At 71.7% G+C, this 56,083-nt stretch carries 54 protein-coding genes and 1 pseudogene (1 of these 55 running past the window's edge); 25 read left to right on the top strand and 30 right to left on the bottom strand.

What is annotated here, in order from left to right; all coding sequences use genetic code 11:
- Window positions 1–262: 262 nt before the first annotated feature.
- The 8 genes from rpmH to KG111_RS18090 all read left to right on the top strand — a co-directional run bounded on the left by rpmH (window position 263) and on the right by KG111_RS18090 (window position 6,354).
- On the top strand, window positions 263–400 hold the full coding sequence (gene rpmH, locus KG111_RS18125; protein ID WP_075018668.1) for a 50S ribosomal protein L34: 138 nt from the start codon (window positions 263–265) through the stop codon (window positions 398–400).
- Window positions 401–426: 26 nt separating this feature from the next.
- Window positions 427–849, top strand: a complete 423-nt coding sequence (gene rnpA, locus KG111_RS18120; protein WP_307855996.1) for a ribonuclease P protein component — start codon at window positions 427–429, stop codon at window positions 847–849.
- Window positions 846–1,220, top strand: a complete 375-nt coding sequence (yidD, locus tag KG111_RS18115) for a membrane protein insertion efficiency factor YidD (protein WP_205291237.1) — start codon at window positions 846–848, stop codon at window positions 1,218–1,220. Before rnpA ends, yidD begins: the two co-directional genes overlap by 4 nt.
- Window positions 1,221–1,223: 3 nt before the next feature.
- Complete coding sequence (gene yidC, locus KG111_RS18110; protein WP_205291238.1) at window positions 1,224–2,258, top strand: membrane protein insertase YidC; 1,035 nt, start codon at window positions 1,224–1,226, stop codon at window positions 2,256–2,258.
- Window positions 2,255–2,863: a Jag family protein gene (locus KG111_RS18105; RefSeq protein WP_205291239.1), complete on the top strand. Its 609-nt coding sequence runs from the start codon at window positions 2,255–2,257 to the stop codon at window positions 2,861–2,863. Before yidC ends, KG111_RS18105 begins: the two co-directional genes overlap by 4 nt.
- A gap of 88 nt (window positions 2,864–2,951) precedes the next feature.
- A complete protein-coding gene (gene rsmG / locus KG111_RS18100) occupies window positions 2,952–4,082 on the top strand; it encodes a 16S rRNA (guanine(527)-N(7))-methyltransferase RsmG (RefSeq protein WP_205291240.1) in 1,131 nt (376 codons plus the stop codon).
- On the top strand, window positions 4,079–5,299 hold the full coding sequence (locus tag KG111_RS18095) for a ParA family protein (protein ID WP_372440141.1): 1,221 nt from the start codon (window positions 4,079–4,081) through the stop codon (window positions 5,297–5,299). The genes rsmG and KG111_RS18095 overlap by 4 nt, the downstream gene beginning before the upstream one ends.
- The gene (locus KG111_RS18090) at window positions 5,299–6,354 is read left to right on the top strand and encodes a ParB/RepB/Spo0J family partition protein (RefSeq protein ID WP_205291241.1); all 1,056 of its coding nucleotides are present in this window, start codon (window positions 5,299–5,301) and stop codon (window positions 6,352–6,354) included. The genes KG111_RS18095 and KG111_RS18090 overlap by 1 nt, the downstream gene beginning before the upstream one ends.
- A gap of 47 nt (window positions 6,355–6,401) precedes the next feature.
- Here KG111_RS18090 and KG111_RS18085 read toward each other — a convergent pair whose 3' ends face one another.
- From KG111_RS18085 to KG111_RS18070, 4 genes are all read right to left on the bottom strand, one after another.
- On the bottom strand, window positions 6,402–6,587 hold the full coding sequence (locus tag KG111_RS18085; protein WP_205291242.1) for a hypothetical protein: 186 nt from the start codon (window positions 6,585–6,587) through the stop codon (window positions 6,402–6,404).
- Window positions 6,584–7,000, bottom strand: coding sequence for a hypothetical protein (locus KG111_RS18080; RefSeq protein ID WP_205291243.1), 417 nt, complete (start codon window positions 6,998–7,000; stop codon window positions 6,584–6,586). The genes KG111_RS18085 and KG111_RS18080 overlap by 4 nt, the downstream gene beginning before the upstream one ends.
- A 477-nt stretch (window positions 7,001–7,477) precedes the next feature.
- Window positions 7,478–8,269 carry a lysophospholipid acyltransferase family protein gene (locus KG111_RS18075; RefSeq protein ID WP_205291244.1) on the bottom strand — a complete coding sequence of 264 codons (792 nt, stop codon included), beginning with the start codon at window positions 8,267–8,269 and terminating at the stop codon, window positions 7,478–7,480.
- A 120-nt stretch (window positions 8,270–8,389) separates the two neighbouring features.
- A complete protein-coding gene (locus KG111_RS18070) occupies window positions 8,390–9,604 on the bottom strand; it encodes a pyridoxal phosphate-dependent aminotransferase (protein ID WP_205291245.1) in 1,215 nt (404 codons plus the stop codon).
- A gap of 147 nt (window positions 9,605–9,751) precedes the next feature.
- On the opposite strand from KG111_RS18070, the gene KG111_RS18065 reads away from it, so the two are divergent.
- A complete protein-coding gene (locus tag KG111_RS18065) occupies window positions 9,752–10,459 on the top strand; it encodes a GNAT family N-acetyltransferase (RefSeq protein WP_205291246.1) in 708 nt (235 codons plus the stop codon).
- Between the two features lie 33 nt (window positions 10,460–10,492).
- Here KG111_RS18065 and trxA read toward each other — a convergent pair whose 3' ends face one another.
- The 7 genes from trxA to KG111_RS18030 all read right to left on the bottom strand — a co-directional run bounded on the left by trxA (window position 10,493) and on the right by KG111_RS18030 (window position 20,044).
- Window positions 10,493–10,822: a thioredoxin gene (gene trxA / locus KG111_RS18060; protein ID WP_205291247.1), complete on the bottom strand. Its 330-nt coding sequence runs from the start codon at window positions 10,820–10,822 to the stop codon at window positions 10,493–10,495.
- A 94-nt stretch (window positions 10,823–10,916) separates the two neighbouring features.
- Window positions 10,917–11,906: a thioredoxin-disulfide reductase gene (trxB, locus tag KG111_RS18055; RefSeq protein WP_205291248.1), complete on the bottom strand. Its 990-nt coding sequence runs from the start codon at window positions 11,904–11,906 to the stop codon at window positions 10,917–10,919.
- Window positions 11,907–12,042: 136 nt separating this feature from the next.
- Window positions 12,043–12,960 (bottom strand): hypothetical protein, encoded by a 918-nt coding sequence (locus KG111_RS18050; protein ID WP_205291249.1) that lies wholly within the window; start codon window positions 12,958–12,960, stop codon window positions 12,043–12,045.
- Between the two features lie 49 nt (window positions 12,961–13,009).
- Window positions 13,010–13,720 (bottom strand): RNA polymerase sigma factor SigM, encoded by a 711-nt coding sequence (gene sigM, locus KG111_RS18045; protein ID WP_249666219.1) that lies wholly within the window; start codon window positions 13,718–13,720, stop codon window positions 13,010–13,012.
- Window positions 13,710–15,752 carry a protein kinase family protein gene (locus KG111_RS18040; RefSeq protein WP_205291250.1) on the bottom strand — a complete coding sequence of 681 codons (2,043 nt, stop codon included), beginning with the start codon at window positions 15,750–15,752 and terminating at the stop codon, window positions 13,710–13,712. Before KG111_RS18040 ends, sigM begins: the two co-directional genes overlap by 11 nt.
- Before the next feature lie 138 nt (window positions 15,753–15,890).
- Window positions 15,891–17,687, bottom strand: a complete 1,797-nt coding sequence (gene murJ / locus KG111_RS18035) for a murein biosynthesis integral membrane protein MurJ (protein WP_205291251.1) — start codon at window positions 17,685–17,687, stop codon at window positions 15,891–15,893.
- Entirely contained in the window at window positions 17,684–20,044 is a 2,361-nt protein-coding gene (locus KG111_RS18030) for a DUF6049 family protein (RefSeq protein WP_205291252.1), read from the bottom strand. Before KG111_RS18030 ends, murJ begins: the two co-directional genes overlap by 4 nt.
- Before the next feature lie 62 nt (window positions 20,045–20,106).
- On the opposite strand from KG111_RS18030, the gene KG111_RS18025 reads away from it, so the two are divergent.
- Entirely contained in the window at window positions 20,107–21,612 is a 1,506-nt protein-coding gene (locus KG111_RS18025) for a CCA tRNA nucleotidyltransferase (protein WP_205291253.1), read from the top strand.
- A gap of 18 nt (window positions 21,613–21,630) precedes the next feature.
- Here the strand turns inward: KG111_RS18025 and KG111_RS18020 are convergent, their stop codons facing one another.
- On the bottom strand, window positions 21,631–22,302 hold the full coding sequence (locus KG111_RS18020) for an HAD family hydrolase (RefSeq protein ID WP_205291254.1): 672 nt from the start codon (window positions 22,300–22,302) through the stop codon (window positions 21,631–21,633).
- Between the two features lie 118 nt (window positions 22,303–22,420).
- On the opposite strand from KG111_RS18020, the gene KG111_RS18015 reads away from it, so the two are divergent.
- Window positions 22,421–22,906 (top strand): SRPBCC family protein, encoded by a 486-nt coding sequence (locus KG111_RS18015; RefSeq protein ID WP_205291255.1) that lies wholly within the window; start codon window positions 22,421–22,423, stop codon window positions 22,904–22,906.
- A 127-nt stretch (window positions 22,907–23,033) separates the two neighbouring features.
- Here KG111_RS18015 and KG111_RS18010 read toward each other — a convergent pair whose 3' ends face one another.
- Together KG111_RS18010 and KG111_RS18005 are read right to left on the bottom strand one after the other, a co-directional pair.
- A complete protein-coding gene (locus KG111_RS18010) occupies window positions 23,034–24,119 on the bottom strand; it encodes an inositol-3-phosphate synthase (protein ID WP_205291256.1) in 1,086 nt (361 codons plus the stop codon).
- A 73-nt stretch (window positions 24,120–24,192) separates the two neighbouring features.
- The gene (locus KG111_RS18005) at window positions 24,193–24,789 is read right to left on the bottom strand and encodes a PadR family transcriptional regulator (RefSeq protein ID WP_205291257.1); all 597 of its coding nucleotides are present in this window, start codon (window positions 24,787–24,789) and stop codon (window positions 24,193–24,195) included.
- Between the two features lie 131 nt (window positions 24,790–24,920).
- Between KG111_RS18005 and KG111_RS18000 the strand changes: the two genes are divergently transcribed.
- Window positions 24,921–27,236, top strand: coding sequence for a transglycosylase domain-containing protein (locus KG111_RS18000; RefSeq protein ID WP_205291258.1), 2,316 nt, complete (start codon window positions 24,921–24,923; stop codon window positions 27,234–27,236).
- Window positions 27,237–27,242: 6 nt separating this feature from the next.
- Window positions 27,243–28,709, top strand: coding sequence for a glycosyltransferase family 87 protein (locus KG111_RS17995; RefSeq protein ID WP_205291259.1), 1,467 nt, complete (start codon window positions 27,243–27,245; stop codon window positions 28,707–28,709).
- Here the strand turns inward: KG111_RS17995 and KG111_RS17990 are convergent.
- Together KG111_RS17990 and KG111_RS17985 are read right to left on the bottom strand one after the other, a co-directional pair.
- Window positions 28,699–29,775: an alanine racemase gene (locus KG111_RS17990; protein WP_205291260.1), complete on the bottom strand. Its 1,077-nt coding sequence runs from the start codon at window positions 29,773–29,775 to the stop codon at window positions 28,699–28,701. The two genes, KG111_RS17995 and KG111_RS17990, sit on opposite strands and share 11 nt — an antisense overlap.
- Before the next feature lie 40 nt (window positions 29,776–29,815).
- On the bottom strand, window positions 29,816–30,952 hold the full coding sequence (locus KG111_RS17985; RefSeq protein WP_205291261.1) for a lipid II:glycine glycyltransferase FemX: 1,137 nt from the start codon (window positions 30,950–30,952) through the stop codon (window positions 29,816–29,818).
- Window positions 30,953–31,009: 57 nt separating this feature from the next.
- Here KG111_RS17985 and KG111_RS17980 point away from each other — a divergent pair, with 57 nt between their 5' ends.
- On the top strand, window positions 31,010–31,426 hold the full coding sequence (locus KG111_RS17980) for a MarR family winged helix-turn-helix transcriptional regulator (RefSeq protein ID WP_205291262.1): 417 nt from the start codon (window positions 31,010–31,012) through the stop codon (window positions 31,424–31,426).
- 73 nt (window positions 31,427–31,499) lie between these two features.
- On the opposite strand, the gene gabT is transcribed toward KG111_RS17980, so the two are convergent.
- Genes gabT through KG111_RS17950 form a run of 6 tightly spaced genes read right to left on the bottom strand, consistent with a single transcriptional unit; the run spans window position 31,500 to window position 38,371 of the window.
- On the bottom strand, window positions 31,500–32,861 hold the full coding sequence (gene gabT, locus KG111_RS17975) for a 4-aminobutyrate--2-oxoglutarate transaminase (RefSeq protein ID WP_205291263.1): 1,362 nt from the start codon (window positions 32,859–32,861) through the stop codon (window positions 31,500–31,502).
- A gap of 34 nt (window positions 32,862–32,895) precedes the next feature.
- Window positions 32,896–34,236 carry an NAD-dependent succinate-semialdehyde dehydrogenase gene (locus KG111_RS17970; protein ID WP_205291264.1) on the bottom strand — a complete coding sequence of 447 codons (1,341 nt, stop codon included), beginning with the start codon at window positions 34,234–34,236 and terminating at the stop codon, window positions 32,896–32,898.
- 53 nt (window positions 34,237–34,289) lie between these two features.
- Window positions 34,290–35,090: an ABC transporter permease gene (locus tag KG111_RS17965; protein ID WP_205291265.1), complete on the bottom strand. Its 801-nt coding sequence runs from the start codon at window positions 35,088–35,090 to the stop codon at window positions 34,290–34,292.
- Complete coding sequence (locus KG111_RS17960; RefSeq protein WP_205291266.1) at window positions 35,090–36,001, bottom strand: ABC transporter permease; 912 nt, start codon at window positions 35,999–36,001, stop codon at window positions 35,090–35,092. Before KG111_RS17960 ends, KG111_RS17965 begins: the two co-directional genes overlap by 1 nt.
- Before the next feature lie 3 nt (window positions 36,002–36,004).
- Window positions 36,005–37,183, bottom strand: coding sequence for an extracellular solute-binding protein (locus tag KG111_RS17955; RefSeq protein ID WP_205291267.1), 1,179 nt, complete (start codon window positions 37,181–37,183; stop codon window positions 36,005–36,007).
- 60 nt (window positions 37,184–37,243) lie between these two features.
- On the bottom strand, window positions 37,244–38,371 hold the full coding sequence (locus KG111_RS17950) for an ABC transporter ATP-binding protein (RefSeq protein WP_249666218.1): 1,128 nt from the start codon (window positions 38,369–38,371) through the stop codon (window positions 37,244–37,246).
- A gap of 57 nt (window positions 38,372–38,428) precedes the next feature.
- Here KG111_RS17950 and KG111_RS17945 point away from each other — a divergent pair, with 57 nt between their 5' ends.
- On the top strand, window positions 38,429–39,289 hold the full coding sequence (locus tag KG111_RS17945) for a FadR/GntR family transcriptional regulator (protein WP_249666217.1): 861 nt from the start codon (window positions 38,429–38,431) through the stop codon (window positions 39,287–39,289).
- 107 nt (window positions 39,290–39,396) lie between these two features.
- A complete protein-coding gene (locus KG111_RS17940) occupies window positions 39,397–40,122 on the top strand; it encodes a cache domain-containing protein (protein WP_205291269.1) in 726 nt (241 codons plus the stop codon).
- A 24-nt stretch (window positions 40,123–40,146) separates the two neighbouring features.
- Here KG111_RS17940 and KG111_RS17935 read toward each other — a convergent pair whose 3' ends face one another.
- Complete coding sequence (locus tag KG111_RS17935) at window positions 40,147–40,947, bottom strand: deoxyribonuclease IV (protein WP_205291270.1); 801 nt, start codon at window positions 40,945–40,947, stop codon at window positions 40,147–40,149.
- Between the two features lie 88 nt (window positions 40,948–41,035).
- Between KG111_RS17935 and KG111_RS17930 the strand changes: the two genes are divergently transcribed.
- The 6 genes from KG111_RS17930 to KG111_RS17905 all read left to right on the top strand — a co-directional run bounded on the left by KG111_RS17930 (window position 41,036) and on the right by KG111_RS17905 (window position 45,764).
- The gene (locus KG111_RS17930; protein WP_205291271.1) at window positions 41,036–43,030 is read left to right on the top strand and encodes an FHA domain-containing protein; all 1,995 of its coding nucleotides are present in this window, start codon (window positions 41,036–41,038) and stop codon (window positions 43,028–43,030) included.
- 194 nt (window positions 43,031–43,224) lie between these two features.
- Window positions 43,225–43,512: a 30S ribosomal protein S6 gene (rpsF, locus tag KG111_RS17925; protein WP_205291272.1), complete on the top strand. Its 288-nt coding sequence runs from the start codon at window positions 43,225–43,227 to the stop codon at window positions 43,510–43,512.
- Between the two features lie 125 nt (window positions 43,513–43,637).
- The gene (locus KG111_RS17920) at window positions 43,638–44,240 is read left to right on the top strand and encodes a single-stranded DNA-binding protein (RefSeq protein WP_205291273.1); all 603 of its coding nucleotides are present in this window, start codon (window positions 43,638–43,640) and stop codon (window positions 44,238–44,240) included.
- 70 nt (window positions 44,241–44,310) lie between these two features.
- Window positions 44,311–44,547: a 30S ribosomal protein S18 gene (gene rpsR / locus KG111_RS17915; protein WP_205291274.1), complete on the top strand. Its 237-nt coding sequence runs from the start codon at window positions 44,311–44,313 to the stop codon at window positions 44,545–44,547.
- A gap of 30 nt (window positions 44,548–44,577) precedes the next feature.
- A complete protein-coding gene (gene rplI / locus KG111_RS17910; protein WP_205291275.1) occupies window positions 44,578–45,024 on the top strand; it encodes a 50S ribosomal protein L9 in 447 nt (148 codons plus the stop codon).
- A 92-nt stretch (window positions 45,025–45,116) separates the two neighbouring features.
- Window positions 45,117–45,764 carry a hypothetical protein gene (locus tag KG111_RS17905; protein ID WP_205291276.1) on the top strand — a complete coding sequence of 216 codons (648 nt, stop codon included), beginning with the start codon at window positions 45,117–45,119 and terminating at the stop codon, window positions 45,762–45,764.
- 38 nt (window positions 45,765–45,802) lie between these two features.
- Here the strand turns inward: KG111_RS17905 and KG111_RS17900 are convergent, their stop codons facing one another.
- A complete protein-coding gene (locus KG111_RS17900) occupies window positions 45,803–46,387 on the bottom strand; it encodes a hypothetical protein (protein WP_205291277.1) in 585 nt (194 codons plus the stop codon).
- A complete protein-coding gene (locus KG111_RS17895; protein WP_249666216.1) occupies window positions 46,384–47,775 on the bottom strand; it encodes an MATE family efflux transporter in 1,392 nt (463 codons plus the stop codon). Before KG111_RS17895 ends, KG111_RS17900 begins: the two co-directional genes overlap by 4 nt.
- 599 nt (window positions 47,776–48,374) lie before the next feature.
- Between KG111_RS17895 and dnaB the strand changes: the two genes are divergently transcribed.
- From dnaB to KG111_RS17880, 3 genes are all read left to right on the top strand, one after another.
- Window positions 48,375–49,664, top strand: a complete 1,290-nt coding sequence (gene dnaB / locus KG111_RS17890; RefSeq protein WP_205291367.1) for a replicative DNA helicase — start codon at window positions 48,375–48,377, stop codon at window positions 49,662–49,664.
- A 420-nt stretch (window positions 49,665–50,084) separates the two neighbouring features.
- Complete coding sequence (locus KG111_RS17885) at window positions 50,085–51,476, top strand: hypothetical protein (protein WP_205291278.1); 1,392 nt, start codon at window positions 50,085–50,087, stop codon at window positions 51,474–51,476.
- A 214-nt stretch (window positions 51,477–51,690) separates the two neighbouring features.
- On the top strand, window positions 51,691–52,746 hold the full coding sequence (locus KG111_RS17880) for a hypothetical protein (protein ID WP_205291279.1): 1,056 nt from the start codon (window positions 51,691–51,693) through the stop codon (window positions 52,744–52,746).
- A gap of 122 nt (window positions 52,747–52,868) precedes the next feature.
- Here KG111_RS17880 and KG111_RS17875 read toward each other — a convergent pair.
- The 5 genes and pseudogenes from KG111_RS17875 to KG111_RS17855 form a co-directional block, all read right to left on the bottom strand.
- Window positions 52,869–53,450 (bottom strand): annotated as a pseudogene (locus tag KG111_RS17875) (transposase); the annotation flags it as partial.
- A gap of 170 nt (window positions 53,451–53,620) precedes the next feature.
- The gene (locus KG111_RS17870; RefSeq protein ID WP_205291280.1) at window positions 53,621–54,163 is read right to left on the bottom strand and encodes a 2'-5' RNA ligase family protein; all 543 of its coding nucleotides are present in this window, start codon (window positions 54,161–54,163) and stop codon (window positions 53,621–53,623) included.
- A gap of 46 nt (window positions 54,164–54,209) precedes the next feature.
- A complete protein-coding gene (locus tag KG111_RS17865) occupies window positions 54,210–54,575 on the bottom strand; it encodes a TfoX/Sxy family protein (RefSeq protein WP_205291281.1) in 366 nt (121 codons plus the stop codon).
- 166 nt (window positions 54,576–54,741) lie between these two features.
- On the bottom strand, window positions 54,742–55,449 hold the full coding sequence (locus KG111_RS17860) for a YoaK family protein (RefSeq protein WP_205291282.1): 708 nt from the start codon (window positions 55,447–55,449) through the stop codon (window positions 54,742–54,744).
- Window positions 55,446–56,083, bottom strand: partial view of an AtzH-like domain-containing protein gene (locus KG111_RS17855; RefSeq protein WP_205291283.1) — the 3' portion only. The gene runs 865 nt beyond the window's last position; 638 of the gene's 1,503 nt are visible here — the last part of the coding sequence; its start codon lies beyond the right edge, outside the window; it ends in the stop codon at window positions 55,446–55,448. Before KG111_RS17855 ends, KG111_RS17860 begins: the two co-directional genes overlap by 4 nt.

The raw sequence follows: 56,083 nt of genomic DNA, 5'->3' as shown, positions 1-56,083 counted from the left end.
TAATCGTCGCAGAGGTGGTCGATCAAGCCGCTATCCACAGGTTTTCACCCACGTGGGGAACGGTCTGCACCGGTCGTCGCCGGTTTGACCCTGGATCCTGGCTCCGCGTACCGTTTATTGGTCAACCGGTGTCGACCGGTGCCGCATGTCCACGACGCTCACCGGTCTCGTGGCTGCGCGGTGCCGGCCGACACGTCCAGCGGTCCCCGACCGGGCTCGCCGGGCTGCCGGAAGGCCCTTCCCGACATCCTGAGAGGTCACCGTGAGCAAGCGCACGTACCAGCCGAACAACCGCCGCCGTCACAAGGTGCACGGCTTCCGCCTGCGGATGCGCACCCGTGCGGGTCGCGCGATCCTGGCGAACCGTCGCCGAAAGGGCCGTTCGAGCCTCTCCGTCTGAGGCAGCGTGTCTGCCCAACGGAACCCGTGGGGCTGACCGTGCTGGAAGCGCGCCACAGGCTCGTCGACCCGGAGGGTTTCCGGGCGGCAAGCCGGCGCGGCCGACGCGCGGGAGGCCGCTGCCTCGTCACGCACCTGCTGCTCCCTGGGAGCGAGCAGGTCGTTGGCGTTCCCGGGCACCGCACCTCAGGTCGTGGTGCGGGGGGTTCCGCGCGGGTGGGCTTCGTCGTCAGCAAGGCGGTCGGCACGGCGGTGGTCCGCAACCGGGTCAAGCGACGGTTGCGTCATGCCATGCGTGAGCGGGTCGCAGGCCTTCCTGTGGGCGCCACGTTGGTGGTGCGGGCCCAGCCCGCGGCCGCCGGCGCGTCGTACCGGGAACTGGTCGCCGAGCTCGACCGTTGCCTCCAACGGGTGGCCCAGCCGGCCACCGAGCGTCGGGAGGCCGGATGAAGTGGCTGCTGATCGGTCTGGTGCGCGGCTACCAGATCCTGCTGAGCCCCCTGCTGGGCCCGCAGCCGACCTGCCGCTACTACCCGTCGTGCTCCGCCTACGCACTGCAGGCGCTCCAGGTGCACGGCGCGGTCCGCGGCACCTGGCTCGCGGTACGGCGCCTGCTGCGGTGCCACCCCTGGTCCGACGGCGGCGTGGACCACGTCCCGCCGCGGCGCGGCTCGAGCGAGGACCGGACAGGCGGGTCCCCCGCGGACTCCGGCTCCGGCGCCGAGCGCGCCACCGGACCAGCTGTTGAGTGCGACGAGTCGCACTCCCCCACTCTCCTGCCGGCGTCCGCCGGCGGTCCCCTCACCGAGCAAGGAGCCTGATCAGTGGGCATCATCGGCGACATCGGCCACTACATCATGGTGCCGCTGTACTACATCATCTCCGCGGTGCTCCTCGGTTGGCACAAGCTCTTCGAGACCCTCGGGCTCGACCCGTCCGGTGGTCTGTCCTGGGCCCTGTCGATCATCGGCCTGACGCTGGTGATCCGGGCGGCGCTGATCCCGCTGTTCGTCAAGCAGATCAAGTCCAGCCGCAACATGCAGCTGCTGCAGCCCAAGGTCAAGGAGCTGCAGAAGAAGTACGGCCACGACCGGCAGAAGCTGGCCGAAGAGACCATGAAGCTCTACAAGGACGCCGGGACCAACCCGTTCGCGTCCTGCCTGCCGATCCTGCTGCAGATGCCGATCTTCTTCGCGCTGTTCCGGCTCCTCGACCAGGCGGCGCGTCGCAACACCGCACACGGCTTCCTCGACACCGAGTCCGCGAAGCAGTTCGCTGACTCCCAGATCTTCGGCGTGATCCCCGTGGCGGACTCGTTCTGGGGGGCCCGCACCTGGGGCGACGAGCCGAACGCCACCGTCATGGTGGTCGCGCTGATCCTCGTGCTCGCGATGACGGCCACCACGTTCTTCACCCAGCGCCAGCTGATGGCCAAGAACATGCCCGCCGAGGCGATGAGCGGCCCCTACGCCCAGCAGCAGAAGATGCTGCTCTACATCCTCCCCGTGGCCTTCGGCCTCGGTGGCGTGGCGTTCCCGATCGGCGTGCTGCTCTACTGGACCACCTCGAACCTGTGGACCATGGGCCAGCAGTTCTACGTCATCCGCAACAACCCGGCCCCCGGCACCCCGGCGTTCAAGGCGAAGCAGGACCGGGACAAGGCGAAGGCGGCCAAGCACGGCAAGACGCTGGTCGAGGACGAGGCCGTCGAGCCCGTCGTCGAGGAGCGCCGGCCCGCCGCGCGTCAGCAGCCGAAGCGGCAGACCAAGGCCCAGCGCCAGCAGGCCAAGAAGAGTCCGGGTGGCGGCAGCGCCGGCCCGAAGAAGCCCACGAACACCAACAAGGGAGATCGCCGATGAGCGCCGACACCGACGCCGGGTCCGACCAGGTCGACGCCACGCAGGTCGACGCCACGCAGGACGAGGCCACGCAGGACGACGCCACGCAGGACGACGCCACGCAGGACGAGGCCGGCACCGACAACGGGCACGACACCACCCTGATCGCCCGTCTCGAGCGTGAGGGCGACATCGCCGCGGACTACCTCGAGGAGCTCCTCGACATCGCCGACCTCGACGGCGACCTGGACATCGACGTCGAGGCCGACCGTGCCGCGGTGTCGATCGTGGGTGCCGAGCTCACGCAGCTCGTCGGCGGTGACGGTGAGGTGCTCGAGGCACTGCAGGAGCTCACCCGGCTGGCGGTCTACCGCGAGACCGGCGAGCGCTCCCGGCTGATGCTCGACATCTCCGGCTTCCGTGCCGACAAGCGCGCCCGGCTCTCGAAGCTCGGCGCCGAGACCGCCGCCCAGGTGCGGGAGTCCGGTGAGCCGGTCTCGCTCGACCCGATGTCGCCGTTCGAGCGGAAGATCGTGCACGACGCGGTCGCCGCTGCCGGGCTGCGCTCGGAGTCCGCGGGCACGGAGCCGCGACGGTACGTCGTCGTGCTGCCGGCCGACTCCTGAGCACGGCCCGCTTCCTGCGTTTCACGTGAAACACGACGACGCCTCCACACCCCCGGTGCCGCCGGATCCCGATCCGGCCGGCCCGGGGGTGTCGCGTCCCCCGAAGACGGCTGCCGGCGTCTTCGGTGACCGGCTCCCGCTCGCCGAGCGGTACGCCGAGCTGCTCGCGACCGAGGGCGTGCTCCGAGGACTCATCGGTCCTCGTGAAGCACCCCGGTTGTGGGACCGGCACCTGATCAACTGCGCCCTGATGGCACCGGCCATCCCCCGCGGCGCCACCGTCGCGGACATCGGCTCCGGCGCCGGCCTCCCCGGCATCGTGCTGGCCATCGCCCGCCCGGACATCTCCATCACGCTGATCGAGCCGCTGCTGCGTCGTACGACGTTCCTCGACGAGGTCGTGGCCGAGCTCGGCCTGGACAACGTCACCGTCGTCCGCGGCCGCGCCGACGCGCTGCACGGCCAGGCGCGCTTCGACGTGGTCACCTCCCGCGCGGTCGCTCCCCTGGAGCGACTGCTGGGGTGGAGCATGCCGCTGGTCGCAGCCACGGGCGAGCTGGTCGCGATGAAGGGCTCCTCGGTCGGCGACGAGATCGCCGAGGCGGCCCCGACCCTGGCGAAGCTGGGCTGTGCGGCCCCGGAGGTCCAGGAATTTGGTTCGTCAGGAGCGATTCTCAGCGAAGTTGGGATCGTCGACTACAACGCAGATCGCTCAGAATCGCTCTCACAGAACCGTTTTCAGGCTGATTCTGGCCGCCTCGGGGCGGTGGATGGCGACGTGGACCCGCTGCCCGCCTCCGTTGCTCAGCGCGAACCGAACCTGGACGACGGGGCCCCTGCCGACGACGGTGCCACGGATGTCGAGGAGATCGGCACCATCCACGTCGTACGGGTTCGCTGGGCTGACCCGTCCCGCGTATCGTTGCGCCCGCGTAGCGGCCAGGACGCGCGCAAGAAGAAGCCGAAGAAGAAGGCGAGCAAGAAGTCGCATCAGCGCGACAAGGACGGCGGCACTAGCTCAACGGGCTCGTCGAAGCGAGACGCGCCCAAGGGTGCGGCGCAGGGTGGCACCGCAGGCACTGACGGGAAGCGTGGTGGAGCCCGGCGTTCCCCGGGTGGCTCCGCGGGTCGGCCTGGTGGCGGCGGAAGTGCGTCTCCGGGTGCACGGACTGGTCAGAAGCCCTCGGGCAAGGCGTCGAGCAGGAGGAAGAAGCCGTGAGCGACAAGTACGGGTCCGCAGAGTTTTCCACCGACGGAACCACCCCTGCTGAGCGTGACTCTCCACAGAACGCCTCTAGTTATCCACAGGTTGGCTCCGATGGCGCCGACGCTGGAGCTGCTGGTGTTTCACGTGAAACCAGCTCGCCGACAGAGCCCGCGCCTGTACCTGTTTCACGTGAAACGGGCTCGTCCACGGAGACCGCATCCGGTTCTGTTTCACGTGAAACGGGCGGCAGTGCCGGCGGTGATGTTTCCCGTGAAACCAACCGGCCCGCGACTCGCCCGCGCACGGCGGCGGAGCTGGCCGAGAGCGCCTCGGTGATCGAGGACGACCTCACTCCCCTGGCCCGGGCCGCCCAGGCCACGGTCCTGGTACGCGCCGGGATCCCCCAGGAGCAGCTCCCGCGCCCAGCGGCGACCCGTGTCTTCGTCGTCGCCAACCAGAAGGGCGGCGTCGGCAAGACGACCTCCACGGTCAACATCGCGGCCGCGCTGACGCAGCTCGGCCAACGGGTGCTGGTCATCGACCTCGACCCGCAGGGCAACGCCTCGACCGCGCTGAACATCCCGCACCACCAAGGCACGCCGTCGACGTACGAGGTCCTCGTTGACGGCGCTGCGATCGTCGACGTCGCGCAGCCGTGCCCGGACGCGGCCGGACTCTGGGTCGTGCCCGCGACCATCGACCTGGCTGGCGCGGAGATCGAGCTCGTCAGCGTGGTCGCGCGGGAACAGCGACTCAAGCGCGCCCTGGACGCGCACCCGAAGGTCGGCACCCTGGAGGAAGCGGGGAGCGACCGGTTCGACTACGTGTTCATCGACTGCCCGCCCTCCCTCGGGCTGCTCACGCTGAACGCCCTGGTCGCCGGCGCCGAGATGCTGATCCCCATCCAGGCCGAGTACTACGCCCTCGAGGGCCTCGGTCAGCTGCTCTCCACCGTGGACATGGTGCGTGCCCACCTCAATCCCGACCTGGACGTGTCCACCATCCTGCTGACGATGTACGACGCGCGCACCCGCCTCGCCGCGGGCGTGGCAGCCGAGGTGCGGGAGCACTTCGGCGCCCAGGTGATCAAGTCCGCGATCCCGCGCTCGGTCCGAGTGTCGGAAGCGCCGTCGTACGGACAGACCGTGATGACCTACGATCCGGGCTCGCCCGGTGCGCTCAGCTACCTCGAAGCGGCGCGCGAGATCATCACCCGAGGAGCCCTCTGATGGCAGCTGGAGCACCCCGCCGAGGCCTCGGTCGAGGCCTTGGATCGCTGATCCCGACCGGCCCCGCCGCAGGTGCATCGCCGGCGCGCACCGGCGGCGGCGGCGCCGGCTCGGTTGCCACCGATGGGTCTCAGAATTCGGACTTTCCCGCTGGAGCGCCTTCCAGCGATGGGGCGGACCCCAGGTCCACCGGGGTGGGTTCGGGCGCTCAGATCGAAAATTCGGGTCTTCAGCCCGTCGACGGCGCCTACTTCGCCGAGCTTCCGGTCGGCCAGATCCGACCCAACGCAGTCAACCCCCGCACCGTGTTCGACGAGGACGCGATGGCGGAATTGGTGCACTCGATCCGCGAGATCGGCCTGTTGCAGCCCGTCGTCGTCCGCAAGACGGCCGATGACGCCTACGAGCTCGTCATGGGCGAGCGCCGCTGGCGGGCCACCCAGGCCGCCGGGCTCGAGACGATCCCCGCGATCGTCCGCGAGACCGACGACACCGACATGCTGCGGGACGCGCTGCTGGAGAACCTGCACCGCAGCAACCTGAACCCGCTGGAGGAGGCCGCGGCCTACCAGCAGCTGCTCGAGGACTTCTCCTGCACCCACGAAGAGCTCGCGCAGCGCATCGGCCGCTCCCGGCCGCAGATCAGCAACACACTGCGGCTGCTCAAGCTCTCCCCCGCCGTACAGCGCCGTGTCGCTGCGGGCGTGCTCTCCGCCGGCCACGCCCGGGCGCTGCTCGCCGTGGGCGAGGGTGAGGAGCAGGACCGGCTCGCGCAGCGCGTCGTGGCCGAGGGCATCTCGGTCCGGGCGCTGGAGGAGATCGTCGCCCTCGGCGACGGCTCCGGCGGCACCACTGCGCGTCCCCGCCGCTCGCGCCCGAAGGCACCCGGGCTGGAGGACCTCTCCGAGCGGCTCGGCGACCGGTTGGAGACCAGGGTGAAGGTGGACCTCGGCAAGTCCAAGGGCCGGATCACCATCGAGTTCGCCAACACCGGCGACCTGAAGCGCATCGTCGAGCTCATCGACCCGCGCAACCGCTCCGACCGCCCGATCTGACCGACCGATCGGTCCGGCCGATCGGTCCGGCCGCTCCTGGGGCCTGGCTAGTGGCGGCCCTCGAAGACCAGCAGGGGCGCACCGGCGTCCGACTCCCACAGACGGCCGACCCACTGCAGGTCGCGCACGGGCGGTGGCTTGCCCTCGATGGGCCTCGGTTCGATCTGCGGCCAGATCGCTGCGGCGTCCGCACCGTCCCACCAGGTCAGCCCCTCGGGGTACACGTCGGTCACGAGCGGTGCACCTGAAGCAACGAGCTGGCTGCTGCACCGGCGCTTGAGGCGATGGGGTGTCCTGCGGTACGACGCTCCGTCGGGCCCTTGAGCGAGCCGTCTGGGAGGACAAACAACTCCCCCTCTGAGTCCGCCATGCGCCGACCGTAGTAGCCAGGGCGCCCGACCATCCCGCGATCGACCACACGAAACGGGCTGCGCCAGCCTGCTGCCGCGTCCTGGCGACTGTGTGCGATCTCAACATGGCGATATGTCGACATATAGATAAAGCGATGAGTCGATATCGCGGCGATCGCCGGTAGACGGCGCCACATGGCGAGCGTGGTTCGCGTGGCCATCGTCCAAGCGTTGCCGTCTCTCCGGTTGTCGCTGCACTCCACCCGCAGTTTGCGCAGGGGGTTCTTCTCCCCCATGCGCGCTGAAGGTTCGCGATCGTGTTCCGGTCCTCCCGCTCTGCCGGATAGCGAGCTCGTCCCTCTGCGGCGCGCTGCCGGCGCCATAACGCGACGCTGACGAACAGCGACGCTGCAGCGATCAGGAGGCTCAGGGCGGCGCCGATGTCTATGCGCGCTCGATGGAGCAGGACGATGCTTGTCGGCGAACCGTTTGGGGCGACCTGTCCCACCCCCCGTCCCGGATCGGCGTCTGCGTGGGCGTCACCGACCGCGTGGCGTCCTCAGGCGGCGGCGTGCCGTGGGCCCGCGTGAAACCTCAGCCGTCACACGAGTCGGCCTGTTCTGGCGCTTCTGGGGGTTGCAACCCCCGAAAAACGCAGGAATCCCCGGTCGACCGGGGATTCCGACGCCCGGCGCCACCTACCTCATGAATCGTCAAAGGGACATCTCGACTTGTCGGTTTGTCGACAAATCGCCCCGTCTCTGAGCGGCAGGTCAGCGCGCGGTGGCGTCTCCGCGCTTCTCCGCGGCCTTCGCCGCCCGCTTGGCGGCACGCTCCCGCAGCTCGGCGGCGTCGAGCTCGGCCGCCTTCTCCGGGGTGGGGGCGGAGCCACCGAAGCGGGCCGGGGTCCACCAGGAGCCGGGCGCCTTCTCGTCCTCGGGGTACTCCGCGATGACCTCGTCGAGCATCGACTGCATCATCGAGCGCAGCTGAGCGGTCTCGGCGGCGGCGTCCTCGGCGGTGGGGTACATCGGCTCCCCCACCTTGATCGCGATCGTCTTGCGACCGCGGGTGAAGTCCTTGGGGTGGTCCTTCGTCATCATCCGGTGTGCTCCCCAGACGATGACGGGGATCAGCGGGACGCCGGCCTCCGCGGCGATGCGTACGGCGCCGGTCTTCAGCTCCTTGATCTCGAAGGAGCGGGAGATGGTCGCCTCGGGGTAGATGCCGACGACCTCGCCGCGCTTGAGGTAGTCCACGGCGTCACGGGCGGACTGCACACCGGAGCCGCGGTCCACGCGGATGTGGTGCAGGGAGCGCAGCAGGTGCCCGACGCCGGGGGCGTCCATCATCTCCCGCTTGATCATGAACCGGACCAGTCGCTTGGAGGGGTGCGCACCCAGCCCGGCGTAGATGAAGTCGACGTACCCGGTGTGGTTGATCGCCAGCAGCGCACCGCCATCGCGCGGGACGTTCTCGGTCCCGGACATCTGGAAGCTCTGCCCGAGGAGCCTGAAGGCCGTCTTGGCGGCGACGATGATGGGCGGGTAGGTGATGTCGATCATCCGTGGTCTCTCCTGGTGACGCGGGCGGAACGTGGCCCAAGAGTAGGCGCAGCGCGTCAGCGTCCAGGAGCGGAGCCCGGCGGCGGGCTCGACCACGAGGCCTGGGCTACGGGGTCCGGCTCAGCGTCGGGTGGCGAGGAACTCCGCGATCCGGCCGATCGCCTCCTCGAGCATGTCGGCGTCGGGCAGCGCGACCAGGCGGAAGTGGTCCGGCTCGAACCAGTTGAACCCGGTGCCGTGGGTGACCAGGATCTTCTTGGCCCGCAGCAGGTCGATGACGAACTCCTCGTCATCCTTGATCGCGTAGACCTCGGGGTCCAGGCGGGGGAAGCAGTAGAGCGCACCCTGGGGACGCACGGAGCTCACGCCGGGGATCTCGTTGAGCAGCTTGTCGGCCAGCATGATCTGGTCGTGGAACCGGCCGCCGGGCACGATCAGCTCCTCGATCGACTGGTAGCCGCCGAGGGCGGTCTGGATCGCGTGCTGCGCCGGCACGTTGGCGCACATGCGCATGTTGGCGAGCGTGGTGAGCCCCTCCAGGAAGTCGCCCGCGACCTCCTTGGGGCCCGAGATCATCACCCAGCCGGCGCGGTAGCCGCAGACCCGGTAGGCCTTCGAGAGCCCGGAGAAGGTCAGGCAGAGGACGTCGTTGCCGGCGGCGGCCGCGGCGTGGTGGTGCACGGCGTCGCCGTACAGGATCTTCTCGTAGATCTCGTCGGCGAAGACGACGAGGTCGTGGCGCCGCGCGATGTCGACGAGGGCGGCGACCATCTCCTTGCTGTAGACGGCACCGGTCGGGTTGTTCGGGTTGATGATCACCAGGCCGTGGGTGTTCTCGGTGATCTTCGCCTCGATGTCGGCGAGGTCGGGCATCCACCCGTTCTCCTCGTCGCAGCGGTAGTGCACTGGCACACCGCCCGACAGCGACACCGCGCCGGTCCACAGCGGGTAGTCCGGCGCCGGCACCAGGATCTCGTTGCCGTCGTCGACGAACGCCTGCAGCACCATCGAGATCAGCTCGGAGACGCCGTTGCCGATGAACACGTCCTCGACGTCGCACTCGCGCAGCCCACGCGACTGGTAGTACTGCGCGACCGCGGTGCGGGCGGAGTAGATGCCGCGGGAGTCGCTGTAGCCCTGCGCCTCCGGCAGGTGGTGGATCACGTCGGCCAGGATCGCCTCGGGCGCCTCGAAGCCGAACGGCGCCAGGTTGCCGATGTTGAGCTTGAGGATCCGGTGACCCTCGGCCTCGAGCCGCTGCGCCTCCACGAGGATGGGTCCCCGGACGTCGTAGCGGACATTGCGAAGCTTGTTGCTCTGACGGATCTTGCGCACGAGGGGCATTCTCGCACCCGGGCGCCACTCGGTTTCCGGCCGTGCCTGCGCGGCCCTTCGCGGACCTTCGCGGCGGGCTCCGCGCTGAGGCGACCCGAGGACTAACATCGAGATCCCCGTCCTGCCGGAGGTCCGCCGGAGGTCCTGATGGCCCGCTCCACCGTCCCGCTGAGCATCGAGCACCTCGACAAGCTGTGCGCGCCGTGTCGCGACTGCCTGTTCTGGGAGAGCGAGCAGGTGCACCGCCGCCGCCTCGGCGCCCAGCAACGGGCGGCGGAGAAGGCGGCGTGGTTCGCCGAGGTGGCCCGCGAGTGGGGACCGCCCGGGCGCACCCTGCTCGTCGACGGCGAGCCCGTGGGCTACCTCGCCTACGCCCCCGCCGCCTACCTGCCCGGTGCCGCCGCGTTCCCGACCGCGCCGGTCTCCGCCGATGCCGTGCTGCTCACCACCGGCCACCTCTCCCCCGCCGGCGCCGGCCTGGGCCGGGTGCTCGTGCAGGCGATGGCCCGCGACCTGCTGCAGCGTGGCGGGGTGCGCGCCGTGGAGGCCTTCGGGCGACGCCCGCACTCGCCCCTGGGCACCCCCGGCGGTGCGGACTGCGTGCTGCCGGTCGCGTTCCTGCACGAGGTCGGGTTCCGCACCCGCCGCCCGCACCCGTTCACACCGCGGCTGCGGATGGACCTGCGCTCCGCGGTGACCTGGCGCGACGAGGTGCACGCGGCGTGGCGGCGGCTCGCGGGCGTCGTACGCCCGGCGCCCGAGGCGGCCTCGTCCGCGGCCCTTCCTCCCGCGCTGCCCTCGGCGCCGGCGACCCCGCGGGCCGTGCCTCGGCATGCAGAGAGCCCCCGGACCTGAGCGGTCCGGGGGCTCTCTCGGTGCTGCGGGGACTCAGCCGATGAACTCGGCGAGGTCCTTGAGGATGGCGGCCTTCGGCTTGGCGCCGACGATGGTCTTCACGACCTCGCCACCGGAGTAGACGTTGATGGTCGGGATGCCGGTGACGCGGTACGACGCCGGGGTCACCGGGTTCTCGTCGACGTTCATCTTCAAGAAGGTGACCTTGTCACCGTGCTGGCCGGCGATCTCGTCGAGGATCGGGGCGACCTGGCGGCACGGGCCGCACCACTCGGCCCAGAAGTCCACGAGAACGGGCTTGTCGGACTTGAGGACCTGCGCCTCGAACTCGGCGTCGGTCACGGCGGAGATGTTGTCGGCCACGGGCGGCCTCCTTCGGGATTGATGAACCAAACGTCTGAGGGCACAACGTGCGGCGCACCGCACGCATTCCCCCGGTGGGCTGGGCGGGGCTGGGTCAGGCGTCGACGGTCGCCGCGGCGGTGGCCGTCGCGGTGGCGGCGAGGTGCTCGAGCTCCGCGACGTACCGCTCGGCGTCCAGCGCGGCCGAGCACCCGGTGCCGGCAGCGGTGATCGCCTGCCGGTAGGTGTGGTCGACCAGGTCGCCCGCGGCGAACACGCCGGGGAGGTTGGTGGCGGTGGAGCCGGGCTTGACCAGCACGTAGCCGTTCGCGTCGAGGTCGACCTGGCCGGTCAGCAGCTCCGAGCGCGGCTCGTGGCCGATGGCGATGAACAGACCGGTGGCCGGCAGCTCGCTGGTCTCGCCGGTCTGGGTGTTGCGCAGGGTCAGCGACTCCAGGGAGTCCTCGCCGTTGATGGTCTCCACCACGGAGTTCCACACGATCTCGAGCTTGGGGTCCGCGAAGGCGCGCTCCTGCATGATCTTGGAGGCGCGCAGCTCGTCGCGGCGCACGATCAGGGAGACCTTGGAGCCGAAGCGGGTCAGGAAGGTGGCCTCCTCGACCGCGGAGTCACCACCGCCGACGACGGCGATGTGCTGCTCGCGGAAGAAGAACCCGTCGCAGGTGGCGCAGTAGGACACACCGCGGCCCGACAGCTTCTCCTCGTTGGGCAGCTCGAGCTTGCGGTAGCCCGACCCGGTGGCCAGGATGACCGCCTTCGCGGTGTAGGTGTCGGTGGCGGTCTTGACCACCTTCACCGAGCCGGTCAGGTCGACCTCGACCACGTCGTCGGCGATGAGCTCGGCACCGAAGCGCTCCGCCTGGGCCCGCATCTCGTCCATCAGCGCCGGGCCCTGGATGCCGTCACGGAAGCCGGGGAAGTTCTCCACCTCGGTGGTGTTCATCAGCGCACCGCCGGCGGTGACCGAGCCCTCGAAGACGAGCGGGTTCAGCTGGGCGCGCGCGGCGTAGATCGCGGCCGTGTAGCCCGAGGGGCCGGAGCCGATCACGATCACGTTGCGGGTCTCGGAGGTGACGCTGGTCAATGGGACTCCCCAGGAGTGGTTCGCTTGCAGGTCGGCACGTACATCGGTTCAACGAGATCGTAGGGCTCAGGATTCCCGGCGTCCCGGGTGCCCGCCGTCCGGGCTGTCTGGCCCGTCTGATGGGGACCGCAGGGTCTCAGCCGGTCACGGGCAGCGTGGTGGAGTGCAGCACGTCCCCGGTGCCGCAGGCCAGCACCTCCGCGGCCTGGGTGGAGCCGACCGGCTCGCGGAACGCGACGATCGCCGGGCGTCCGTCGTACTCCACCGCGACCAGGAAGCCGCGCCCGAGCGGCGCGGGGGCGCACATGAACGCCTCCGGCGCGTGCAGCCGGGTGCCGGAGTAGTCGGCGTCGGAGGGGTCCGGCAGCGAGACGTGCTGCAGCGCCACGAGGTCCTCGTGCAGGTGGTCGGGCCGCACCTCGCGCAGGGGGCCGTCCGTGGTGACCCGGCTGGGCCGGACGTACGGCGCGACCGGCGGCACCGTCGCACCGAGGTCGGTGCTCTCGGGAGACGCCGCCTCGTCGGAGCGGTCGTTCTTCCGGGCGCCCGCGTCGCCACCGTCCGCGGACTCCGACGGGGCGTCGCCGTCCAGCGGCTCGTTGCGTGCGGGGCCGCTCTCGGAGATCTGGTCCGCGGCCGTGAGGTCGTCGGTGCCCGACTCCGTCGCCACGCCCACGCCGACCACGCCGACGACCGTCACCGCCGCGGCGGCGAGCAGCAGCCGGCCCCGGTTGCGGCGGCGTCGGGCCGCGGCGTCGAGACGGACCGGGCCGATGCCCTCGGCGTGCGAGATCGGCGGGATCGCGGCCCGCTCGGCGGCCAGCGAGGCGATCACCGCGTCGAGCCGGTCGGCGACCTCACCGGGCATCGGCTCGGGCCCGCCGGCCTTCGCCAGGGCGCGTCGTACGGCGTCCTCGGCCTGCGGGCTCAGCGGCGGGTCGTCACTCGGCTCGCCGCGGCCCGTGTCGAGGTCGGTGTCGAGATCGGTGTCGAGATCGGTGTCGCGGTCGCGCGCCTCGGGCTCGTCGGCCGGCTGATCGTGCGGGTCGGTCATGGGTTCCCCTGTGGGTGGGCCGTCCGGCCCTGCGCGGCAGGGGGACGGTTCAGTCGAAGGTCGGCGGGCTCGCCGGTGGCGGCCCGCGCGTCGCCATCCCTGAGACGAGGGGATCCGTCGCGGGGTTCCCCACCACCTGCGGCACCGCCGCGGAGGCCGGTACCGGCTCGTCGGAGACGTCGAGCACGTCGGCCAGGAGCACGGCCAGCCGGGCACGGGCGCGCGAGCACCTGCTCTTCACGGTGCCCTCGGCGCAGTCGAGGATCTGGGCCACCTCGGCGACGGGGTAGCCCTCCATGTCCACCAGCACCACGGCCGCCCGCTGGACGGGGGGCAGCTCGGCCAGCGCGGCCTGCACCCGGGACCGCTGCTCGTCGGCGACGACCCGCTCGGCGGGGTCGACGGCGTGAGCGGGGGTGGCCCGCGGGCCACGGCGGACCTCGGCGAGGTCGTCGAGGTCCTCGGGCAGCGGCTCGGCGCGTCGTACCTGGGCGGCGCGCAGGCGGTCCAGGCAGGCGTTGACCACCACCCGGTGCAGCCAGGTGGTCACGGCCGCGTCGCCGCGGAACGAGCCGGCCCGGCGGAAGGCCGCGACCAGCGCGTCCTGCAGCCCGTCGGCAGCGGTCTCGGGGTCGCCGCAGGTCCGCAGTGCCACCGCCCAGAGCCGGTCGCGGTGCCGGGCGACGAGGACGCCGAACGCCTCAGGATCGCCGGCCACGTGCGCGGCGAGGAGGTCGGCGTCGCTCATCTCACTGCGCACGGACCACCACCTCGGATATCTCGGCCCGGAAGCCGTCGGGGACCTTCGGCAGGGCCGTCCACCACAGGACAACGTAGCGGCCGCTGAGTGCCTCGGCCGACGAACCGTCGTCGCCGGGCGCCGTGCTGTCACCCGCGTCACCTTCGGTCGTGGAGGGGCCGGGGACCAGGGTCAGGCGCCCTGCGCCGGTGGCGGTCGCCGCGGGCTCACCCTCGGGAGCCCCGTCGGGGGGCTCGTCGGAGACGTAGAGCTCGACGGTGCTCTCGCCGGGCCCGGCCAGACGTACGTCGACCTCGCGCACCTCGCGCACCTCGCCGAGGTCGAGCAGCAGGCCCACCCCGTCCTTGAGGCCGCGCGGGCCGCCGAACTGGTCCTTGTAGGTCTGCGTGTTCCAGGTCGTGCTCACGTCGCCGTCGAGCACGTTCGGCACGGACTCGGGGTTCTCCGCCCCGTCCTCCCCGAACGGGTCGAAGTCGCGGACGTCGACGGTGCGCAGCGGGGTCGGCGAGGCGGTCGCGGCCGGCGACGACTCCGGCTCCGCGTCGTTCTCCGTGCCGAGCAAGGTGCGGCCCCGGCCGAGGTTGAACGCCACGGCCACCGCGCACAGCACCAGCAGCGCCAGCCCGACCGCCATCGCCAGCCGCAGCCAGGAGCGGCCGGGCACCACCGGGTGCTCCTCGGTCTCGAGCTCCTCGCCGACGAGGGGGTCGCCGACGAGCGGGGCGCCGGCCTCCCACGGCCAGTAGCCCCCCGGCGGGCGGCCCTCGTCGTCGGGTCCGCCGACGTGCGCGGTGTCGGCTCGGTCGGTCGCGCCGGTGCGCCGATGCGCTCGGCCGCCGGGAGGGTCGGGCGCGAACAGCGGTCGCTCCGGCGGGGCCTCGAACGGCGGCGGCGGAGGCGGCGGCGTGCTGCGGGTGCGCAGCCACGTCACGTCCTCACCCTGGAACACCGGCATCCCGGCCTCCGTGGGCACCTCCGCGACGCTGTTGACCTCGGTCCGCGGCTGGTCCTCGGGCAGGTCGGTCCCGGCATCGGACACGTCAGCCTGCTCGGGGGTGCCGGCGGCAGTGTCGTCAGTGTCGGCGGCGTCGCCTCGGCGCACGGGCGGCACCACGGGGATGTCGTCTTGAGAGGCGTCGTGCGGCAACGGGTCGCTCATCGCCGGCAGCCACACCGGCCGGATCTGGTTGATCGGCGGGATGGCGCGCGCCAACGACTCCTGCATGTGGGTCGGGTCGCCGACGAAGTCGAGCAGCTCGGCGGCGATCCGGTGCGCCCCGGACGCCTCGGAGGCATCCGAGCGGCGCCGCCGCGTCGTACGACGTCCCGACGCCGGTCGGCGCAGGGCGGGGTCGCTGAGCTCGCGCCACATCAGGTCCAGCGGCTTCGGCACGCCGGCCCGGACCTGGCGGGGGCTGAGGAAGCAGTCGCCCTCTCGGGGCGCGGCCGGGACGATGGAGCCCGAGGGGCCCGGCCAGGTGCCGGTCAGCGCGCAGTAGAGCAGCCCGCCGAGGTCGTCGAGGTCGCCCTGGACGTCGCCGGGCGAGAGGCCGTGCAGCGCGGCGTCCACGCACATGCCGATGATCCGCACCGCGCCGTAGCCGTCGATGAGCACGTTCTCGGGGTTGAGCCGGCCGTGCGTCACGCCGGCGTCGTGGGCTTGGGCGAGCGCGTCCGCGACGTCGGCCACCAGCCAGGCGGCATTGTGCGCCTCCAGCGGCCCGGCGTGGGTGACCAGGATGTCGAGGGAGATGCCGGTGCCCCACTCGTTGACCACGAAGCAGTGGCCGTCCTCGGCCTTGGCGTCGAGGACACGCAGGATCCGGGGGTCCACCACGGCGGCGGAGGTGCGTGCCGCCTCCAGCAGGGCGGGCGCCCGGGGGTCGCTCTCGGGGATGACGTGCAGCGCCACGAACCGTTCCAGCACCGTGTCGCGGGCACGCCAGAAGCGCCCGCCGCCACTCTCGCTCAGCAGGTCGATCAACCGATAACGGCCGGAGAGCACGTCACCGGAACGCGTGGACGTCGGCACCTACCACCCTCTCTGGTCGGCCCTCATCCTAGTGCCGGAGACGGCTCTCTCGGGGGTCGTGCGTGGGCCGCCTGCTCGCCTCCCCGCTCACCACGCCGGGTGACGTGCGAGGGATCACGGGGCTCCTGCCCCAGAGGACTAGCGGCGCCGCAGCCGGCTCTGCACGAGCCCGAGGACGGAGGTGACCTCGCGCAGCCGCAGCATGCTCGCCGCGGCGAGGAAGGCGCCACCGGCACCCGTGCCGACGATGCCCAGCTCGACGAGCGACCACCACCACGAGTCGGTGCCCAGCTCGGCGAGGGTGTCGCGGACCACCAGCTCCAGCAGCAGGCCCACCCCGCCGACCACGGCGGCGGCGACCAGCAGCCGGGCCACGAAGCCGACCCACTCGCGTACGTCGGCTGCGGGCGCACCGGCGCGGCGCAGCCGGCGCACGAGGACGGCCGCGGAGATCACCGAGCCGACCGCGTAGGCGCCGGTGTAGGCCAGCACCAGCATCGGTGCGGTCTGGGCCGCGTCGTTGCTGCGCACCAGCACGGTGGCCAGGACGATGTTGGTGGCCGCGATCGCGCACTGCACGAAGAAGACCAGCCGGGTCAGCTCCAGGGCGTAGAAGCCGCGCAGCACCAGGTAGTGCACCGTGAACGCCACGACACCGACCCCGAACAGGATCATCGACGTCTCGAACCGGTCGTAGCGGTCGGCGGTCGCGCCGTGGCCCCAGATCACCTGCGAGACCGGCATCGCCACCGCCGGCAGCAGCGCCGCGAACGGTACGACGACCGCGAGCGCGGTGCGCAGCGTGCTGCCGAGCGTGGCGCCCAGCCGGCCGGGGTCGTCCTCCGCGGCGGCCGCCGACAGGCGCGGCAGGATCGCGGTGGCCAGGGAGACGGTGATGATCGAGTGCGGCACCATCACCACCAGCATCACGCTGGAGTAGATGGTGATGCCGGTGCCCGCGTCCGAGGACGCCGTACCGCCGGAGGCGAGCTTGACCACGACGACGTAGGCGATCTGGTTGACGATCACGAACAGCACGGTCCAGATGCCCAGACGCATCGTGTGGCCCAGGCCGACGCCGCGGAAGTCGAAGCGGGGCCGGTAGCGCACGCCGGCGGAGCGCAGGTAGGGCACCAGGATCAGCAGCTGGGCGGCGATGCCGGCGGTGGACCCGAGCCCGAGCAGCAGCTCCTGGCCCGGGGTGAACGGGCCCTCCTGCTCGGCCGGGGTCGCGGCGCCGAAGACGAACAGGTAGGCGACCAGCACACCGACGGAGATGACGTTGTTCGCGATCGGCGCCCACATCATCGGCCCGAACCGGCCGCGGGCGTTGAGCACCTGCCCGATCAGCACGAACATGCCGTAGAAGAAGACCTGCGGCAGGCAGTAGCGGGCGAAGTCGATCGCCGAGCAGCGCGCCTCGGCCAGCGCGGGCTCGTCGTACTGGCTGCTGAGCAGCAGGCTCATCACCCAGGGCGCGGCCACCACCAGCAGCACGGTGACCCCGGCCAGGAACAGCCCGGCCAGCGTCATCACCCGGTTGATGTAGGCCGCCCCGCCGTCGGGGTCGTTCTGCATCGAGCGCACCAGCTGCGGCACCAGCACGGCGTTGAACACGCCGCCGGCGAGCAGGATGTAGAGCATGTTCGGCAGCGTGTTGGCGACGGTGAAGATGTCGGCGTGCAGCGACACGCCGAGCGCCGCCGCGAGCAGCGCGTTGCGGACGAAGCCGCTGAGCCGGGACACCACCGTGCCCGCGGCCATCACCGCGGTGTTGGCGAGGATGCTGCGCTGCTCGGTGCCCGCGGCGGGGTCCACCACCTCGGTGCCGGGATCACCGCCCTGGTCGGCGACCGGGTCGCCGCCGGGGTCCTGCGTCGGGTCCGGTGCCGTCTCCGGTGCCGGACCCTGGGCCCGGCGCTTCCCGCGGCTCATGCCGGTCCCGCCTGAGCCTGGGCCTCGTCCGGGTGGCGGTGGTCGCGGATGCGCCGACGCAGCCGGATCCCGATCGCCAGGAAGAGGATCGCCGCGCCGGTGCCGATGATCACCCAGATCACCGCGCCCACCCGGCCCGAGCGCAGCGGGAGGGTCTCCACGCCGCTGATCGCGGTGCCCTCGGCGTCGGTGACGCGGAAGGCCACGTTGTGCACCCCGGTGCGCAGCAGCTCGGCGCTGATCGGCACCGAGGTGCGGCTGTTCGCGGCGAGCTGGATCGGGTTGGGCACCTCGATCCTGGCTCCGTCGTCGGTGGTCGCCGACAGGTTCACCGTCACCGGGTGCGGCAGGTCGTTGCGCAGCGCGACGCTGAAGCCGCCGGAGCGCCCCGACAGGGTCACCCCGTTGGGGGTCTCCACGCTGATCATCGCGAGGCGCTCGGTGACCCACTGGTGGGCGCGGGCCAGCCGGGCCTGGACGCCGTCGTCGCGGCGCAGCTCGAAGGAGGTGCCGGTCAACGCCTCGCCGGTGAGCTCGGCACCGATGTCGTAGCGGTCACCGAGGATGGACTGCAGGGAGTGGGCGGCCTGGATCAGCCGGTCGGCCTCGGTCATCACGCCGCGGCTGATCTCGCGGCGCTCGCGGTCGGCGGGGTAGACGAGGTCCTCGAGGTCGAGCTGGCGCTGCGCGGCCGGTGCGTCCCCCGGCGCGGGGACGGTGAGCTCGGCGACGGTGCGCAGCCGCAGCCAGTCGGTCTCCAGGCCGTCCCAGAACGCGGCGCTGCCGTCGGCGTCGAGGGTGGCCGGGAGCACCACGGTCAGCGGCGCAGGGTCCTCGTCGGCGGCGTCGAGGGCGCGCAGAGCGGCCTCGCTGAGGATGCGTTGGCGCAGCGCGACCGGCGCCTTGCGCGCGTCGGGGCCGGGGCCGCCCTGGGCGGCGCCGCGCTCGGCGGGCACGACCGGGCTCTCCCCGATCAGGCTGTCGCTGCGCGGGGTCTCGGAGAAGGACTCCACGTCGAACATGCCGTCGGCCAAGATGATCACCGCGCCGTCGTCGACCGTCTCCAGGGCGGCGGGGTCCAGGTAGCCGTCGGGGGACGCGACGGCGCGGGTGGCGTCCACGCCCCAGTCGGTCAGCTCGACGCCGGGGTAGCGGCGGGCGATCGGGTACAGCTCGGGCAGGAACTCGGCGGCCGAGGAGATGTCCGGGTCTCCGAACGGCAGGCCGAGCACCGCGTCGTCGGGCACCACCGCTCGCGCCTGGGCCAACCAGGAGCGGGCGGAGAGGACGAGCGGGTCGGTGTCGGGCAGCCGGTCCTGCGACGTGCCGTCCCCGTCGTCCTCGCCGGGCTCGTCGGTGGCGGTGGTGTCCGGCGTCTCGGTGGTCGGCTCGAGGTCGGGGTCCGGCAGCTGGCGGATGGCGCGCGCCGGGTTGCCCGAGGCCAGGTTGCGCACCGCGTCCGGAACCGCGGGGTCGACCAGCCACGACATCGGCCGGTCGCCCGCTGCGGTGCCGAAGGCGAGCGGTCCGCCGAGGGTGCCGTCGAGGCTGAGCGCCTCGAGCCAGTCGGCGGTGCGCGCGAGCGCGCCGTCGGCCGTACGGGTGATCGCTGCGCGCAGAGGCAGCACCACCGCGGTGTCCACCACGGCGTCGGTGGAGCCGGGCACGTACGGCAGGAAGGTGCGCGCCCGGCCGTCGGCGAGGTTGTCGTAGGGGTTGGTCAGGCTGGCGCCCAGTGCGTGCACCCCGAACCAGTAGACGCCCGGGGTGGGTCTCTTCCCGAAGATCCGGCGCAGCTCGCGCTGCGGGATCCTCAGCGAGTACGACGCCGTCTGGCCCGGCGTCAGCAGCTCGATCTCGTCGCTGGTCTCCACGTTGCGCACCGCGAGGGGGGTCTCCGGGTCGGTCTCCACCGCGGCCGCCAGCTGTGCGGAGGTGGTCATCACGGGCGCGCACGACGCGCTCGCGCAGTCGGAGCCGGCGTTGAAGATGGGGAACAGCGAGATGTCGCGCCAGGTCTCCAGCGTGGAGTTCGTGACGGTGCCGCGCACCTCCAGCGGGCCGCGGCGCGGCAGCTCGCCGGGGGTGAGCCGGTCGATCGTCAGGCTCAGTGGCGCGGTGTCGGTGTCGTCCTCGGTGCTCGGTGCGCGAGCGGTGCCCCGGCTGACCTGTCCGTCCCGCTGGGAGACACCCTCGGAGCTCGGGGAGCCGACCGGGGAGCCGGGCGCGAGGAGGGAGGGGGAGATCGTGTCGTCGCGCGGCTCGGCGTTCGCGGGAAGGGTGGTCGCGGTCACGGTGAGCACCACCGCACCCACGGCGCCGGCGAGGCGACGGAGGGTGACAGGGCTCAGATGCACCCTCAGAGGGTAGTGGTGCCGCTCGGCGGACCCGGTCGGGCCACGGCCTAGACTCCTGCCACGTGAGTGACCCCGCCGACAGCCAGCCCGCCGCTCCCCTGCGGCTGGTCGACGTGCAGGTGGCCGTCGCCGCCGAGCTGGACCGGATCGGCGAGGTGATCGACGACCTGGGTGCGGCGTTCACCGAGGCGGGCCACGAGCTGGCGCTGGTCGGTGGACCGGTCCGCGACGCGATGCTGGGCCGGCGCTCCAACGACCTGGACTTCACCACGTCGGCCCGCCCGGAGCAGTCCGAGCGCATCCTGCGCGCCTGGGGCGACGCGTGGTGGGACATGGGTCGCGCGTTCGGCACCATCGGGGCCCGCAAGGGCGAGTGGGTCGTCGAGGTGACCACCTACCGCTCGGAGGCCTACGACCCCGACAGCCGCAAGCCCGAGGTGGAGTACGGCGACTCGCTGGCCGGCGACCTGGGCCGGCGTGACTTCACCGTCAACGCGATGGCGATCCGGCTCCCGGGCCGGGAGATCGTCGACCCGCACGGCGGCGTGCTCGACCTGGCGCACCGGGTCCTGCGCACGCCCGGCACTCCGGAGCAGTCCTTCTCCGACGACCCGCTGCGAATGATGCGTGCGGCCCGCTTCGCCGCCCAGCTCGGGTTCGACGTCGACGAGGACGTGGTCCGTGCGATGACCGAGATGGCCGGCCGCATCGAGATCATCTCCGCCGAGCGGGTCCGCGACGAGCTGGTCAAGCTCATCTGCGCCCCGACGCCGCGGCCGGGCCTGGCCCTGCTGGTGGACACCGGCCTGGCCGACCACGTGCTGCCGGAGCTGCCGGCGCTGAAGCTGGAGCGCGACGAGCACCACCGGCACAAGGACGTCTACGACCACACCCTGACCGTGCTGGAGCAGGCGATCGACCTCGAGCCGCGGCTCGCGGAGCGGGCGGACATCACCGCCCCGGACTTCGTCTCCCGGTTCGCCGCGCTGATGCACGACGTCGGCAAGCCGCGGACCCGGAAGTTCACCGGCGACGGCACCGTGACCTTCCACCACCACGACGTCGTCGGCGCCAAGATCACCCGCAAGCGGATGCGGGCTCTGAAGTTCAGCAACGACGAGGTCGACGCCGTCACCAAGCTGGTCGAGCTGCACCTGCGCTTCCACGGCTACGGCACCGGTGAGTGGACCGACTCCGCGGTGCGCCGCTACGTCCGCGACGCCGGCGACCAGCTCGAGCGGCTGCACGTGCTGACCCGTGCCGACTGCACGACCCGCAACAAGCGCAAGGCCGACCGGCTGCGCCGCACGTACGACGACCTCGAGGCCCGCATCGAGCGGCTTGCCGGCGAGGAGGAGCTCGCCGCGATCCGGCCCGACCTCGACGGCAACCAGATCATGGAGATCCTGGGCATCGGCCCCGGCCGCGAGGTCGGCACCGCCTACAAGTGGCTGCTGGAGCTGCGCCTGGACAACGGGCCGATGTCGACCGAGGACGCGACCGCGGCGCTCAAGCAGTGGTGGGCCGCCGGCGGCGGAGCGGCTCCGGAGCCGCCGCCGCAGGACTGAGCCGCCCCGGCGTACGGCTCAGGCGCTGCGCGGGCCTTCGGCCGGCGCCGTGCGCCAGTCGGCGAACCAGTCGTCGAACCAGTCGGGGAACTCGGCGAGGCTCTCCAGCACGACGTGCGTGCCGGCGTCCTCCAGCTCGGCGCGGCTGCAGCCGCCGGTGAGCACCGAGAGGCTGGTGACGCCCGCAGCCAGGGCGCCCTCGACGTCGTGGACGTGGTCGCCGACGTAGAGCGAGGCGCCCTCGCGGCGCAGCGACTCGGCCTTGCCCACGCCCCACACCCGGCCCTCGAGGTGGTCGACGACCAGCCCGGTGTGGTCGAGGTGCAGCTGGGCGTTCGGCGTGTGCTTCCCGGTGACGACCAGCACCCGGCCACCGACGTCGCGCACCGCCTGCATGGACTCCACCGCACCGGGCAGCAGCGGCACGCTGGTGACGGCGTGGTCGGGGTAGAGCGCCCGGAACCGGTCGCCGGCGGCCGGGATCTGCTCGGCCGGCAGGTAGGGCGCCAGCATCATGTCGAGCGGCGGACCGAGCCGGGCGGTCATCGCGTCGAGGTCGAAGTCCACCCCGAGCTCCTCGCCCAGCACCCCGAGCAGGGCGCGGAAGCCCGGCGCGGTGTCGATCAGGGTCAGGTCCAGGTCGAAGCCGACCACGAGCGGAGGCGGGGCGTCGTCCCGGGGAGTGCTCATGCCGGTGATCGTAGGCAGGCGGTGCCGTACCCCGGTCGAGGGCCTGCCGCGATGACCTACCCACAGGTAGCGTCACTCCCGACCGTGACGTTCCGTACCGAAGGACTGGACTGCTCCCATGCCTGACACCTACGAGAAGCTCCTCGAGGACACCATCGAGATCGACGCCCCCACCGACAAGGTGTGGTCCCTGGTCACCGACGTGCCGCGGATGGCCAAGTGGAGCCCGCAGGTGGTCCGCTCCACCGTCAAGGGCGGCGTGGTCCGCGAGGGTGCCACGTTCACCAACCTCAACAAGCAGGGCTTCAAGCGCTGGCCCACCGGCGGCAAGGTGGTGCGGATGAACGCGCCGAGTGCGACGACGCCCGGGGAGTTCGCCTTCCGCATCCGGGAGAACCACACGGTGTGGTCCTTCCACCTCGAGCCCACCGCGACCGGCGGCACCCGGCTCACCGAGCGCCGGGAGACCCCGGACGGCATCTCGAAGCTGTCGCTGATGCTGACCAAGGTGGTCCTGGGCGGCCAGGACGGCTTCACCAAGGAGCTGCAGGACGGGATCCGGCAGACCCTGGAGCGGATCAAGGCCGAGGCCGAGGGCGTCTGAGCTCCACGCCGTCGGCGCCGACCCGGTAGGGCTCCACGCGCGGCGGAAAAAGCGCACCGCCCCGGCTCGACGAGCGAGCCGGGGCGGTGCAGCCGGTCGTGCTCCGGTGCGTGACCGGAGCGGACGATCACTCGCCGGAGATGAACTTCTCCAGCAGCTCGCGACCCTCGGTGTCCTCGATCTGCACCGGCGGGCTCTTCATCAGGTACGCCGAGGCGGGGATGATCGGGCCACCGATGCCGCGGTCCTTGGCGATCTTGGCGGCGCGGACGGCGTCGATGATGATGCCGGCCGAGTTCGGGGAGTCCCAGACCTCGAGCTTGTACTCCAGGTTCAGCGGGACGTCACCGAAGGCGCGGCCCTCGAGGCGGACGTAGGCCCACTTGCGGTCGTCGAGCCACGCGACGTAGTCCGACGGGCCGATGTGGACGTTGCGGTCGTCGGCACCCACGTTGGCCAGCGAGCCGTTCAGGTTCGAGGTCACGGCCTGGGTCTTGGAGACCTTCTTGGACTCCAGGCGCTCGCGCTCGAGCATGTTCTTGAAGTCCATGTTGCCGCCGACGTTGAGCTGGTAGGTCCGGTCCAGCGCGACACCGCGGTCCTCGAACAGCTTGGCCATCACCCGGTGGGTGATCGTGGCGCCGACCTGCGACTTGATGTCGTCACCGACGATCGGGACGCCGGCGTCCTCGAACTTCTTGGCCCACACGGGGTCGGAGGCGATGAAGACGGGGAGCGCGTTGACGAAGGCGACGCCGGCGTCGATGGCGCACTGGGCGTAGAACTTGTCGGCCTCCTCCGAGCCCACCGGGAGGTAGGAGACGAGGACGTCGGCCTGGGCGTCCTTGAGCGCCTTGACGACGTCGACCGCCTCGGCGGCGGACTCCTCGATGGTCGCTCGGTAGTACTTGCCGAGGCCGTCCAGGGTCGGGCCGCGCTGCACCTCGACACCCAGGGTGGGCACGTCGGCGATCTTGATCGTGTTGTTCTCCGAGGCGTTGATCGCCTCGGACAGGTCCTTGCCGACCTTCTTGTCGTCGACGTCGAACGCGGCGACGAACTCGACGTCGCGCACGTGGTACTCGCCGAACTTGACGTGCATGAGACCGGGGACGGTGGTCGTCTCATCGGCGTCCCGGTAGTACTGCACGCCCTGGATCAAGGACGTGGCGCAGTTGCCCACGCCGGCGATCGCTACTCGAACCGAACCCATTAGGGGTGTTCCTTCCTTTGAAATCTCATGAATCGTCATGACTGGGCAATGACCTTGGCCGGGACCGGTGCGGTCACGTCGAGGTGGAGGTGCTCGGGGTCTCCGGGCTCGTCACGGGGAGGACAGGCTGGTTGCCCTGCCCTCGCTCCGCGTTGATGAGGTCCGAGAGCCACCGGACCTCGCGCTCGACCGACTCGACACCGTGCCTCTGCAGCTCGGCGGCGTACCGGTCGACCTCCGCCTGGGTCATCGAGAGCTCGCGCTGCACCCGGTCCAACCGCTCCTGGAGCCGGGACCGGCGTCCCTCAAGGACGCGCAGCCGGATCTCCATGTCAGTGGAGGAGAAGAACCGGAAGCGGATGTCGAAGGTGTCGTCCTCCCAGGCGGAGGGACCGACGTCCGACATCATCCGCGCGAACTCCTCGGTGCCCTGCGGGGTCACCTCGTAGACGATCCGCTGCCGCCGGCTCTGGGGACCCGAGGGCACGACCTCCTTGATCAGGTTGCCGCGGAGCATCTTCTTCAGCGCCGGGTAGAGGGAGCCGTAGGACAGCACCCGACCCCACCCGAGCATCAGGTTGAGCCGCTTGCGCAGCTCGTAGCCGTGCATGGGTCCCTCGTGCAGCAGTCCAAGGACCGCCAGCTCAAGAGTCTCTCCACGCCGTGCCATGCGATCTATCGTAGCGATATATCTGCAAGACGTGAACTCCCGATGGATCGCGTGCATCATCGGGTGCCCTGATGGCCGTGGCGCGGTCGCCGAGGCGGTCGCGCCTCGCCGTTCGCCGTACCCTGTGGTCCGTGGTTGACGGAAAGCGCAAGTCGCCGAGCGCGTCGCGCAGCAAGAACGGGGCCGGTGCGGCCGGTGCGAAGCAGGGCTGGTGGGCACGCCGGCGCGACCGGGAGCCGCGCACGCTCAAGCAGCGGCTCAAGCGTGCGGCGCTGTGGACCGTGGTCGCCACGGTCGCGCTGGGGCTGGTCGGCCTGACCGGGCTGGTCATCGCCTACCGCACGATCGACATCCCGGACCCGAACGAGGAGTTCCTCACCGAGACCACCCGCGTCTACTACGCCGGTGGCAAGGCCGAGCTCGGTCAGTTCGCGGTCCAGAAGCGCGACTCGATCGACTACGAAGAGATGCCGCAGTTCGTGAAGGACGCGGTGGTCGCCTCGGAGAACCAGACCTTCTGGACCGACTCCGGCCTCGACCCCAAGGGCATCCTGCGAGCGGCCTTCTCCAACGCGCAGGGCAACAGCAAGCAGGGTGCCTCGACGATCACCCAGCAGTACGTCAAGATCCTCTACCTCACCCAGGACCGCACCTGGAGCCGCAAGGCCAAGGAGGCGCTGCTGTCGCTGAAGATCAAGAACCAGCTGTCCAAGAAGCAGATCCTGGAGGGCTACCTCAACACGATCTACTTCGGCCGGGGCGCCTACGGCATCCAGGCCGCCGCGCAGGCCTACTTCAACCGTGACGCTGCCGACCTCAACCTGCGCCAGTCGGTCGTCCTGGCGGCGGTGCTGAACAACCCCGCCCGCTTCGACCCGGCGAACGGCGAAGACGCCCGCGCCCGCCTCGAGGCCCGCTACGAGCGGATCCTCTCCGCGATGCTCGACATGGGCACCATCGAGCCCGAGCAGGCGGCGGAGGCGGCAGAGCAGCTGCCGAAGTTCCCCAAGATCAAGCAGGGCAACACCTACGCCGGCCAGAAGGGCCACGCGCTCACCATGGTCCGCAAGGAGCTCGCGCGCCTCGGTTTCAGCGAGCAGCAGATCAACGGCGGCGGGCTGAAGGTCACCACCACCTTCACGAAGAAGGCGATGGACGCCGCGGCCGAGGGGGTCAAGCAGGTCCGGCCCGAGGGCTTCAGCCCCAAGCAGCTGCACGTCGCGGTGGCCTCCGTCGAGCCCGGCACCGGCGCCGTGCGCGGCTTCTACGGCGGCCAGGACTACCTCGACTCCCAGATCAACTGGGCGGTCGCCGGCGGCCAGGCCGGCTCCACGTTCAAGCCGTTCGCGCTGGCGGCCGGCATCGAGTCGGGTTTCGAGCTGCGCGACACCTTCGACGGGAACTCGCCGTACGACCTGCCGGGCGGCGGGCGACCGATCGAGAACCAGGGTGACCGCTCCTACGGCCGGGTCAACCTGCTCAAGGCCACCGAGGACTCGATCAACACCGCCTTCATCGACCTGACCCTGGCGATGCCCGACGGGCCGGAGAAGATCGTCGCGACGGCCAACCGCATGGGCATCCCGCCGGCCAAGCCGGCCGCGCGACCCTTCGGCTTCCCCACGTCCAGCCCCGGCCTGGAGCCCAACACCGGTGTCTCGCTGGGCTCGCAGACCGTCAGCCCGATCAACATGGCCAACGGCTACGCCACGCTCGCCAACCGGGGCGTGGCCACCGATCCGTTCATCATCGAGAAGGTCGTCGACGCCGACGGCGTCGTCCGCTACGACCACAAGGTCAAGGACCGCCGCGCCATCCGCGAGGGCGTCGCCGACGACGTGGGCTTCGCGCTGCAGCAGGTCGTCAAGGTCGGCTCCGGCACCGCGGCCCGCGGCCTCAACCGCCCCGCTGCCGGCAAGACCGGCACCGCGACCAACGGCAAGGGCGAGGTCTCCTCGGCCTGGTTCGTCGGCTACACCCCGCAGCTGTCCACCGCGGTGATGTACGTGCGCGGCAAGGGCAACGAGCAGCTCAAGGACTGGCTGCCGTCGTACTTCGGTGGCCGCTACCCGGCCGAGACCTGGACCGCGGTCATGGAGCGCGCGCTCGAGGGCACCGAGGTCGAGTCCCTGCCGCCCGCGGCGAACGTGAAGGGCGAGGCGCCCAACGACGGCCACGAGCCGGCGCCGCCGAAGCCGAGCCCCACGCCCAAGGAGAAGAAGACCAAGAAGCCGAAGAAGGAGCGGAAGACCGAGGAGCCGCGCCCCTCGACGCCGCCGTCCACGCCGCCGTCGAACCCCAACCCGACACCGACGCTGCCGACCGACCTGCCGACGATCACCCCGCCGCCGGACGACCCGAGCACCCCGGGGACGAGCCCGTCCGCGCCTCGCGGCACGCCCGAGCCCGGACGCGGCCGGCAGGACCCACCGCGCGGCGGCGCGTAGCCGCCGATGGCGCAGCGCGAGGCCGGAGCGGCCGACCACGTCCATGCCACGCTCGACGACCCCGTCGTCGGCGCGCTGAGCGAGTCCGTGGGCGGCCCGGTGGGGGAGCACGCCGGCCGGGCCCGGTGGTGGACGCCGGTGCGGGTGCTGCTGCTGCTCACCGCGGTGACCTTCGTGCTGGGCATGGTGCAGAAGGCACCCTGCTCGGTGGTCGAGGGCAAGGACCAGAACTGGGTGTACTCGCACATGTGCTACACCGACCTGCGTCCGCTCTACGTGCCCCGCGGCCTCGCCGAGGCGGCCTGGCCGTACTCGGGTGAGGAGGAGACCCGCGGTCGCTACGAGGTCATGGAGTACCCCGCCGGCATCGCCTACTGGGCGTGGGGAACGGCCGTCCTCACCCAGTGGCTCACCGGGTCCCCCGACCTGTCGGCACGCGGCGACCTACCCGTCTCCGAGCTGTACGGCGACCCTGACGTCGACCGCGAGCAGACCGTCTTCCTGCTGGTCAACGCGGTCGGCTTCGCCGCGCTCGCGCTGCTCTCGGTGTGGCTGCTGGCCCGGACCCATCCCCGGCGGCCCTGGGACGCGGCCGCCTTCGCGCTGTCCCCGGCGCTGCTGCTGACCGGCCTGATCAACTGGGACCTGCTCGCCGTCGTCCTCGTCGCCGCCGCGTTGTGGGCCTGGTCGCGGGACCGGCCGCTGCTCACCGGCGTGCTCATCGGGCTGGGCACCGCCGTGAAGCTCTACCCGCTCTTCCTGCTGGGCGGGCTGCTGGTGATCTGCCTGCGCCGGCGCCACGAGCGCGGCCAGATGCTCGCGTTCGCCACCGCGGCCGCAGCGGCCCTGGTCGCGTGGCTGATCGCCAACGGCCCCGGCTACCTGACCGGTGCCGCGCAGTGGAAGGTGTTCTGGAGCTTCAACGCCGACCGGGCCGCCGACCTCGGGTCGCTGTGGATGCTGATCGACCAGGCCGGCAACGTCGGGTTCAGCGCGGAGACCATCAACACCTGGTCGTGGATCCTCTTCGGCGCCTGGTGCGCCGTGGTGCTGGCGCTCGGGCTGACCGCCGGCCGGCACGGCGCCCCCGGCTCCGCGACCGACGTGGTGCCGCGCCTGGCGCAGCTGGGCTACCTGATCGTCGTCGGCTTCCTGATCGTCAACAAGGTCTACTCGCCGCAGTACGTGCTGTGGCTGCTGCCGCTGGCCGTCCTGGCCCGGCCGCGCTGGCGCGACCAGCTCGTGTGGCAGGCCGGTGAGGTCTTCTACTTCTGCACCGTGTGGTGGTACCTCGGGGGCTACCTCGCCCCGGCCGGCGGCGGTGACGCCGGGTTCTACTGGGTCGGCATCGCCGTGCGCGTGGCCTGCGAGCTCTACCTGGCCGCGGTGATCGTGCGCGACATGTACGCACCCGCCCACGACCCGGTGCGCGAGCCGGTACCGGACGTCGAGGCGAGTCCGCTCAGTCGCTGAAGACGACCCGGTCGAACGCGGTGGTGGTGAACCGCACCCGCACGTCGACGTCCTCGCCGACCTCGGGCACCCGGCTGCCGGCGGGCAGGAAGAGCATCGAGGCCTGCATGTGCGGCGGCTCCGCGAAGAGCCGTTGCTTGCCGTCGATGGCGTACGGCGAGCGCACGAACCCGACCGCGTCGAGACCACCCTTGGCCAGGGTGGTGGCGCGCGCCTTGATCGACTGCTCGCCGGTCGGCGCCTCCAGGCCGATGCCGTGGGCGGTGCCGCCGCTGACCACCAGCACGTGGCCGGACTTCGGGGCCGTGCGGCCGCGGTAGCCGAAGGCGTCACCCCGCTCCACGGGGTGCACGTCCAGCACGGTCGCGGTGACCCGCAGCGCGCCGCGGTCGCCGAGCCACAGCCCGGTGCCGCTGCGCGGGCGGAAGGTGAAGTCGCCGTACTGGCTGCGCAGGGTGTCCAGCTCCTCGCGGCTGAGGTGGCTGACCCACACCGCGGGCGGGTGGTGGCCGGCGATGTCGGCGGCCACGTAGTCGTTGACCAGCCGGGACACCTCGCCCAGGTGGTTGCCCTGGCCCAGCGGCAGGTGCAGGGCCAGCCCCTCCACGCGGGCACCGGGGTGGCGGCGCAGCACGTCGCCGGCCTCCCACAGCTCGCGGGCGCTCATGCCGTGGCGGCGCATCGAGGTCATCCGCTCGAGCACGACGCGGGCGCGCGGGTCGGCGTCCAGCAGCAGGCGCAGGTCCTCGGCCCGGCTGACGGTGTGCACCAGCCGGCGGGCCACCTCGGGCTCGGGGAGCGGCACCCACGGCCGCCACGGGGTGAGCACCAGCAGGTCGCCGGACCAGCGCTGGGCGACGTCGGGCAGCTCGAGGTAGGTGCCCACCGCGAGCGTGCGCACGTCGTGGCCACGCTCGGCCAGCCACTGTGCCCGGCGCGCCAGGCGGGCGTTGGTGAACCCGTAGCCGTTGCCCTTCGCGACCGGCACCAGGCCCGGGGTCGCCTCGGCGACCGACTCCAGGTGGGCCCGCCAGCGTGGCCCGTCGACCCTCAACGTCAGGCTCATCGCGGACCCCACCCCCTCGTGGTCGACCTGTTCGGCACCATCATCCTCGCCTCGCGAGGTAGAGCTGGAAGGCGCGGTAGAGGGGACGGTTGATCGGCAGGTCCCACTCGCCGGCGTACTCCACGGCCTCGCCGCCGGTGCCGACCTTGAACTGGATCAGGCCGACGTGGCTGTCGTCGGCGTCCAGGGTCTCGGTGATGCCGCGCAGGTCGTAGACCGCGGCGCCGGCGGCGATCGCGTCGCGGATCATCGCCCACTGCACGGCGTTGGAGCCACGGACCTCCCGCTTCTCGGTGGAGGAGGCGCCGTAGGAGTACCAGGAGTGCTCACCGACGCGGATCGAGATGGTGGAGGCGACCAGGTCGCCGTCGTGGCGGGCCAGCCAGAGCCGGAACCGGTCCGGCTCGTCACTGTCCTCCAGCAGCGCGTCGTGCATCGTCTCGAAGTAGCGCAGCGGCCGCGGCGTGAAGTGGTCGCGCTGTGCGGTGTGCACGTAGAGCTCGTGGAAGGCCGGCAGGTCCTCCCGCGTGCCCACGGTGACCTCGACGCCCTCCTTGGCGGCGCGCTTGATGTTGCGGCGCCACAGCTGGTTCATCCCCTTGAGCACCTCGTCCTCGGTGCGGGGCGTGCCGTCGGCGTTGCGCAGCGGGACCTGGAAGACGAACTGCGGCTGTCCGGCGGCGAACCCGCCCACGACGCCCTGGTACCGCCAGCCGAGCTCGTGCAGCTGGGCGACGGTGCGGGCGCCCTTGACGGAGCGGTCCACGGGAGGCACCTGGCTGAGCAGGTGGACCTCGGGGTCGGCGATGCCCTCCTTGATCTGCGCGGTGGACCAGCGCCGGGTGACGACCGGCGGCCCGATCCGTACGGCGAACGCCCCCTGCTTGCGCAGGTGGGCCACCATCGGGTCCAGCCACCCGGCCAGGTCGTCACCGGTCCAGTCGATGATCGGGCCCTCGGGCAGGTAGGCCAGGTAGCGCTTCAGCCTGGGCAGCTTGCGGTAGAGCACGAGGCCGACGCCCACCAGGTCGCCGGCGTCGTCGAACCAACCGAGCGACTCGCTGCGCCACTCGCTCTTCACCTTCCCCCAGCCGGGGGTCTGCAAGAAGCTCGCGGAGGGAAGCGTGGCGAGGTGCTCGCGGTGCTCGGTCGGGCTGATCGGGCGCACGCTGGGCATGGGTCGAGGCTATCGGTCGCCCGGCTCGGATCGGCTGTGGGCGGGTACCGGGCACCCATGACCGCACCCCGAGGACTCGCTTACTGGATTCGGACGATCGACCGGCTGCTCGATGAGCAGGTCGCCGACGCGGTGGAGGCGGCCGGTCTGGACCGGGCCGCCTGGCCGGTGCTGGCGCGCCTGCAGCTCGGCAGTGTCCGCGCCGAGGAGGCCGGCACCCTGCTCGGCCCGCTCACCGGCGGGGACGTCCGTGGTGTCCTCGACCGTCTCGTCTCCGACGGGTTGACCGAGGTGCGTGCCGACGAGTACCGGCTCACCCCGGCCGGCGAGGAGCGCGTCGCCGCGCTGCAGGACGGACCCGTGCGCGCGGTGAGCGACCGCGCCACCGGTGACCTCGACCCCGCGGAGGCCGAGCGGGTCTCCGGGGTGCTGGAGCAGGTGGCGCGCAACCTGGGCTGGCTCGCGCCCGCCTGAGCGGCCCTGCGCCCCTGCGCCGTCCTGCGCCGTCCTGCGCCGTCCTGCGCCGTGCTGCGCTGCCTCCGCGGTGTCAGGCCGTCGGGACCGGGACCTGGTCGAGCACCGCGTCGAGCACGTCGAAGGCGTCGGCGAGCAGCGCGTCGGAGATGTCCAGCGGCGGCAGGAACCGCAGGACGTTGCTCCAGGTGCCGCAGCTGAGCAGGATGACGCCCTGGGCGTGCGCGGCGGCGGCGACCTGCTTGGTCAGCGCGGCGTCCGGGGCGCGCGTGGTCGGGTCGACCAGCTCCACGGCGATCATCGCGCCGCGTCCACGGATGTCGCCGAGGCGGGGGTCCCGGGCCTGGCGTGCGCGCAGCCGGTCCAGCATCTGCGCCCCCACCGCCTGGGCTCGCGCGACCAGGCCGTCGGCCTCGATCGTCTCGATGACGGCCAGCGCCGCGGCGCACGCGACCGGGTTGCCGCCGTACGTGCCGCCCAGGCCGCTGGCGTGCGGGGCGTTCATGATCTCCGCGCGCCCGGTGACCGCGGCCAGCGGCAGGCCGCCGGCGATGCCCTTCGCGGTGGCCACCAGGTCCGGTACGACGCCCTCGTGCTCGCACGCGAACATCGCCCCGGTGCGGGCGAACCCGGTCTGCACCTCGTCGGCGACGAACACCACCCCGTTCGCCGTGCACCACTCGGCCAGCGCGGGCAGGAAGCCGGGGGCGGGCACCACGAACCCGCCCTCGCCCTGGATCGGCTCGATCACCACGGCGGCGAGGTTCGCGGCGCCGACCTGTTGGTTGAGCACGTCGATCGCCCGCGCCGCGGCGGCGGGGCCGTCCAGCCCGTCGCGGAACGGGTAGGACATCGGCGCCCGGTAGATCTCGGCGGCGAACGGCCCGAAGCCCTGCTTGTAGGGCATCGACTTGGCAGTCATCGCCATCGTCAGGTTGGTCCGGCCGTGGTAGGCGTGGTCGAAGACCGCCACCGCCTGCCGGCGGGTGTGCGAGCGGGCGATCTTGACCGCGTTCTCCACCGCCTCCGCGCCGGAGTTGAACAGCGCGCTGCGCTTGTCGTGGTCCCCGGGGGTCAGCCGCGCCAGCGCCTCGCAGAGGGCCACGTAGCCCTCGTACGGCGTGACCATGAAGCAGGTGTGCGTGAACGCGGACGCCTGCTGCGCCACCGCCGCCGCGACCCGGGGGTGGGCGTTGCCGACCGTGGTCACCGCGATCCCGGAGCCGAGGTCGATGAGCGCGTTGCCGTCCACGTCGAGCAGCACGCCGCCCCCGGCGCGCACCGCGTAGACCGGCAGCATCGTGCCCACGCCGCTGCTCACCGCCGCGTCCTTGCGCTCGTACAGCGCCAGCGAGCGTGGACCGGGCACGGCGGTGACCAGTCGCCGCTGGCGGGGCAGGGCAGGTTCGACGGCAGTCTCCTCGGACTCACTCATGACGCTCTCCTTCCCTCGGCTTTGCCAATGGTCCTCAGACGGTGCGGATCAGCTTCTTGTTCACGAACTCCTCCATGCCGTAGCGCCCCAGCTCGCGACCGAACCCGGAGCGCTTCACCCCGCCGAAGGGCAGCTCGGCGGCGTCCAGCCCGACCCCGTTGACGAAGACCATCCCGGCGTCGATCCGGTCGGCCACCCGGCGGGCCTGCTCGGCATCGGGGGTGAAGACGTAGGAGCCCAGGCCGTACGGCGTGTCGTTGGCGAGCCGCACCGCGTCGTCCTCGTCGGCGGCGCGGAACACCATCGCCACCGGGCCGAACAGCTCCTGGCGGTAGACCGGGTTGTCCGGGGTGACCCCGGTCAGCACCCCGGACGGATGGAAGGCACCCTCCCTGGGGCCGGCGCTGGCCAGCTGCGCACCGCCGGCCACGGCCGCCTCGACCTGCTCGCCCAGCCGCGTCGCGGCGGTCGTGGAGGACAGGGGAGCGCCGGGACTGGCCGCGAGCAGGGCGGAGGTGAACCGGGCCACGAAGTCGTCGTACAGCTCGTCGACGACGATGAACCGCTTGCCGGCGTTGCAGGCCTGGCCGGTGTTCTCCATCCGCGCCGCGACCGCGGCCTCGACGGTGGCGTCGAGGTCGTCGCTGCCCAGCACCAGGAACGGGTCGGAGCCGCCCAGCTCGAGCACCACCTTCTTGAGGTTGCGCCCGGCGATCTCGGCCACGGCCGCGCCGGCGCGCTCGGAGCCGGTCAGCGAGACCCCCTGCACGCGGGGGTCGGCGATGACGTCGGCGACCTGGTCGTTGCTGGCGTAGACGTTGACGTAGGCGCCCTCGGGGAAGCCGGCGTCGGCGAAGATCGCGGCCAGCAGCGCCGCCGAGCGTGGGCACTGCGGGGCGTGCTTGAGCACGATCGTGTTGCCCACCGCCAGGTTGGGCGCGGCGAACCGGGCCACCTGGTAGGCGGGGAAGTTCCACGGCATGATCCCGAGCAGCACGCCGAGGGGCGCCCGGCGGATCAGCGCGGTGCCCTCGCCCTCGCTGAGCTCGATCGGCTCGTCGGCGAGGAACCGCTCGGCGTTGTCGGCGTAGTAGGCGTGGATGGAGGCGGAGAAGTCCACCTCGCCCTCGGCGTCGTCCAGCGGCTTGCCCATCTCCTCCACCATCGTGGCCGCCAGCTCCGCGCGGCGCTCCAGGTGCAGCTCGGCGACCCGGCGCAGGCACGCGGCCCGCTCGGCCACCGACGAGGTCCGGCCCCAGCGCGCGTAGGCCTCGGCGGCGGCGTCGACCGCGGCGCGGACCTCGGCGTCGGTGGCGGTCGGCACGGTGGTGACGACCTCGTCCGTGGCGGGGTTGCGGACGGCGTACTGGGTCATGGCGGGCTCCTGGACGGGTGGGCGGGGACGGGTGGACGGGGGACGGGGCGGGCTCAGCGGACGGCGTCGAGGTCGGAGGACAGGCGTTGCGCCAGCCAGACGGGCACGATGGAGAACACGATCAGCACCACCGCGACCACGTTGACCACGGGCGCCTGGTTGGGCCGGAACATGTTGTTGAGGATCCAGATCGGCAGCGTGGTGGCGCCGCCGCCGGCGGTGAAGGTGGTCACGATGATCTCGTCGAAGCTGAGCGCGAAGGCGAGCATCCCGCCGGCCAGCAGCGCCGAGCGCAGCTGCGGCAGCGTGATCAGCCGGAAGGTGGTCCCCACGCCGGCGCCGAGGTCGGCTGAGGCCTCCTCCAGGCTGGTGCCCAGCCGGCGCAGCCGGGCCTGGACGTTGTTGAACACGGTCACGATGCAGAAGGTCGCGTGCGCCACCACGATCGTCCACAGCGACAGGTCCACGCCCATGATCGCGCGGAAGCCGTTGTTGAGCGCGATGCCGGTGACCACCCCGGGCAGCGCGATCGGCAGGATCACCAGCAGGTTGACGGTGTGCTTGCCGAAGAACGAGTAGCGCTGCAGGGCCAACGCCAGCAGCGTGCCCAGCACGAGCGCGATGCAGGTGGCGACCGCCGCCACCTGCAGGCTGGTCAACAGCGCCTCGCGGGCACCGCTGCTGTCCGCGGCCCGGCGCCACCACTCCAGGGTGAGCCCGGACGGCGGCCAGGTCATCGACTGGTTGGCGTTGACCGAGTTGGCGACCACCACCAGCAGCGGCAGGTAGACGAGGGCGAGCACACCGAAGGTCAGCGCGGCGAGCAGGCGGCGGGCGGGGGCGCTGAGGTTCATCAGAGGTTCTCCAGGGCGCCCGTACGACGGATCGCGGTGAGCAGCACGATCATCACCACGATCGGGATCATCGCGATGGCCGCGGCGAGCGGCAGGTTGTTGGCCGCGCCGGCGTTGAGGAAGACCAGGTTGCCGAGCATCTGGCTGGTGCCGCCGACGATGTTGACGGTGATGTAGTCACCCATCGTCAGCGAGAAGCTGAAGATGGCGCCGGCGACGATGCCCGGCACCAGCAGGGGCAGCACGATCGTGCGGATGACCATCCCGGCCGGGGCGCCGAGGTCGCCGGCGGCCTCCAGCAGGGAGTCGGGGACCCGGTCGAGGGCGGCGAAGATCGGCAGGATCACGTAGGGCAGCCAGATGTAGGACTGCGCGATGACGACGGCGCCCAGTCCGTAGCCGGGGTTGGCGATCCCCGACCACTCCAGCAGGCCGCCCTCGGAGAGGACCACCCGCCAGGCGAAGACCTTGACCAGGTAGCTGGCCCACAGCGGGGTGAGCACCGCGACCACCAGGATCCGGCGCATCCGCGGGCTCGCGACCTTGGCCATGTAGAAGGCGATCGGCAGCGCGATCGTCACGTCGATCACGGTCACGGCGAGCGCGACGCCGACGGTGCGCAGCGTGACGTTGCGGTAGACCTCGTTCTCGACGAGAGTGCGGAAGTTCTCCAGGGTCCAGGTGCGGTCGATCTCGCTGGTCAGGCTGTTCACTGACCACAACGCGGTGATGAGCAGCGCCGTCAGCGCGACGACGTAGACCAGCACCATCCAGGCCAGTGGCGCCGACAGCAGCAGCACCAGGCGCAGCCACACCCACCGGTGCAGCAGCCGCGACGCCGGCCGGGCCACCGGCCCCCGTACCTCGGCGGGGGCCGGCGCCCGGGTGGGCGCGGTGCTCGGAGCGCTCATCCCTCAGCCCTTGATCTCCGTCCAGGCCTGGGTCCACGCGGCGTAGTCGGTGCACTCGACGTCGGTGCGCCCGTCCAGGCACTCCTTCACCGGGGTGCGCCAGAACCACAGCCGCTCGGCGTAGGCCTCGTCACCGGCGTGGAAGGTCTCGCAGTGCTTCGGGTCGGTCGTCTTGTCACAGGCCTGCGGGCTGTTCGGCGCCTCACCGAAGTACTCGGTGGCCTGGGCGTTGGCCTCCGGGCTCAGGATGTAGTCCATCCAGGCGTAGGCGCAGTTCGGGCTCTTCGCCTGCGAGGACAGCATCCAGGTGTCGTTCCAGGCGGTGGCGCCCTCGTCGGGCAGGACGACCTCGACGTCGGGGTTCTTGACGTTGTTCTTGATCACCTGCCAGGTGGTGCCGACCACCGAGTCACCGGTCTCGAAGGCCTGGATCTCCTTGAGGTAGTCCGACCAGTACTCCCCGACGTACGCACGCTGGGTCTTGAGCAGGTCGACCGCGGCGTCGAGCTGCTCCTGGTCGAGCGCGTAGGGGTTCTCGATGCCCAGGTCGGGCTGCGTCTTCATCAGGTACAGCGCGGCGTCGGCGATGTAGATCGGCGAGTCGTAGGCGGTCACCTTGCCCTTGTTCGGCTTCAGCTGCTCCTCCTCGAACACCGCGCCCCACGACGTCGGCGCCTTGTCGAAGCGCTTCTTGTCGAACATCAGCAGGTTGGCGCCGTAGCCGTGCGGGACGCCGTAGTTCTTGCCGTCGACGGTGTTCCACTCGGTGTCCTTGAGGAAGTCGTAGACGTTGGCGTAGTTGGGCACCAGGTCGGTGTTGATCTCCTGGGCCTCGTCGGAGGCGATCAGGCGCAGCGACAGGTCGCCGGAGGCCGCGATGACGTCGTACTCCCCGGACTTGGCCAGGTTGAGCGCCTCGTCGGAGGTGCCGTAGACCTTGCTCGTCACCTGGCAGCCGGTCTCCTCCTCGAACGGGGTCACCCAGTCGACCTTCGGGTCGTTGCTGCCGTCCTCGACGTAGCCCGGCCACGCCAGGATCGACACCTCGCCCTCGGGGTCGCCGAGCTTCTCGACGGCCTCGGTCTCCTTGTCGTCGTCCTCGCCACAGCCGGCCAGGGCGGAGACCGCGACCAGGGTCAGGCAGGCCAGGGCCACTCGGCCGCGCCGGAAGGTGGTTGTCATGGAGATCTCCGTGTTCTCTTCGAGGGTGGTGAGGGACCTGCGGGTCGGTGCGGGCGCTGGCTAGGACTCGCCGTCGGTGTTCAGCCGTACGACGTCGGCGCGGGCGAAACGGACGGTGACGTGCTCGCCGCGGTGGTCGGCCTCGTCGAGGGAGCCGGTGGCCTGCTCGAGGGCGACGAGGTCGAGGCCGTCGTCGGTGCGCAGGTGCACCCGGTTGCCGGTGCCCAGGTAGATCCGCTCGACGACCACCGCGGGCAGCCGGACCTCGTCGGGTCGTGCTGGCGCGTGGTCTGCGGGGGTGAGGCGGAGGCGCTCGGGGCGCAGCGCGTGCTCGGCGCGCACGCCGAGGAGACGCTCGGAGGTGTCGGCGTCGAGCAGGTTCGTGGTGCCGACGAAGCCCGCGACGTAGGCGGAGGTGGGCTGCTCGTAGATCTCCTGCGGGGTGCCCAGCTGGCGCACCCGGCCGGTGTCGAAGACGGCGATCCGGTCGCTCAGCGTCAGCGCCTCCTCCTGGTCGTGGGTGACGAAGACGAAGGTGATGCCCAGGTCGCGCTGCAGCTGCTTGAGCTCGACCTGCATCTGCTCGCGCAGCTTGAGGTCGAGCGCGCCGAGCGGCTCGTCGAGCAGCAGCACCCGGGGGCGCAGCACGATCGCCCGGGCCAGCGCGACCCGCTGCCGCTGCCCACCGGAGAGCTGGTGCGGCCGGCGGGTGCCGAAGCCGCCCAGGCGCACGGTCTCCAGCGCCTCCTGTGCGCGGGCGCGGCGCTCGGTGCGGCCCGTGCCGCGCACCCGCAGCCCGTAGGCGACGTTGTCGAGCACGCTCATGTGCGGGAAGAGCGCGTAGTCCTGGAAGACGGTGTGCACGTCGCGCTCGAACGGCGCGGCGGCGGTGACGTCGGTGCCGCCGAGCTCGACCGTGCCGGCGGTCGCCGTCTCGAACCCCGCGATCAGCCGCAGCACGGTGGTCTTGCCCGAGCCCGAGGGGCCGAGCATCGAGAAGAACTCGCCGTCGGCGATGTCGAGGTCGATGCCGTCGACCGCGGCCACCTCCGCGAAGTGCTTGACCAGCCCGCGCAGCCGGATCGCGGGGACCACGCCCCCCGTGTCGGCGCCGGCCCGCGGAGCCTCCGTGCGTCCCGCCCGGGGCTCGGTGGCGGGGCTCGATGCCGCGGGCGTGGATTGGGTCACACCTGAAAACTATGGTTCCATATGTTATATGTCCAGGGTCGCTTCGGTAACGTTTCTGTGACCGCCGACGACGCCGTCCGGCCGGCCGCGACGAGGGCCACCGCGGCTGCCACAGCTCCTGCTCCTGGCACACGAGGCGCCCCCGCCGGCCCCCCGGCACGCCCCGCCCGCCGCAGCGCCCGGCACGGCACCCGCACCCGCAGCGCGATCTTCGCGCCGCTGGAGGAGGTCGGCCGCGCCACGCAGGTCGAGCAGCGCCTCGCCGACGCCATCCGCTCCGGGGTGCTGCGCGACGGCGAGCGGCTGCCGAGCGAGGCCGAGCTGGCCGCGATGCTCGGCGTCGCCACGGTCACCGCCCGCGAGGCCCTGGTCGCGCTGCGCTCGGCGGGCCTGATCGCCACCGTGCGGGGCCGCAACGGCGGCAGCTACGTCACCCGGGTGGGCGTGCACGACGTGGCGGCGCAGACCGCGCGGCTGCGGAGCATGTCGCTGGTGGAGCTGCACGACCGCGGCACCCTGCACATGGTGCTGCTCACCGGCTGCGCCGAGGTCGCCGCCGAGCGGGCCGACGCCGGGGACGTCGACGTGCTGGAGTCGCTGCTGCCCGCCCCCGGTGACGACGACCCCGGCCACTGGCGCCACGCCGACGCCGAGCTCTACCTCTCCTTGGCCGCGCTGAGCCAGTCGGCGCGGATGACCCGCCAGGTGGTCGCGCTCGAGGCCGACTTCGGTGCGCTGTTGCGCCAGCCGCTGGGCACGGCGGCTTTCCAGGAGTTCACCCGCGCCTGCCACACCGAGCTGTTCGCCGCGCTGCGGGCCCACGACGGCGACGCGGCCCGCGGCGCCGTACGACGCCAGCTGGGTGGGGCGCTCGACGCCCTCGCCCTGCTGCACGCCGCGAACCCGGACGCCCCCTGAGACCTCGCCCGGCACCTGGCGCGACAGGACTCCTTGACAGCGGGTCCGTGCGGCCGTTTCGGTAGCAGGAGGACCCCGGGGTCACCGGGGCGCGGAAGGAGTCGTCCATGGGGTCGACGCTGGTCGAGGAGAGCGGACCGGTCCGGGCCGCGGCTCGGGCGTGCGCCCGGGAGATCGAGGACTACTTCTCCCGGGTGGTCGCCGAGCTCGACGTCCTGGCCGAGCGTCTCGTCGACGTCTGCGCCGGCGTCGGCACCGGCGCCACGGGGGAGCGCCCCACGGCGGCCGACATCGTCGCCGTGGCCGGACCGCCCACCCGCGCGATGCTGCACCGGCTGCCCCTCTTCGGCGGCGGCTTCGTCGCCGCCCCCGGGTTCCTCGCCGACCAGCACCTCTACCTGGCCTGGTGGCAGGGCGAGGAGCAGCAGCTGCTGGCGCAGTCGACGGTCTCCGGCTCCGGCGACCCGCTCGACTACAGCCGGCTGGAGTGGTTCCACCGGCCGATCGCCACCGGGCGGGTGCACGTGACGGGGCCCTACGTGGACTACGTGTGCAGCGACGAGTCCATGCTGACCACGACCACGCCGGTGCTGGTGGCCGGCGCCGCGGTCGGGGTGGTGGGCGCCGACACGCTGCTCGACACGTTCGAGTCGCTGATGCTGCCGGCGGTGCGCGCCGCCGGTGCCACCGTGGTCAACCAGGCGAACCGGGTCGTGCTCTCCGCCGACCCCCGGGTGCCTCCGGGGCGGTTGGTGGCCGGCCCCGCCCAAGCCGGCGAGCAGCCTGGCGTCGTACCGTGTCGCGGGCTGCCGCTGACGGTGCTGACTGGCTGAACTGGGCTGGTCGCAGGCTGGGGCTCAGCCGATCCGTTCGCGCAGCCAGGCGAAGTCCGCCAGGTGTGCCTCGGCGGGGCCGGGGGTCTCGCACACGACCGGCGCACCGGCGTCGCGGACCACCTGGGCGAGCAGCTCGGGGTCGATCTTGCCGGCGCCGAAGTTGGTGTGCCGGTCTGCGCCGGAGTCGAAGGCGTCGCGGCTGTCGTTGGCGTGGACCAGGTCGATGCGGCCGGTGATCGCACGGACGTCGTCCACGATCGTCTCCAGTGCGTTGCCGCCGGCGTGCGCGTGGCAGGTGTCGAGGCAGAAGCCGACCATGTCGGCGCCCTCGGCGGAGGCGATGGCGTCCCACACCCCCTTGATCCGGTCCAGGTAGCGGGTCATCGCGTTGGTGCCGCCGGCGGTGTTCTCGATGAGCAGCGGCACCTTGATGTCGGTGGCCTCGACCGCCTTGCGCCAGTTGTCGAAGCCCTTGGCCGGGTCGTCCTCGTCGCGCACGTGGCCGCCGTGCACGATCAGGCCCTTGGCGCCGATCTCGGCGGCGGCGTCCATGTGCTGCTGCAGCAGCTTGCGGCTGGGGATGCGCTGACGGTTGTTCGTGGTCGCGACGTTGATCAGGTACGGCGCGTGCACGTAGAGCGCCACGCCCGCCGCCTCCGCGTCGGCACGCAGCGCCTCGGCGCCGCCCTCGTAGGCCACGACGGGGCCCTTGAACGACTGCGGGTTGCCGAGGAAGAACTGCACGAGCGGCGCTTGCCGGGCCGCGGCCTCGCCGATCGGATCGGTCTGGTCGACGTGGGCTCCGATGTGCAGCTGGGTCATGGCGCCATCGTAGGAGCGGGGCGCGACACGCGTGCTTGGTGCCTGGGTTGGCTGACGCGGCTTCCGGCGACGGCTAGCGTCAGCGCCCGTGAGCACCCTCCACGTGGCCCTCGGCGGCCAGAACTTCACCTTCGAGGCACCCCGCGTGGTCACCATCGGGCGCGATCCCGGCTCCGACATCGTGCTGCGCGGGCCGTCGGTCTCGCGTCGTCACGGCGAGCTGCGCTCCGACGGCTCCGGCTGGGTGTTCGTCGACGTCGGCTCCTCCTCCGGCACCTGGCAGGGGCCGGTGCGGGTCAGCGAGGTCCGGCTCAGCGGTCGCACCGCGCTCCGCTTCGGCTCCACCGACGGTGAGGAGCTGGTGCTCACCCCGGCCGCTGCGGCGCCCCGTCCGGCCGTCCCGGTGCCCGGTGGGTTCCCGCCGCCCGGGCTGGCGCAGACCGTGCTGCCCGGCGCCGGACCGGTCGGCGGCGGTCCCGCCCCGGGCCCCGGGCTGCTGGTGCGCACGCCGACCGGGCCCCGGCGCTTCCCGCCCGGCTCGGTGGTCCGCATCGGCCGCGACCCCGCCGGTGAGGTCGTCGTGGACGACCCGTCGGTCTCCCGGCTGCACGGTGTCATCGAGGGGCGCCCCAACGGCTGGTGGTACGTCGACCGCTCGACCGCCGGCACCTACGTGGACGAGGACAAGATCGTCACGCGGAAGGTGGAGGAGCCGACGACCTTCATGCTCGGCCACCCGACCGCGGGCGTGGAGCTCGAGGTCGTGCCGGTGGTCGCGGCCGGCGCGGCGCAGAAGTCGCTCGCCCGGACGAAGCGCCGCCGGACGGCGACATCGTTCGTGGTGGCGCTCGGCCTGATCGTCGCCGCGGCCGGCCTGGCGGTCGGGCTGGTCGCCTTCAACGGAGGTGACGATGACAAGGGCACGGGCCCGACGGTCGGCGAGGGCCTGACCGACGCCGAGCTCGACCGCGCCAAGCTGGCCAGCGTGCTCGTCGTCGCGGTCGATCCGAGCGGGCAGCCGCTCTACACCGGCTCGGGCACGATCATCAGCTCCGACGGGTTGATCCTGACCAACGCGCACGTGGGCAAGCCGAGCGCCCCGGGCCAGTACCCGCCCGCGCAGGACCCGGCGGGTCTGCTCATCGCGCTGACCTCGGAGAAGGACGACTCGCCGGCCGCGGCGTCGTACAGCGCGGAGGCGATCGTCGCCGACGGCGTCCTGGACCTCGCGGTCCTCAAGATCACCGGTGACGCCCAGGGCGACCCGATCGAGGACGGCGACCTCGACCTGCCGCAGCCGATCGAGCTCGCCGACAGCGACGAGCTGCGCACCGGCGACGAGATCACCGCGCTCGGCTTCCCCGCGGTCGCCCACGTCGCCTCCGACGACGGCCTGGACCGGGCTCTGACCGTCACCCGCGGCGTGGTGTCGACCTTCCTCAAGGAGGCGGCCGTCGAGTCGTCGCGCGCCTGGATCGACTCCGACATCCGGATCGGGTCCGGGAACTCCGGTGGCGCCTCGATCGACGAGGACGGCCGGCTCGTGGGCATCAACACCGCCGTGGTCACCGAGGCGACCGTGGGCCAGAGCGGCGAGGGCGGCGCGTTCACCGGCGGCTCGGCGCGGATCCGGCCCGCCAACCTGGCCGCGAAGATCATCGACATCGCCAAGGACGGCGGCGACCCCGACTACGTCTCGCCGTACTACGAGGAGATGCCCGACCCGCCCGCCGACCCGATGGGCACCGCCTCCGCCGGCGGCGCCGGGTGGAGCGTCGACGGCGTCTCCGACTGCGCCACCCCCAGCACCCTGCAGAACCCGCAGCGCCTCTCCGGCGTCAGCCTGCCCGGCACCGTCTTCGCCCACTTCCGGGTCATCGGACTGTCCGACGGCACGGAGTTCACCGTCGAGGTGTACTCGCCCGAGGACGAGCTGATCGGCTCCCTGGAGGGTCGGTGGACCCTCGGCGACGACGAGGTCTGCGCCGTCGTCGGCATCGACCTGCCCGCCGGCCTCACCGGCGCCAACGCCGTCCTCGTCGTCGGCGAGAGCCAGGTGCCGAACCCGGTGGTGTTCGAGTAGGGGAGCAACGGCCGGGCACTGCTCCGCTGCCTCCGTCGGGGATTCGGTCGCCCGCGCGCCGCGCTGTTAACCTCTCCTGTCCGGTGCCGACAGGCGCCGTACGACGGTCCGACCGCACGATGCGGAAGGGCCTGCAGAGCCCTCCTGCCGTGGAAAGTCCGCGGCCGCTGAGTCCAGAGGAGGTGGAGACCGCTTTGCGCAACTACGAAGTCGTGGTCATCCTCGACCCGAGCCTCGACGAGCGGACGGTCCAGCCGTCGCTCGACAAGTACCTGAACGTCGTCCGCAATGACGGCGGCACCGTCGACAACGTCGACGTGTGGGGCAAGCGACGCCTGGCGTACGAGATCAAGAAGAACGCCGAAGGCATCTACGCCATCATCAAGCTGACCGCAGAGCCGGCGACCGTCGACGAGTTCGACCGCCAGCTGGGCCTCAACGAGGCCATCCTGCGCACGAAGGTCCTGCGACCCACCGTCTGAGGATCCCCGGATCCGTGCCTGTGGACAGCCGATGGTTTCCGTCGGCACTCCACGTCACGATGGGGGCCATCGACCCGGCATGAGCCGGATCGGCCCTCAGCACCCACCTTCACCAGGAGACCACCATGGCTGGCGACACCGTCATCACCGTTATCGGCAACCTGACCGACGACCCGGAGCTGCGTTTCACTCCGTCCGGTGCCGCGGTCGCCAACTTCACGGTGGCCTCGACCCCGCGGCAGTTCGACCGCCAGACCAATGAGTGGAAGGACCAGGAGACCCTGTTCCTGCGCTGCTCGATCTGGCGCCAGGCGGCCGAGAACGTCGCGGAGTCCCTGCAGAAGGGCATGCGCGTCATCGTCCAGGGCCGACTCGTGTCGCGTTCGTACGAGGACCGTGAGGGCCAGAAGCGCACCGTCCACGAGCTGCAGGTCGACGAGGTCGGCCCCTCGCTCACCTGGGCGACCGCCAAGGTCACCCGCGCGTCCCGCTCCGGCGGCGGCGGTGGGTACGGCGGCGGCCAGGCTGGCGGCGGCCAGGCTGGCGGCGGCCAGGGCGGCGGCGGGTACGGCGGCCAGGGTGGCGGCGGAAGCCGTCCCTCCGGTGGCGGCGACCCGTGGGGCGGCGGCTCGTCCGCGGGCGGCGGATCCAACAGTGGGGGCGGGGCGCCGGCTGGCGACCCGTGGGCCGCGCCGGGAGTCTCCGGCAGCGACGAACCCCCGTTCTGAACAACTCACATCCATTCCGGCCCCGCCGCCTCCAGGCGCGTGCGGCCGGGCTCTGAGGAGGAGCACCACAATGGCGAAGGCAGTCGTCCGCAAGCCTAAGAAGAAGGTTTGCCAGTTCTGCAAGGAGAAGGCGACCGGTGTCGACTACAAGGACACCGGCCTGCTGAAGAAGTTCATCTCCGACCGCGGCAAGATCCGCGCCCGTCGGGTGACCGGCAACTGCGTCCAGCACCAGCGGGACGTCGCGATCGCGGTGAAGAACGCCCGCGAGATCGCGCTGCTGCCCTACACCTCCAGCGGCCGCTGAACGCGTCGGTAGAGAAGGAGAACTGAGCTCATGAAGATCATCCTCACCCAGGAGGTCGACAACCTCGGCGCTGCTGGCGACGTGGTGGAGGTCAAGAACGGCTACGGCCGCAACTACCTCATCCCCCGCGGCTTCGCGATCCGGTGGACCCGGGGCGCGCAGGCGCAGGCCGACTCCATCAAGAAGGCCCGCGCCTCCCGCGCGGTCCGCGACGAGGCGCACGCCGCCGACATCAAGTCGAAGCTCGAGAACGGTCCCGTCGACCTCAAGGTCAAGGCGGGCCAGGGCGGCCGCCTGTTCGGCTCGGTCACCTCGGCGGACATCGCCGCGGCGCTCGGCGAGGCCGCCGGCGAGGCCATCGACAAGCGGACCATCGTCCTCGGCAACCCGATCAAGTCGCTGGGCAGCCACGCCGTCTCGGTGAAGCTGCACGACGAGGTCTCCGCGGCGGTCGCGCTGAACGTGATCCCCGCCTGAGGCAACTCGACGCCTTCCGCGTGGCCGGTCCCTTCGGGGCCGGCCACGCGGCTATTTTGGGCATCACTTCCCCGATCCCCCTGGAGTCCCCGATGCACCTGCGCCACCTCGCCCCCGCGGCCGTCCTGGCCCTCCTGCCCGCCTTCGCGGCCTGCAGCGACGACGACCCGGACTCAACGTCCGCCGAGACCAGCTCCGCAGCGCCCACCAGCGACACCGCGGAGCCGACCACCGCCACCCCCTCGCCGAGCGCGACGTCGGCCACGCCCACCGAGACCGCGCCCGCCAGCACGCTGCCGGCCGCCTGCGACGTGGTGACCGTCGACGACCTGTCCCGCGTCTACGGCCAGTCGTTCGTCCTCGACGGTGCGGACACCGGTGAGACCACCGAGGGCGGGCTGTCGTGGCGCACGAACAGCTGCGACTTCGACGTCGAAGGACTCGTCGACGTCGAGGTGTCGCTGACCGGACCGGGTGACTTCACGAAGGGCTCCTTCGGCTGCCCGCAGCCCTCGGACGCCGACGGCATCGTCGAGCCGGTCGACGACATCGCCGGCGCCACCGGCGGCTGGTGGAAGGTCTCCTCGGCCCCGCCGCTGGAGGGCGAGCTGCGGGCCTGCTCCGCCGACGCCCTGGTGACGGTCGAGATCGACTACGAGGACGGCCAGGACTACGAGGGCGACCCGCGCAGCGAGAGCGTCCAGCTCGCCGAGATGGTGCTGCGCAACCTGCAGGGCTGACCTGCCTGCGGCCGGTCGCCGGCGACCCGGTCTTCGACTCAGTCGTCGGCGGCCGCGGCCACGCCGGTGTCCGGCTCCGGGTCGGGCTCCGGCTCGGGCTCGGGGGCCCCGGCCCAGGTCCGGCCGCCGTGCACGGCCGCCATCACCACGAACAGCATGACGCCGCTGAGCCCTACGGTGCCGACGCCGTAGAGCCACCTCCAGCCGGCGGCGTCGTACAGCACGTTGGCGACGACGGCGACCCCGATCGCGACGGCCGCGACGAGCCACCACACGCCGGTGCGCTCCCCGGCGGCGCGGGCCCGGCGCGCCATCACGTGGGCCAGCCCGGCCTGGAACCCCAGGGCGGGCAGCGAGGAGGCCCAGAGCAGGGCCGGGTCGGCGTCCTCGAGCCACTCCCGGGGCACGGGGAAGGCGAGGACGACGGCGACGGCGAGCGCCGCGAGCGCGAGGTAGGACAGCGTGAGCCGCAGCTGGAGGTCCTCGAGCGCCCGGGTGAGGCGGAACCAGCCGATCACCAGCAGGAGCGTGCCGAAGATCTCCGCGAGGTCGAGCGCGCCGGCGGCCGGCGCGGTCAGGATGGTGACGGCGACGCCGATCGCGATCCAGTACAGCGGCGTCACCGGACCGCCTCCGCGCCGGTGACCAGCCAGGCGTCGCCGGCCGCGCGGCGCAGCAGCGTGACCAGCCGCCCGCCCATGAAGAGCACGGCGAACACGACCCACAGCCAGGGCAGGGTGGCGCCTGCGGCGCTCGTCAGCAGCACGACCGGAGCGTAGCCGCCGAGCACCACGAGCCCGGCCCAGGCCAGGTAGCGCCCGTCGCCGGCGCCGATGAGCACCCCGTCCAGCACGAACACCACGCCGGCAATCGGCTGGGCCGCCGCGGCGACGAGCAGCACCGGCACCAGGGCACGTCGTACGTCGTCGTCGGGGGTGAACAGCGCCCCCAGCCACGGGCTCGCCGCGGCGAGCAGCACCCCGGTGACGACGCCGGAGGCCACGCCCCAGGCGAGCATCCGTTGCGTGACCGAGCGGGTGCCCGCGACGTCGCCGGCGCCGAGGTGGCGCCCGGTGATCGCCTGCGCGGCGATGGCGATGGCGTCGAGGACGAAGGCCAGGAAGGCCCACAGCGTCATGGCGAGCTGGTGGGTGGCGATCGGCACGGCGTCCCCGCCGCCCCCGGAGCCGGTGTTCGCGGCGCTGTCGGCGGCGAGCACCACGGCGTAGGTGGTGACGAGGAGGGAGGCGCGCAGGGTCAGCGTGCGCACGAGCAGCGGCACCCCGGCGCGTGCGGCGGCTCGGACGCCGGGCAGGTCAGGACGCAGCGAGGCGCCCTCACGCCGGGCGGCGCGCAGCACCACGGTGACCAGCGCGAGCGCCATGGCGACCTGCGCGATCACCGAGCCCCAGGCGGACCCGGCGATCTCGAGACGGGGCAACGGGCCGGTGCCGTGCACGAGCACGACGTTGAGCACGAGGTTGGCGAGGTTGCCCGCGACGGCGACCACCAGGGGCGTGCGGGTGTCCTGCAGGCCGCGGAGCACGCCGGTGGTCGCGAGCACGAGCAGCAGGGGAGTGATGCCGCCCGCGGCGATCCGCAGGTACGTCGTGGCCTGCTCGGCGACCGGCGCGGAGGCCCCGAAGAGGGCGACCAGGCCGGGGGAGAGGAGCGCGGTGGCGACGGTGACCGGCAGGCCGATCGCGACCGCCAGCCACAGCCCGTCGACGCCTTGGGCGAGCGCGGCGCCCGGGCGCCCGGCACCGAGCTGACGGGCGACGCCGGCCGTGGTGCCGTAGGCGAGGAAGACGCACAGGCCGACGATGGTGGTCAGCACGGTGCCGGCGATGCCGAGCCCGGCGAGCTCGGCGGTGCCGAGGTGTCCCACGACGGCGGAGTCGCCGAGCAGGAAGAGCGGCTCGGCGACGAGGGCGAGGAACGCGGGGACCGCCAGACGGGCGATCTCACGGTCGAGCCGGCGCCGCGCCGCACGAGTTTCGGTGGGCCTCACCAGGAATCCCGAATTGGCGGTGGATAACTTCGTTCAGGTTGTGGAAACCGACGAACTGTGCTGGGGGTCCCAGGCGGGGTCCCGAGTGGCGCCGCCCAGCCGGAGGGCACTCCAAAAGTGAACGGGATCACATCATAGATTTTCGTTGTGCACAACCTGGGATTTACGTTTTCGCAGGTCAGGCGGGGTGCAGGACAATATCCCCAGCGACTTTCCACAGGTTCCTCCCCAGTAGGTGCACATCGTTCCTGCGTGTCGTCCACGGGCCGGCCCGAGTTATCCACAAGACCTGTGGATACGCCGCTTTCGCCGCGGCCCGAACGGGCCGTAACGTGCCGTCCCGGACCGACAGATCGTGGTGTCCCGAGAGTTGTCTCGGACCCGGCTCGCACGATGGTCCCAGCCCTCGCCGCGTCCGCGCTCGCGAGGGGTGACTTCGCTGAACTCGACACTGACAAGGGGATCGCGGCGCCGTGAGCCTGACCGACGAGTCCCCGTCCTGGGCGGCCGAGCCGCCGCCGGGATGGGGCGACGGACCGGCCCCGTTCGCGCCGGGCGCGGCGCCGAGCGACCGGGGCGGACGCACCCCTCCGCAGGACATGGCAGCGGAGCAGTCGGTGCTCGGCGCGATGCTGATCTCCAAGGACGCGATCGCCGACGTCGTCGAGGTGCTGCGCGGGCCCGACTACTACCGGCCCGCGCACGAGGCGATCCACGACGCGATCCTCGACCTGTACAGCCGCGGCGAGCCCGCGGACATGGTGACCGTGGCCGGTGAGCTGCAGCGCCGTGGCGAGCTGGCCAAGGTCGGCGGGGCGCCGTACCTGCACACGTTGGCCGCGAACGTGCCCATCGCCGCCAACGCCGGGTTCTACGCCGAGATCGTGCGGGAGAAGGCGATCCTGCGCCGGCTGGTCAACGCCGGCACCAAGATCGTGCAGATCAGCTATGCCGGCGAGGGCGAGGTCGACGCCATCGTCAACGAGGCGCAGGCGGAGATCTACCAGGTCACCGACCGGCGCAAGGCCGAGGACTACGTGCCGCTGAGCGACATCATGGACTCCGTCCTCGACGAGATCGAGGCGATGGAGAACCGTGAGGCCGGCATCTACGGCGTGCCGACCGGGTTCGCCGACTTCGACGAGCTCACCAACGGCTTCCACGCCGGCCAGATGATCGTCGTCGCCGCGCGACCCGCCATGGGCAAGTCGACGCTGGCGCTCGACTTCTGCCGCTCGGCCTCGATCCACCACAACCTGACCTCCGTCTTCTTCAGCCTGGAGATGACGCGCGCCGAGATCGTGATGCGTCTGCTCTCCGCGGAGGCGCGGATCCCGCTGAACCACATCCGCAACGGCAAGATGGGCCCAGAAGAGTGGGACCGGCTCGCCCACCATGTCGCCAAGATCTCCGCGGCGCCGATGTTCATCGACGACTCGCCGAACATGACGATGACCGAGATCCGGGCCAAGGCGCGGCGGCTCAAGCAGAAGCACGACCTGAAGCTGATGGTCATCGACTACCTGCAGCTGATGAGCTCGGGCAAGAAGGTCGAGTCCCGCCAGCTCGAGGTCTCGGAGTTCTCCCGGCAGATCAAGCTGATCGCCAAGGAGCTCGAGATCCCCGTCATCGCGCTCTCGCAGCTCAACCGTGGCCCCGAGCAGCGCGCCGACAAGCGCCCGGCCGTCAGCGACCTGCGTGAGTCCGGCTCGATCGAGCAGGACGCCGACATGGTCGTCCTGCTGCACCGCGACGACGTCTACGAGAAGGAGTCGACCCGCCCCGGCGAGGCCGACCTCATCGTCGCCAAGCACCGCAACGGCGCGACCCGCGACATCGTCGTGGCCTTCCAGGGTCACTACAGCCGGTTCGTCGACATGGCGCACTGACTGAGCGGCTGCCGACGATCGTCGAATCTGCAATGGAACGATCCAATCTGAAATCGTTGCAGATTCACGCCTGAGACGCTCGTGGGCTGGTGACACCGGACTCCCTCCTCGCTTGCACAGGGGGCGCGAGTTGCAGTTCGCCAGGGCGGGCACCCACCCGTGACCGCGACTGGTCGAGGGGTGCCGGGCTGCCGATGTTGAAGGGACACGAAGAAGGCGTCGAACGCGCGCCATGTCGGCGCCGTAGAACATGGCGCCATTGAGCACCAACCTCCTCGCCGACGCCTCGTGAGTGCCATCGTCGGCGCGCGAGCATGTGTCGGAGGTGGTGGAGAGACTTCTCGGTTCTTCCGCACACCTGTTGGTCAGAGACCACCTAGAGTCACGTCCGGCGACCAGGGACCGACCGAAGGAGCCCCGATGACCACGACCCGCAGCCCGCTCGGCCGCCTCGCCGCCATGGCGCTGGCCGTGCTCGGCCTGCTCGCGGCCATCGTCACTGTGCTCGGCGTGAACACAGCCCCTGCCGCTGCGAGCACGTCGGTCGAGGGCCCTTACGGCCCGCTGCCGGACCCGAGCCTGCCCGGGTACCTGAAGGTCACCGAGAAGGAGGAATACCTCACCTTCCACGCCGCCCGGGGCCGGGAGATCCTCTTCGTCGACACCGAGCACGCCGACGCCGACGGCTTCTGGTTCGCCTACCGGATCACCACCAGCGCCGCGCGCAACTTCGATTGGGTCTACCAGCCCTACGGCATGTACTGCGCGAGCGACTGGTCGGACGTGACGTGGAACGGCTGGATGAACACCTACTGGTGCACCCCGAACGCCGAGCGCGTGGAGGCCAAGTTCCCTGGGTTCAACGCCAACGCCGAGGCCTGCCGGGCCGCCACCGGCTACCCCTGGAAGTCGGCGAGCGGCGGTGGCTCAGACTACTACTGCACCAACGCGCGTCTGGAGACCGCGGCGAACGCCCTGACGCAGTTCCAGGGCGACATGTTCACCTGTGCGCCGTGGGAGCGGCAGGCCGGTGCCTGCAAGGCGGTCTACCCGTGGGCGAGCAAGCCCGGCTACCCGGCCGGGCACTGGATCGCGCAGCCGGACACGTGCACGAACATGCCCGCGCACGCCAACCAGCCCGGCATGATGCTCGACCCGGACCTCTACGCGCCGAAGACCGGCGGCGACGGCACCTGCACCGGCGCTGACCCGGCTCCGAACTGCGTGGGCGCACCCGACGACATCGCCACGACGCACCGGGCCTGCACCGGCGTGGCACCCGAGCCACCGAAGGGTCAGTACACCGCGACGGCGACGCGTACCGCCACCCGTACCGCCACGGCGAGCGCGTCGGCGACCTCGACCGGCACGAAGACGCTCACGCGGTGGACGAAGAAGGTCACCGTGAAGCGCAAGGCGAAGGGAAAGACCTACAAGTCGTCGGCGACGGCGAAGGTGAAGGTGGCGCGTTCGGCGACCGTCTCGGCCAAGAACACCGCGACGGCGACCGCGACACGCACCATCACCCGCACCTGCAAGGGTGAGACGCGGGATGCCGCCACCGCGTGCGCGTCTCGTGCGGCCGAGCAGGACGCCGAGCAGGCCGCGTACGACGCTGCGTCGGCGAGCGCGTTCAACGACGCTCTCGGCCGGGCGCAGGTCCAGGCTCGTGACGGTGCTGGCGCGAAGGCGCTCACGATGGCGCGCAGCGCGGGCGTGACGAAGGCGGCGAAGACGAAGGCGATCAAGGCCGCCAAGGCCAAGGCGCTGAAGTCGGTGAAGAAGAAGATCAAGCAGGCCAAGCGGCGCTGAGCCCTCCGGGTCTTCTCCCCGCCCCCCGTATCGCCCGCCCCCCGTCTCGCCCGTCTCGCGGTTCGCGCCCGGCGCCGCGGGACGCACGTGTGGCCTGTTGTGGAGTTGTGGTCCAAGGAAGCCGCCGGGTCACGACCCACACGGTAGGTCCGCTGAGAGCACCTGGAACCGTACTTTTGCCACGAGAGTCGTTGTCATCGCGGATCATCGAGCAATGACGAGCCACGAGGACCTGCATCAGACCGCGACGCACGCCCAGCACCTGTTCGAGCGCGCCGCCGGGATCGCCGAACAGGTCGCGAAAGGTGAGTGGGACGACAACTTGTCCGAGGGCGAGGCGACCAACTTGGCTGCCGCGTTATCGGAGGCTGCTGAAGTTGCACGTGCGGTTCGCGCCGACGCTGGGGCGCTCAAGCATGGTGCGCCCGTCGACGTCCAGTGGCGTGGCCTACTGCCGTTGAACCGCAAGGAGCGCTTCTACACCGGCACCGTGTTCCCGGCGCTGACGACCAGCACCGGGTTCTGGCACCTTCCTCGCCTGCTCGACCTGTTCGGCCTCGACGTCGACGCTCAGGCCGGCTCGTCCGCGCAGGTCCAGTTCCTCACCGAGTACGGGTTCGCCGAGTCGGTCTACACCGATGCCGACAAGGCGAAGTGGGGTGAGGAGTTCACCCGCGAGACACCCGACATCGTCCTGGTGGGCTGCGACTGGCTGCTGGCCATCGAGGCGAAGATGTTCCACGCCCCGTCCGCTGCCTCCCTGAATGAGCAGATGGCAGCCCAGGCGCCGATCATCGAGCACTGGCGTCAGGTGCTGGACCTTCCTACCGAGAACGTCGCCCACGCGCTCCTGCTGCCCGAACGCCTCGCGACCCGCGAACGCAACGGCCTGACCTCGCACCTGGTCGTCACGTGGGAGGCGCTGCTCGACGCGTTTCGTCCTGTCGCGCCGCCGTACTGGACCTCGGTCCTCGCCGAGGCCCTGGAGCGGCACGAGGAACTGGAGTCCAAGACGATCTCCATGCCCAACGCTCAGGGCCGGATGACGGGTGCGGAGATCGTCGCCGACGCCCTCTCCCCTAGCCCGCTGGTCGCGTTCGTGGGCCGCGTCGGCGGAGCAACCGGCGCACGTTTCGCCGAAGACATCAGCACCGGCACCTGGCAGAGCGCGCTCTACCAGGTCCGCGCCGAGCCGGTTGCCGCCTCGAACCCGAACTGGATGCCGGTCGAAGCGTTCTTGCACGCCGTCGGCGACCAGTCGGCTCCGTAGCAAGACTGCGGCGCCGCACATTGGCGTCACGGGGCGAGTGCGGGTCGGGAACGGTCGACGTAGACGGGTTCAGATGGACAGAGCCCCGCGGGGTGGTGGGCTTTGAGGTGGTCTTCGGTGCCTTACTCGCCGCTCTCCATGGCGGCGTGATCACCAGTATCCATGGTGGTGTTGAGCAGCGCCATGGACTCCAGCGCCATGGACTCCTCAGATAGGTAGCGGCGGTCGCCGGCGATCCATTCGTCGTGCATGTCGATCAGGACCGCTCCGACAAGTCTGATTACGGCGGCGGCGTTGGGGAAGATGCCGACCACGCGGCTGCGGCGCTTGATCTCCTTGTTCACCCGCTCGAGCGGGTTCGTCGACCAGATCTTGCGCCAGTGGGCCTTGGGGAAGCCGGTGAACGCGAGGACCTCGGCCTTCGCCTCGTCCATGAGCGGCCCGACCTTCGGGAACGACACGGCGAGCTGGTCGCGGACCTCGCCCCACGCCTTGCTGACGGCCTCGGGGTCGGGCTGGGCGAAGATCGTGCGGAACACCGCAGCGACCATGTCGGCGTGGGTCTTGGGGACGTGGGCGAGGAGGTTGCGGGCGAAGTGGACCCGGCAGCGCTGAACTATGAGGTTTTCTCGAAGGCGTTTGCTGCCTTGGACCATCAGACGCGCACCTCGATGCAACAGATCGTCGAGCGATTCAACGAATCCATGAGTGCTGCCCGGCTCATTGGCTTCGACCTTGACGTTCCAAACAAGGTTGTTCCTGGCGGGCTTGCGCCACGCCGCTCCAGCGGCGTCGAGGCAAAGGCTAGGGGCTGCGAGCGCGTCGCGTTGGCGTCACACGAATCTGGATGCCGTGGATTCGGTACAGGACACGCTCAGGGGCGAGCACGACTCGCGGGAGGCTGAGGAAGGCCGCTGACGGTCTCCACCACCTGCGTCTCCGGGTCCCACCAGCGCAGCCGGTCGGCCACGATCTCGCGCACCGGCGGCACCTCGCCCAGCACCTCGAGCGCTCGGGCGAGCTGTCGTCGGGGCACGCGGCGGGCCAGGGTGACGTGCGGTGTCCACACCGAGTGACGCAGGCCCGGCACCAGGGTGCGCAGACGGGCCACCGCGTCGGCGAGCGCCGCGTCCGGCTCGACCAGGTGGGCCAGGGTGATCCGCGGTCCGTCGCCCAGGAGCAGCAGTCCGCGCACCGCGATCACCGCGGGCAGAAGCGGAGCGACCAGGTCGGCGGCGGGCGCCACCACGGAGGCGTCGATGGGGCTGGCCGCGACCAGCGTCAGGTGCGGAGCGTTGGTCATCGAGCGGTGGTCGGCCTGCGAGGGCAGGCCCGCGGCCCGCAACGCCTCCCACTGGGCCTCGATCGCGCGCGCGGAGGCCCCGTCGAAGCTCAGCTCCAAGGCATGGTCGGGCACCCGCGCCAGCCTAGGTCCACGCCGGGCCGCGGCGTCACGCCTGCCCTCAGCGCTTGCCCGGCTTCGGTGGCCGCGCCAACGCCCGCGCCACCGCCGGCCGCACCCAGGCGTCCAGGCTCGCCGTGTCGGGAAGGTCCGCCGCCGCCACCAGGACCACCCCGCCCATGGTCCGCGAGCCCATCGTCGCCCGGCGCGCGCCGGCGGCGAGGGCCTCGTCGATCCCGTCGGTGCCGACGTGCACCATCAGGTCCTGCTCGCCGGTGCCGACGGCCATGTGGGTGTTCACCGTCCAGCACAGGCCGCCGAACATGGTGATCTCCCGGTGCCCGACCGACCCGCCTGCGCCAGCCGCCTCGGTTGCGTCCGTCACCGCCGCACGGATGCGGGCGGCCAGCTGTTCGTCGTACGCCATGACCGGCTCCTCGTCGTCGGGACCTCGCGTCGCTTCGCACGCTAGCCACCGTCGCCGACAGCCGGAACCGACAGCAGGAAAGGGCGACCGGCGCCGGACGAGCTCGTCCGACGCCGGCCGCGGTGAGCCCGGCCGAGGGGGGTGCCGGGCTCGTCTGGGGGAGGGCTCAGCCCACCGCCACGGTGCCGCCGGTCCGGGTGGCGTGCTCGTGGGCCGCGCCCACGACGGTGACGCCCGCGATCAGCACGCCGGCGAGCAGCAGGCCGGAGGCGAGGTGCAGCTGCAGCGCGGCGGCGCCCACGAACGCACCGAGCAGGATCAGCACCACCGCGCTGATCCGGCGCGCCGAGGCGCCCGGCTTGCGGGCCCCGAGCCACGAGTCCGCAGCGAGCCCGGTGATGGTGCTGGTGACCACCACGGTCGTCACGTCCTTGACCGCGAGGTGTCGCGCGGCCGCGGCCTGCATGCCCATGGCGAGGGCGGCGAGCGTGGTGACGGTGACCATCGCGGCGGTGACGGGATGGTCGCCGGTGAGGAGCAGCATGCCGCCGAGGACGAACATGGTCAGCGCGACGAAGCCGAGCAGGACCGTGGTGGTGGCGTTCCATCCGGCGCCGGCCGTGCGCAGCGCCCGGCCCGCGATGGCCGCGCCGACCATGAACCCGACCAGCGCCAGCGCCGGCCCGAGGACCGGCAGGTCCTCGTGGTCGCCGACCAGCGCCATGCCGAGGATGACGACGTTGCCGGTCATGTTGCCGGTGAAGACCTTGTCCAGGCCGAGGTAGCCGATCGCGTCGTTGATGCCGGTGGTGAAGGTCAGCACCAGCATCAGCCACAGGTGCATCCGGGCGGTGGGGACAGCTCGCCAGCTCATGACAGGGCCTCCGTCAGGTGCAGCAGCGCACGGTCGCGGCCGCGGGCCGCGACGAGGCACGCTCCCGCCGGCAGCCCGGACGCGGTGGACAGGGGAAGGCTGACCGCCGGCAGGCCGCCGACGGAGGCCAGGCAGGTCAGGGTGAGGGTGCGCTCGCGGGCCTCCTCGGCCTCGGCCGGCATCGGGGCGACGGAGGCCGCTGACGGCAGCACCACCACCCGGTCGCCGACGAAGTCGCGGATCGTCGTCCGGGCCTCGAGCAGCGTCTCCAGGGCCTGCTCAGCCTCGGCGGCGCTGATCGTCGAGGCGTGCTCGAACCGCGCCCGCGCCGCCGGCCCGAGCGTGTCGAGCCGACCGGTGAGCCAGGCGCCGTGATGCTGCCAGGCCTCAAAACCCTGGCAGGTCCCGAACGCCCGCCGGTACGACGCCAGCAGTTCCGCACCGTCCCAGTGCTCGGTGCGGGCGACCCCGGCGAAGCGGGCGGCGACGGCGTCGGCGACCTCGGGGGTGGCCAGGGCGAGCAGCTCGGGGACGATGACGAGCTCGCCGAGGCCGTCGTACTGCCCGGTGGGCAGCAGGACGTCGCCCACGCGCCGCAGCAGCGTCGCGTCGTGGGTCATCCACCCGACGGTGT

Origin of the sequence: Nocardioides faecalis (assembly GCF_018388425.1) — a bacterium.
Lineage (GTDB): Bacteria > Actinomycetota > Actinomycetes > Propionibacteriales > Nocardioidaceae > Nocardioides > Nocardioides faecalis.
Note: the sequence above shows the minus strand (reverse complement) of the source record. Positions and strands in the feature narration are given on the sequence as shown.

Excerpts from the sequence above, each read along its gene's own strand:
- KG111_RS17940 (WP_205291269.1), top strand. The coding sequence starts at position 39,397 with ATGGGGTCGACGCTGGTCGAGGAGAGCGGACCGGTCCGGGCCGCGGCT.
- KG111_RS18050 (WP_205291249.1), bottom strand. The coding sequence starts at position 12,960 with ATGACCGACCCGCACGATCAGCCGGCCGACGAGCCCGAGGCGCGCGAC.
- yidD (WP_205291237.1), top strand. The coding sequence starts at position 846 with ATGAAGTGGCTGCTGATCGGTCTGGTGCGCGGCTACCAGATCCTGCTG.
- KG111_RS17905 (WP_205291276.1), top strand. The coding sequence starts at position 45,117 with ATGCACCTGCGCCACCTCGCCCCCGCGGCCGTCCTGGCCCTCCTGCCC.
- KG111_RS18065 (WP_205291246.1), top strand. The coding sequence starts at position 9,752 with ATGGCCCGCTCCACCGTCCCGCTGAGCATCGAGCACCTCGACAAGCTG.
- KG111_RS18010 (WP_205291256.1), bottom strand. The coding sequence starts at position 24,119 with ATGGGTTCGGTTCGAGTAGCGATCGCCGGCGTGGGCAACTGCGCCACG.
- KG111_RS17920 (WP_205291273.1), top strand. The coding sequence starts at position 43,638 with ATGGCTGGCGACACCGTCATCACCGTTATCGGCAACCTGACCGACGAC.
- KG111_RS17955 (WP_205291267.1), bottom strand. The coding sequence starts at position 37,183 with ATGACAACCACCTTCCGGCGCGGCCGAGTGGCCCTGGCCTGCCTGACC.
- KG111_RS18020 (WP_205291254.1), bottom strand. The coding sequence starts at position 22,302 with ATGAGCACTCCCCGGGACGACGCCCCGCCTCCGCTCGTGGTCGGCTTC.
- KG111_RS18080 (WP_205291243.1), bottom strand. The coding sequence starts at position 7,000 with ATGGGGGAGAAGAACCCCCTGCGCAAACTGCGGGTGGAGTGCAGCGAC.
- KG111_RS17935 (WP_205291270.1), bottom strand. The coding sequence starts at position 40,947 with ATGACCCAGCTGCACATCGGAGCCCACGTCGACCAGACCGATCCGATC.
- KG111_RS17995 (WP_205291259.1), top strand. The coding sequence starts at position 27,243 with ATGGCGCAGCGCGAGGCCGGAGCGGCCGACCACGTCCATGCCACGCTC.
- KG111_RS17880 (WP_205291279.1), top strand. The coding sequence starts at position 51,691 with ATGACGAGCCACGAGGACCTGCATCAGACCGCGACGCACGCCCAGCAC.
- KG111_RS17860 (WP_205291282.1), bottom strand. The coding sequence starts at position 55,449 with ATGAGCTGGCGAGCTGTCCCCACCGCCCGGATGCACCTGTGGCTGATG.
- KG111_RS17980 (WP_205291262.1), top strand. The coding sequence starts at position 31,010 with ATGACCGCACCCCGAGGACTCGCTTACTGGATTCGGACGATCGACCGG.
- dnaB (WP_205291367.1), top strand. The coding sequence starts at position 48,375 with ATGGCAGCGGAGCAGTCGGTGCTCGGCGCGATGCTGATCTCCAAGGAC.
- KG111_RS17965 (WP_205291265.1), bottom strand. The coding sequence starts at position 35,090 with ATGAACCTCAGCGCCCCCGCCCGCCGCCTGCTCGCCGCGCTGACCTTC.
- KG111_RS18075 (WP_205291244.1), bottom strand. The coding sequence starts at position 8,269 with ATGATCGACATCACCTACCCGCCCATCATCGTCGCCGCCAAGACGGCC.
- rplI (WP_205291275.1), top strand. The coding sequence starts at position 44,578 with ATGAAGATCATCCTCACCCAGGAGGTCGACAACCTCGGCGCTGCTGGC.
- KG111_RS17970 (WP_205291264.1), bottom strand. The coding sequence starts at position 34,236 with ATGACCCAGTACGCCGTCCGCAACCCCGCCACGGACGAGGTCGTCACC.
- KG111_RS17885 (WP_205291278.1), top strand. The coding sequence starts at position 50,085 with ATGACCACGACCCGCAGCCCGCTCGGCCGCCTCGCCGCCATGGCGCTG.
- murJ (WP_205291251.1), bottom strand. The coding sequence starts at position 17,687 with ATGAGCCGCGGGAAGCGCCGGGCCCAGGGTCCGGCACCGGAGACGGCA.
- KG111_RS17865 (WP_205291281.1), bottom strand. The coding sequence starts at position 54,575 with ATGGCGTACGACGAACAGCTGGCCGCCCGCATCCGTGCGGCGGTGACG.
- gabT (WP_205291263.1), bottom strand. The coding sequence starts at position 32,861 with ATGAGTGAGTCCGAGGAGACTGCCGTCGAACCTGCCCTGCCCCGCCAG.
- KG111_RS18005 (WP_205291257.1), bottom strand. The coding sequence starts at position 24,789 with ATGGCACGGCGTGGAGAGACTCTTGAGCTGGCGGTCCTTGGACTGCTG.
- KG111_RS17985 (WP_205291261.1), bottom strand. The coding sequence starts at position 30,952 with ATGCCCAGCGTGCGCCCGATCAGCCCGACCGAGCACCGCGAGCACCTC.
- KG111_RS18090 (WP_205291241.1), top strand. The coding sequence starts at position 5,299 with ATGGCAGCTGGAGCACCCCGCCGAGGCCTCGGTCGAGGCCTTGGATCG.
- rpsR (WP_205291274.1), top strand. The coding sequence starts at position 44,311 with ATGGCGAAGGCAGTCGTCCGCAAGCCTAAGAAGAAGGTTTGCCAGTTC.
- KG111_RS18105 (WP_205291239.1), top strand. The coding sequence starts at position 2,255 with ATGAGCGCCGACACCGACGCCGGGTCCGACCAGGTCGACGCCACGCAG.
- KG111_RS17990 (WP_205291260.1), bottom strand. The coding sequence starts at position 29,775 with ATGAGCCTGACGTTGAGGGTCGACGGGCCACGCTGGCGGGCCCACCTG.
- KG111_RS17960 (WP_205291266.1), bottom strand. The coding sequence starts at position 36,001 with ATGAGCGCTCCGAGCACCGCGCCCACCCGGGCGCCGGCCCCCGCCGAG.
- KG111_RS18015 (WP_205291255.1), top strand. The coding sequence starts at position 22,421 with ATGCCTGACACCTACGAGAAGCTCCTCGAGGACACCATCGAGATCGAC.